Raw genomic sequence first — 57,671 nt, 5'->3', positions numbered from 1 at the left:
ACGAGCTGTCGATCCGGACCCTCCAGTTTGCGACCCTCGCCCAGCAAAAAGGCTTGGAGCTAGACGATACCTCGATCCGAAGTTGGCTGGATCGATTCACCAACGGATTGATTACCGAACGCCAACGCTACGCTCTGCTTCGCAGCGAAACGAACAACCAAATGGGTGAGTATCAGCTTCTGGACATGCTCCGCAAGCAATTGCTCGCTCAACTTTATTTCCAAGCCGCCAACGCATCGGTCAGCATCGGCGGGATGCCGTTGCTGTCGCCACTGGATCACTGGACGAACTTTCTTAAGCTGAACCAGCAAGCGACCATCAATGCGTACGGTGTCTTGGTGAACGATTTTGTTCCCAAGACAAACGCGAACCCGTCCGAATCCAGCGTCGTGGCTCTTTACGAAGCCGGTAAAGATCGTTTCCCAAACAATCAATCGCCCGAGCCAGGCTTCCGCCGTCGCGAATCGGCTAGCTTCGAATACCTGCTCGCCGATCTGCAGTCGTTCCGCGACGCCGCAGCAGAAAAGCTGACCGAAGAAGAAATTCGTGCGGAGTACGATCGCCGTAAAGCCGGCGGCGCGTTTGTCTTGCCCGACGATGTGATCACCGAGCCAAGCGTCACAGAACCCGCCACAACGGAGCCAAGCGAGGGGCAACCCACCGGTGACCAACCCGAATCGGACACGCCGGCGGCGGAGCCCGAAATGAAATCAGGGGACGCTTCGGAGAAGACGTCCGATGAAACGCCTGCCCCAGAAGAAAAACCTGCCGGAGCTGAAAAAACGGCTGAGATGGAGGGCGACGACACCGCGAACGAGAAAGCTGCTGAAGAGAAAGCTGCTGAAGAGGCCGCTCAAAAGCGAGCGATGCAGGTCGAATCTTTCGCAAGCGAGATCGAAGCGGCAAGCAAGCTCGACGAACAACCGGCGAACGAGACAGCCGAAGGCGAAGGTAAGGCAGAAGCTGACTCCGAAGAAACGTCTGCGGAAGAGACCGAAGACAATGCTTCAGAGAAACCCGAAACTGGTGAGGAATCAGCCGAAGAAGAGGCCCCCAGCGATGAGCAGCCCGCCGAGGGTGAAGCTGTCGATGAGGAAGACCAAGCCTCTCGCGTCGGCGAACGTGCCGTTCAGTTGGTTGCGATGCAAGCGGACGCTTCGACCGAAGGCGAGCAAGCACCTGCCGAGGCGGACCAAGCGACTGCGGCCGAGTCAGAAACCACCGACGAGCCAGCTGCGGAGGAAGCGGACGCACCGGCGACCGAGGAGTCTCGTTATCAGCCCTTTGAAGACGTACGCGATCAGATCGTCGAATCAATGGTCGAGGAACCGGCTCGCCAAGCCCGCGATGAGGCACTCGCCAAGGCCCGCGTCGTGATGAAGAAGTACTTCAGTCAGCGTGCGTTGACCGATGGCGACGAATCCGCGGAGCCTCCGCCGCGCCCGAATTTGGAGGCGCTCGCGAAGGACCTCGGTTTGACCCACCGTCAGATCGGACCCCACACCATCGTGTCGCTCGAAAATGAGCCGATCAACGATTCTGTCGACGAATCCACCGCACTGACCCGCCAAGCGATTCCGTTCGCGGTGATGATGTTCGGCTTGGGAGAGCAAGTGATCAAGCAGCCGAAGTTCCGCCCCATCGACACGGTCGATCTTGGTGCCGAGCGGCACTATCTGACTTGGAAAACCGACGAGACCGAAGCTTACACGCCGGAGCTTGACGACATTCGTGACGAAGTTGTGCAAGCGATCCGCATCAAGGAGGCCCGCGTTCTGGCCGAGCAAGAAGCGAAAGCGATCGCCAAGCAAATCAGTGAAGGTGCGAAACTAGAAGACTTGGTCCCCGAAGACCGCCAAGATAACTTCTACCAGGAAGTCGGGCCTTTCAGCTGGTACAACATGGTCGGCTTCGGTCAGTTCTCGATTGGCAATGTGCCCGAACTCGATTCGGTTGGTCCTGATTTTATGAAGGCGGTGTTCACGGCTGAGGATGACGAAGCCGTGGTGTCGGCCAATCAGCCCGAACGTGTTTACTACGTTGTCCAGCGTCAAAGCTTGTTGCCAACGTCGAAAGATCTGCAGGCAATCTTTAAGCAGCCGGGCCAGCGGACGATGGCAATGTTCATGCCCAGCGAAGAAGCAACCGAAATCCAACAAGGTTTCTACGACACGATTGACGAAGAAACCGGATTCATTCGTTATCAGCCCGAAGGGTTTTAGGCGTTCGATCGCTAGCTAGATCGTGAACGTAAAGACAATCGCAGGGGACCGTCGTGAAGACGGTCCCCTGTTTTCGTTGGCCGGCGGAATTCCGGTATGGGGGCAGCGGGCGTCGACTTCGTAATCACGTCTCAGTCAACGTGAACGTCATTCGCTTGGTCTGACCGTCGAAGCGAATCGCTGCAATTGCGGCGAGCGCCTTCGTTCTTTTTTCTAAGACACTGTCCGTCAGCAAGGAGCGTTCTTGTGTTTCGGACTTACGCCTGCTCGGTCTCCAGCACCAATTCAACCGGGCAGTGATCCGAACCGAGGATTTCGGCGCGGATGTCAGACGAGACGACGTTTTTCATCAGTCGTTTGGCGACCCAAAAGTAGTCCAATCGCCAGCCAATGTTCCGTGATCGCGCATCCGAGCGATACGTCCACCAGGTGTACTTGCCAGGCGACTGGTCAAAATGCCGGAATGAATCGACGAAGCCGGCATCGCAGACGTTGTCCAGTCCCGCACGTTCTTCTTCGGTGAACCCTGCGTTTTTTCGGTTAGATTTCGGATTTGCCAAGTCGATTTCCTTGTGGGCGCAGTTCACGTCGCCGCAGAAAATCACGGGCTTCCGGCGATTGAGTTTCTTGACGTAGTCCAGAAAAACAGCGTCCCACTGTTGTCGATACGGCAATCGCGTTAGCCCGCGTTGCGCGTTTGGCGTGTAGACGTTGACCAAGTGGAAACTGGGGTAGGTCGCCGTCAACACGCGTCCTTCCGAGTCGTGATTGTCGTCACCAATTCCCGCTGTGACTTTCGTCGGGGCGGACTTCGACCAGATCGATGTCCCGCTATAGCCTTTTTTGATGGCCGAGTTCCAGTAAAGGTGATAGCCGAGTTCAGAAGCCCATTCGGTGTTGACCTGGTCAGGTGACGCTTTGGTTTCTTGCAAGCACAATACGTCCGGTTGATTTTGTTCGACAAAATCACGGAGCCCCTTGTCCATCGCTGCACGGATTCCGTTGACATTCCAGGAAACGAGTTTCATCTAAATTCAGTTGCGATCGGTGAATAAGGTGGGCGTAAAAACAGTGCGTTAGATTCGCGATATCACTCGCCCGAAGCGAGGATGATTTAGGAACGGGCTTTAAGGCCGACGTCAGCCTTTGATGCGAGCTTCGTACCAGCCATCGTTGCCACGGGAGACCGAAACAGGAATGTTGAACAGGCGGCTGATTCGATCGCCGGATAATCCGTCTTGTTTATTACCGTCGAAATCTATTCGTCCACGGTCGAGTAGAACGACGTGATTCATCGGGGGAGGAACTTCGTCGAGATGGTGTGTTACCAGCACCATCGTGATCGCGGATTGGTTGGCAAGGGAATCGATGATTTCGAGAAACTTTGCTTTGGCCGTCATGTCCAAGCCGCCGGTGGGTTCGTCCAACACAAAGATTGGTGGGCGATGAACGATGGCTCGGGCGATCATGGTACGTCGTCGCTCACCGGTCGAAAGACGTCCCACAGGTTTGCTTGCCAGCGATGTCATTCCGACGGTCTTGATCGCTTGATCAACCGCGTCGGCGACTTCGCCGGTGATGTTCGGTCCGAACTCTTTCAATCTTGTCGCCGTGAAGCCACTCGCGACTGCTTCGCTGACTGTCATCCGTCCCGTTCGCCCGTGCGAAAACTCACTGTCCAGCGCCGGCGTAACGATACCCATCGACCGCCGCAGGTCAGACACCTCCCAATCGCTCCGGCCCAAAATTTTGACCTCGCCCTGATGACCGTCCGTCTCAACTGACGGATAAAAATCGCGGGTCAGTAGCTTCAGCAACGACGATTTTCCTGAACCGTTGGGACCTAAGACAGCCGTGTGTCGTGACTTTGGAATCGTCGTTGAAAGCCGATCCAAGATAATCGTTTGTTCGCGTCGCACGGTGACATCACGAAGCTGGATCAATTGGGGCACGTTGTCAATCGCCGTTGTTGTCAGGATAGAGGTCAAACGGAAAGCGAACGTCGCGATCGTTGCTGTGCGTTCGTTGTACAATAACCCGCCATCTTCGACTTCCCCACCCCATTGAAACCTTCCATAGGCCTCAACCGATGCACCGAGCCATTCGACTTGCCCTCATCCTGTTCGCCGGGGTATTCGCCTCCGCGATCACTCGTGCGGATGATCGACCTCCCAATGTTTTGATGATCGCGATCGACGATTTGAACGACTGGGTCGAACCTCTTGGTGGTCACCCACAGGTGAAAACCCCGGCGATGGCTCGACTCGCCGCCCGTGGGGTCACGTTCACCAACGCCCATTGCCAAGCTCCGCTTTGTAATCCGTCGCGAACTTCAATCATGACTGGTCGCCGCCCAACCAGTACCGGTGTTTATGGTTTGGCGCCTTGGATTCGCAACGTCGATGATCTGCAGGATCTCGTGACGATGCCTCAGCACTTTGCGTCCAACGGTTACAAGACTTTGATCGGTGGGAAGATTCATCATGGCGGCAACGGTCGTGGCAAGAACGCGGCTAAAGAAGCCGACGTTTGGGGGCCGCCGGCAAAAGTCGGCGCGCGTCCAAAGCAGAAACTGATCGGACCGACACCCGGCGGCAACAATCCGCTGATGGACTGGGGAACGTTTCCTCACCGCGACGAGGACAAAGGGGACTGGGAAGTCGCGTCTTGGGCGACTGAGCAACTGGAGCAATTGGCCGGCCAAACAGACAAACCGTTCTTTCTCGCCGTCGGCTTTTTCCTGCCGCACGTCCCCTGCTATGTGACGCAGCAGTGGTACGACATGTATCCCGAAGAGAGTCTGGTCGGTCCACCGATTTTGCAGGGTGACCGGGACGATACCCCGGAATCATCCTGGTACATCCATTGGTATTTACCCGAACCGCGGACGAGTTGGTTAGAAGAAAACAACCAACTTAAGAACTTGACGCGCTCCTACCTTGCTTCGATCAGTTTCGTCGATTCCCAAGTCGGGCGGATTCTTGATGCGTTGGAGTCGAATGGTTTGGCAGATTCGACAATTGTCGTTTTGTGGAGTGATCACGGTTATCACTTAGGTGAAAAAGCGATTTCTGGAAAGAATTCACTCTGGCGACACTCAACGCGGGTTCCTTTGATCATTTCAGTCCCCGAAGGATTGACGGAACTCGAGTGTTCGTCTGGGAAAAAGTGCAGTCAGCCGGCGGAATTGTTAGACCTTTATCCAACTCTCGCAGAGCTAGTTGGCATTCCCGTCCCTTCGAATCAGGAAGGTCTCAGCTTGGTCCCGCAGTTGGTCGATACGCAAGCCACGCGTCAGCGTCCCGCCATTTGTACTCACAACGCTGGTAACCACTCGGTCTGCGATACGCGGTGGCGATACATTGTGTACGCCGATGGGGAACAGGAGTTGTACGACGTATCGATTGACCCACTTGAGCACAACAATCTGATCGATGACGGAGTGTTGACGGACGAGCAAAAAGCGGCGGTCAAACGATTGTCATCGTTCTTGCCGGACGATGAAGCGCCCCTTGCACCGGGCAGTGCTCACCGCATTTTGGAAAAACGCGGCGACGGATTTTACTGGCAAGAAAAGAAAATCGTTCCTCAGGATGCGATGAAGTAACTTACCAAGTCGTTTTACCTCACGGAGCAGTTTCTTCTACGAAGCGATCGCTTCTAAGACGTAGTCGTTTTCACTCCCAGACGACCGAGCAGGATTCCTGCGGTTAGCAAGACCGCAACGGCGAGCAGCAGAACTGATCCCGCGATGATGTACTTAAAGCTGGACCGATTTTGAAACAATTGATTCCATGTCAATCGTTGGTTCGCGTCGATGCCTTGCAGTGATGCCATCGTGATCGGCGATCCCGCGTCGGGGCCGGGGCCGAGCGGCGTGACGGTGCCCGCAAATAGCTTTCCGTCGTCTTGGTGGCATTCGACGCAGCCCTTCGCGCCGAGTGCCCATCCGGCCGGTCGGACATTGTGGGCGATCGGCCACTGGATCATATCGATCGCATCGGTGTCTTCGATCTCGATTTTCTCTAGTGTGTTTTCTTCGTCTGTGGCGGCGTATACGAAACCGGCAGAAACATAAACCGCTTGCGCCGCGCCGGTTTCTTTTTCGATTTCGCGAAGTGACGCCCAGACCTTTTCGGCAAACAAGGCTTGGCCGGCTTCGCGGACCGCAGCGGAAACGTTTGCCGCTTCTTCGGCGGTCCACTCGTCTTCTTTGGTTCGGTAGCGATCCTCGCCCAGCAGTTCCTTCAATTCGGAGCTTTTCAATTTGGGTTCCAGGATGTCCTCGGCAAAGCTGTTCCGGACTCGCAACGAGCGACGTGTGATGTCGTATAGCTTATTGGGATCGATCGGTTGGATCTTGCTGCCTTCGATGGTTGCCCAGTAGGCCGGCCACATTACGCGGTGGGGATAGATTCGCCCGTCGTTTGCTTTGGCATAAACCGGGCCTTGAATTCGTGGGAGTTCTTCGCCGCTACGATGTGCTTTTTCGCCCAGTGAATGCGCCAGCGAAGTCATCATGCCGAGCGCTTCGTCACGTGGGATGGGGCCCGCGTGGCATGCGGTGCAGGAGAGTTTTTCAAAGTGCAATGCGGGCAGTCCCGCGTGTCCGGGTAGCGGCGACCCCAAGCGTCCGGCGAGATCTTCGGTGGAGAATTCGTCGTGTCGTTCGTCTTTCGCATGTTCGTCCTCGGTGCCGAGGTGACTGGTGGCAAACTCGGTTCCCAAGTGACAACCCGCACACGAGAGCGTCACCATCGATTTGCCGCTGGGATGGTCCTCGCCGGGGAAGCCGCGAACGATGTGATGGTCGATTCCGTTGCGATGGCAATCGACGCAATTCATTCCGCCACGCAAGTGAACGTCTTGATCGTGGGGCCAGCGAGCTTGGATGCCAAAATCGTCACCGTGGCCGGCAGCGTCATTGGGCGTTGCAAGGTTGACAGTTCGTTGGCTATGGCACTGATAGCAAGCGTTATTTTCAGGTTGTCGGATCAGATCAATGAACACGGTTCCGTCGGTCGCAAATCGCCGCGCATCGTAGGTCACTTGCGGCATTCGCTTTTGCGTCGCTTCGTCGTTCGGATCGGATCCGTCTTTAATTCGAGACACGTCGCCTTTGATTTCGGCGATGCGGAGTGCCGCGGTCGCCGCCCAGGCGAAGTTTTCTTTCGCGATTTGCTCTCGCCGCTGGTTAAAGTCATACGACCCAGAGACGCCATGGCAGGCCAAGCAATCGATTTCGAGCGATCCGGTCAAGCCCCAACGCGACGGTGATTCGGGAGCCCCTGACTGGCCTTCGTTTGATGCTGCGTTCGCTTCATCCGGTGCCGCTTCGTCAGGCGTGATGGGTTCAGGAGGTGCCCCGATGGGGCCGCCGGGAAGGCGTCCCCCGAATTGCTTGACCATTGACCAGCGATCGATTCCAAGTTTTCTTGGGTCAAAGCTCTGCTTTCCGTCGCGATAGGAAAGTGGAAGTTGGGTTCCGGTACGAGCATCTGTCCAGATCCACGGTTCACCCTCGCGACCGTCGGCCGTGTCGGCCATGAACGCATTGAAGTGCCAACCGTGTGAGATCGTATCGTAGTCATGGCAGCGCCCACACGTGTTGACGCTTGAATAGGGCGTCGTCGAATCGGGGTCGATGCGTTTGTTGCTTGCGTCGTAAAGATGGATATGGTGCAGGAAACGGGCATTGCCATCGTGATGGGCATACTTGCTGTCGCCGGCGGCATCGCATCGATCAACGGGGACGAAAACGCCCAGGAACAATGCGCCCAGGAACACGGCGGCGGACGAAAACAATGCGAGCGTGGTGCGGTTTTGGGGCATCATGTCGTAGTCGTTGACGATCGAAGCAACAATTTGGCAGCGACGGGGAGGTCGTTCGAACAAACCGTCCCCCATTCACGCCCATCGAATTCGGGAACATAATTGGGGCATCGCCGGCGCACCACCCTTGCTGGCGAGATCGTCCGGCAAATGGCGGACGAATTTCACTCGACATGCATTACACCCCCCAGGAAGCGAGATGACTCAAACAGGTGTCATTACATTTAAAGGCAATCCGATGACTTTGGCCGGCGAAGGCCTGGAAGTTGGTTCACCGGCGCCCGAATTTGCCTTGCACTACGCCGACGGAGGTATCCAGACGCTGACGCTCGCGGACCTGAAGGGAAAGCCATCGATCGTGAGTGTCGTCCCCAGCTTGGATACTCCGACCTGCGCCGTGCAGACGAAGAAATTCAATGAAGAGTTGGCCGCACTCGGCGACAAAATCAATGCCGTCACCGTCAGCCGCGATCTGCCGTTCGCGCAGGCTCGTTTCTGTGGCGCCGAAGACATCAAAATGCGAACCGCCAGCGACTACCAAACACACGCGTTCGGCACGGATTGGGGCGTTCAGATCGAAGAGCTAAAGTTGCTCACCCGCGCCGTTTTCGTCCTCAATTCCGATGGCGAAGTCGCCCATAAGGAAATTGTCTCCGAAGTCACCGAGGAGCCTGATTACGCGACCGCAATGGCGGCGCTTCGCATGCTCCTGTAATTTTGCCAATCACCTGTATTCGCGAGAACGATGTCGAATCCGATTTCCGAAACGAACGACACTCTGCCAATCACCGTCGCCGCATTCTATCGCTTCGTCGCGGTCCCGAACTTTGAAGCCTTTCGTGAAGGGTTCGAGTCGGTTCTCGATCAGCATGACGTGAAGGGGTCGGTGCTCTTGGCCAGCGAAGGGATCAATGGCACGATCGCCGGGCCTCGGGCCGGGATTGACGCGTTTTTTGATCATGTTCGTTCGTTCGACGAATTCAAAGAAGTCGATATCAAGCTTTCGTATTGTGAAAAGCAACCCTTTCGGCGCCGTCGTGTTCGACTCAAACGCGAGATCGTCACGATGGGTGTCGAGGGCATTGATCCCAATAGGTCTGTCGGCACGTATGTCGACCCACAAGATTGGAACGATTTGATTCGTGATCCCGACGTTATTGTTATCGACACTCGGAACGACTACGAAATATCGATCGGAACGTTCGAGCGGGCGCAGAACCCTAACACTGAATCGTTTCGAGAGTTCCCCGAATACGTCGACGAGAATCTCGATCCGGCAAAGCAAAAGAAGATTGCTATGTTTTGTACCGGAGGCATCCGGTGTGAGAAATCAACCGCGCTGCTCAAACAAAAGGGATTTGATGAGGTCTATCACCTCAAAGGCGGTATCTTAAAGTACCTCGAAACCGTGCCGGAAGAGGAGTCGCTTTGGCGCGGGGACTGTTTTGTGTTTGATAATCGTGTGTCGGTCGGCCATGGGCTCGCCGAAGGTAAGCACGTGATGTGTTATGCCTGTGGTTGGCCGGTCAGCGAACAGGAGCAACAGCACGAGGACTATCAAGCCGGCGTGCAGTGTCCGAATTGTGTGAACGAGATTTCTGAAGAGCGTAAGCGTCGATTCGCCGAACGCCAATCGATGTGGGAACGCCAAGGGTACGAGCGTTAGGACGCTTTCGATTGATCATTGTGCCGGCGGTTTTCGGCAGAGTGATTTCGGCAGGGCGATTTTTGTGCAATAAAAAAACGTGTGCCGAGTTCTCTGGGCACACGTTTTTTGTTGGTTGATCAGTCAGGACGAGCGAGACAAGTCCCGTTTCGGTGATCGTCGCTTACAGCGTCGCGCGAAGCTTGGCACCGTTGCCTGCTTGGCCGAACGCGGTCATGCGGGCGACGCAGACTTCTTTCATTGCGGTCCGAGCTGGCTTGAGGTATGCACGAGGGTCGAATGCCGAAGGATCTTCGGTCAGGACCTTGCGGATCGCACCGGTGATCGCCATCCGGCAATCGGTGTCGACGTTGATCTTGCGGACACCGCTCTTGATTCCGCGCTGGATTTCTTCGACGGGAACGCCGTAGGTTTGCTTCATTTCACCACCGAATTGGTTGATGATGTCTTGAAGTTCTTGGGGAACACTACTGCTGCCGTGCATCACCAAGTGGGTGTTCGGGATCTTGGCGTGAATCGCTTCGATTCGGTCCATCGCCAAAACTTCGCCGGTCGGTTTCTTGGTGAACTTGTACGCACCGTGGCTGGTTCCGATCGCAACGGCGAGGGCGTCGACGCCGGTTTCTTCGACGAATCGAGCGGCTTCATCGGGGTCGGTCAGCAATTGGTCGTGCGACAATTCGCCAACCGCACCGTGGCCATCTTCTTGCTCGCCACCGCCCGATTCGAGCGACCCTAGGCAGCCGAGTTCGCCTTCGACACTGACGTTTTGGGCGTGTGCCAAGTCGACAACTTTCTTAGTTACGGCGACGTTGTAGTCGTAATCGGCGGGGGTTTTTCCGTCTTCTTTCAGCGATCCATCCATCATCACGCTGGTGAAACCGTTCTCGATCGCCGATTGGCAAGTTTCAGGGCTGTTGCCGTGATCTTGGTGCATGACGATCGGAATGTTCGGGTACAGTTCCGTCGCGGCGACCATCAAGTGACGCAGATAAGCGTCTTGGCTGTAGGCACGTGCTCCACGCGAAGCTTGGATGATCACTGGAGAATCCGTTTCTTCGGCGGCTTCCATGATCGCCTGGATTTGTTCCATATTGTTGACGTTAAACGCCGCGACGCCGTAATCGTTTTCCGCAGCGTGGTCCAAGACGACGCGAAGAGGGACCAATGCCATGATCGGGTACCTTAAGCTAAAAATGGAGTTCGAAATTCGTAATTCATCCGGCGATTATCCCAGTGAGGCGACGCGCCGCAAGGGCTGGCGACCATGATTCTGCTGTTGGACAACCAGGATTCATTCGTGCATAACTTGGCGCGTTATTTTCGCCTTACCGGTGCCGAAACGCGAGTGATTCGAAGTAATCAAATCACTGCCGAAGAGGTGTTCGACCTCGCACCGTGTGCGATAGTGCTCTCTCCCGGACCATTGGGACCCGAGGAGGCCGGGTGCAGCATGGACGTGGTGGCCAAAGCGGATGCCGAACTTCCTATCCTGGGGGTTTGTTTAGGGCACCAAGCGATCGGCGCCGCCCTGGGAGGCAAAATTACTCAAAGTGCACCGCGACATGGTTTGGCCAGCCCGCTGCGACATGATGATCAAGGAGTCTTTGCCGGTTGTCCCAATCCAGTCGAGGTGGCACGGTATCACTCGTTGGTCGTTTCCGAAGATGGCTTGCCAGACGATCTGATCGTGACCGCGAAAAGCTTGGATGACAATTGCATCATGGGCTTGCGGCATCGTGTTCGTCCGGTGTTCGGCGTCCAGTTTCATCCCGAATCGGTCCTCAGCCCCTGCGGGCAACAGATCATTCATAATTTTGCTAGCCTGATTCGTCATCGTGATCCTTGAAACCATCGTCACCACCGTTGATCTTCATGGTCGAGTTAATCTTGCGCCGATGGGCCCGTGGGTTGAATTTCCACAGCGTTTGCGTCGGGAGCGGGCCGATGATCCAGGGTTCCTGCTCAGGCCGTACGATGGATCTCAGACGATTAAAAACTTGTTGCAAACCCGACGCGCTACGATTCATCTGACCGACGACGCACGGCTGATCGCCCAGGCCGCGATCGGCCCAATCGATGACGCTGATCAACGCGTAACCCTGCGAGAGATCGCTGATGCCGATCCTGACGACGCCTATTCTGCGGTGAACAAGGCAACACACGCGGCCGAGCCGGCACCAGACCGGGGGATCACTTCGGCCCAATCGCATGCGATTTTGAACGAGTGTCATCGCTGGTTTGCGATCCACGTCGATCAGATTCGAGCGACGCCTCCACGCAATGAAATGCGATGTCGCGTGATTGACCAAGGGATCGAAGGGCCCTTCATCGGCTTTAATCGCGCCAAGCATGCGGTGATCGAGGCAGCGATCCTTGCGACACGGGTCGGTTTGATCGACGATGACGTGATCCGAGTTCAGTTGGACGGCTTGCGCTCGCCGGTCGAGAAGACCGCCAGTGACGACGAGCGTGTTGCGTTTGAAATGATCGAATGCTATGTCGAACGCAAGTTGTCGGCGAGGACGGGGGACTCGCTAAGATGACCACGCTTCCTGACTCAATCACAATCAGGACCGGTGCACGCTTGCATTTCGGGTTGCTCGACTGCAAGCCTCCCTTCGGCGGCTTGGGGCTCATGATCGATAGCCCGGCGACGGAAGTCGAGGCCGTTTCGGACAAGTCGTTTGCGATTGATTCGTCCATTGAATCGGCTGGTCTAGCTGCTCGGACAAAAGCGATTGCGAGTCGCGCCGCGAAACACTTTCGTTGCGGCGAGGCCGATGAGATTCGACTGCCGCCGATCAAGTTGAAGTTGAAATGCCAGCCGCCAAAACACAGCGGCTTTGGAAGCGGAACACAGTACTCGCTTGCGATCGCGGAGGCTTGCTGTCGCGCGATCGCTTTCGAAACCGTTCCGGAAGAAACGATGGTCATCGACATCGCCGGGCGCGCCCGCCGCAGCGCCGTCGGTGCGCATGGATACCTGGCAGGCGGGCTGATCTACGAAACCAACGATGACTGTAGCCCGCGGTTGAACCCGATCGCGAAGCGAATTGATTTGCCGCGGCAGTGGCGAGTCCTCTTGGTGCGACCTCGAAAGGCCAAGCCGGCCGTTGCCGGGGCTGACGAGCAGCGACGGTTTGATCAACTTCGCCATGATCGCAAGCGGACCGAGATGCTGATCCGCTTGGTCGAAGACGAAGTGATGCCGGCCGCCGCCCGGCAAGATTTCCATGGGTTTAGCGAGGCAATTGAACGGTACAACCGCGAGAGCGGGTTGTTGTTTGCCTCCATCCAAGGCGGACCCTATAACGGAACTGCCGTCAACGGTGCCATCGATCGATTGAAGCAACTTGGCGCTGTTGGCGTCGGCCAAAGCAGTTGGGGGCCGACCGTGTTCGCTTGGTGTGAGGATCGATCACGCGCCGATTCGCTTGCGAGTTCGCTTTCCGGCAGTGATTGGGTCACGCTGGTCACAACCGCAAAAGCCGGCGGAAGGACGTTGACGACACCGGGGCAATAGGGTCGACAAGCCGAGCGTTTTTTTGCTGGGAGGCGTGTTCGAGCTGGTATACCGGAGCGAAAAATCGCTTCACGTTGTTGAATCGCTGCCCACCGTTCAGGCATCTCTGATGCGTGAACGATGAAGGCGTGCTTTTGCTTGAGAATTGGTGCAACAAGTTTGTCACCAGCGACCGACAACATTCAACCGGTGTGGTTCAAGCGACTCAATCGCCACCGATGATGGACCCGCCATCGGGCTTGTTGGGTTTGAACGACACTCGGGTGGTTGTTTGCTTTCGACCCGTGCGCCGCGCCTTCACATCCGATCGACTTTCGGCATACTTGCGCCCGGTGCTGCGTTTCTTCGTTGCCTTGCGACGCGATCCCGCGCTGGCTTTGCCGGCTGAGCGTCGTTGATTGCGTTGTTCTTCGAACTCATCGACTTCTTGGCGGCTATGTTCGATCGCTCGCTGCAGACGCGCGACTTCTTCGCGGGACAAGGGGCGGTACGCACCGACCGGCAAATCGCCGAGCCGCAGCGGCCCGATCGCTATCCGCCGAAGCACTTGAACCTTGTGACCAAGTCGTGCCAGAATTCGACGAATTTCGCGGTTTTTGCCTTCACGAAGTGTGATTTCGAGTTCGGTCGCGCGGCCGCGCGCTTTCAAGATCCGTGCCCCTTCGACGCGAACAAACCCATCCGAGATGTAAATCCCTTTACGCATATTCTTCATCGTTTCGGGATCGATTTTCCCGGCGACGGTGACGCGGTAGACTTTGCGAACGCCGTACTTCGGGTGCGCCAGTTGTTGTGCCAAATCGCCGTCGTTGGTCAACAGCATCAAGCCTTGGCTGCTTTGATCGAGGCGTCCGACCGGGAACACCCGCTCACTTTTTGGGACGAGGTCAATGACCCGTTGTCGTCCGCGCGGGTCGGCGTTGGTGCTTAGGAAGCCGGTGGGTTTGTTGACGGCGTAGTAGACGAGCTTTTGTTGGCGCAGTTCGACGCCGTCGACCCGGACTCGATTTTGTTTGGGATCGACGTTGGTCCCAAGTTCGACCACGGTTTCGCCATCGACTTCGACACGGCCTTCTTCGATCAACGCTTCGCATTGACGTCGGCTACCGTAGCCCGCCGCCGCCAACAATCGTTGTAATCGCTGTGGTTTATCCCGCGTCGTCGTCACCTTCGGACGCGATTGCTTCTTGGGGCGAGGCTTTGAGTCGGGGCGATCGTTGTCACCGGCGGTTTGCTTGGACTTTGGGATCGTATTGGTCGTGCCAGTGCGTGTTCGCTTACTGGTCGTTTTCGTTTTTCGACCGGTGCTTGCACTGGTGCTGCGGGAGGTGCCACGTTTGCCGGATTGCCCGGCGGTTGGGTTTCGTTTTCGTTTCGCCATAACGGCATCAATCTTTATTCGGTGTGTTGATAGCCTTGCGGGGCCATCCGGATGTATTTGCCAGATTGCATCTTCCACAATCCGGTTCGCCCGATGATCTTGCCAACCGCGGTGATGGGGGCCGGCAGTGTTGCCGACAGCAAGCGGTCGGCGTCTTCGGGGCTGACACTGAGCAGTAGTTCAAAGTCTTCGCCGTCACTCCACGCATGGTGAAACGCTGACTTCCCAGACTTGGCTGACATTGCGACGGCATCGGGATGGATCGGAATCGCATCGACGTCAAGCTCAACCCCGTAGCCGCTGGAGGCACAGAGCCGATCGAGGTCCAGTGAGAAACCATCGCTCACGTCGATCGCCGCGTGGACATCGGCGAGTTGGCGGACGGCGGTTGCGAATTCAATTCTTGGTTCGGGACGCAAGTGTCTGCCTCGCAAAGAACCGCCGAATTGGCCGGTCGCGAGCACGACGTCACCTTCCTGGGCTTCACTACGAAGCCACGGTCGGCCCCCCTCGGTGATGTGCCCTAACAGTGCCACGTTGATTGCCAATGGGCCGTCATAGGTCGAGATGTCTCCGCCCGCGATCGCGACGTCAAAACGTTTGGCCGCTTCGATGATCCCCTCGTAGCAATCGCCTGCGATGATTGTGGCGTCGTCTTGAGGAAGCGTCAGGGTCACGATGGCGCTATCCGGCACCGCGCCCATCGCCGCAATGTCACTTAGGTTAATCGCCATCGCCTTGTAGCCGACGTCCGCCAAATTCTGTGACTGCCTATCGAAGTCTACTCCGTCGATAATTTGATCGGCGCAAACCACCATCGGAGATCGGGGCGATCGGATGACCGCAGCGTCATCCCCGATGCCGACGTCGACTTGTCGCAGGTCGCGTGTCCGGCCGCGCAGGTAGGCAAGGAAAGACTGTTCCATGGAGGGGAGGACTCGGGAGAAACGTTGGGGCGTGAAGGTGTCGCGATCGAACCGGTGGGGGATGCCGATTCGGAAGCGGTGTACGGCGTGATTGTCTAATGGATCGGTGTCTTTATTTCCAGCGTCCGATCGCACCGCCGCTGACATGAAGATCGCGCGAAAGTCCCGGTTTGTCTAGACGCAATCGCCCCAGCATCGACAAACATCTTGGCGAACGACGGATTCTGCGTCGGAAAAGCCGCAATCGGCTCTTCTGGTGCGAAATTCACCATCGCTCGCAATCGAGCGGGGACCCGCCACGAGAAATGTCGAGCGGGGACTCGCCGCTGGATATCCTGCCGCTCGATATCCGCTAGATATACTGTGCGGCAAGTTCGCGGTTTGAGCACGGATCGGACCGCGGCGCAGAACTACGCCGATCAAGTTAATTCAATGAAGTCACGGTTTCGTTTCAGCTTACTCACGCTGATGTTGCTGGTTTGCCACACCTCAGCCGCTCAGGACGCAGTCAACGAGGATCCGATTCTCCAGGATCAGGTTCGCTACTGGAAAGGCAACTTGCACACTCATTCGCTGTGGAGCGACGGCGACCAGTTTCCAGAAATGATCGCCGATTGGTATCGCCAGCGCGGCTACAACTTCCTTGCCCTCACCGATCACAACGTGATCAGCGCCGGCCAACGTTGGATGAGTCTGAAGAAGATTGTCGATCGTAGTGACTCGGGGATCGTTGACCGGTACCGGCAACGTTTCGGTGAGCATTGGGTGGAGCAGCGGAAGTCACCGAAAAACGGCGACGAGGAAATCCGCCTGAAGCCGCTCAACGAATTCCGGGCCTTGCTCGAAACCAGAGGCGAATTTCTGATGATTCAGGCCGAAGAAATCAGCGATCGTAGCGAAGGAAAACCGGTGCATATCAACGCCACCAATGTAGCTGAAGCACTGATGCCAGCCGGCGGCGACACGGTCCGTGAAGCGATGCAGAACAATCTGCGTATGATCCTAGAGCACGAAAAATCGCACGGCCGCCCGGTACTTCCGCACATCAATCATCCAAACTTTGGCTATGCGATGACCGCCGAAGACCTCGCGGCCGTCGTCGCCGAAAAATTCTTCGAAGTCTATAACGGACACCCCGGCGTGAACCAACTTGGTGACGAACACCACGCCAGCATCGAACTGATGTGGGATCAAATTAATGCGATTCGGTTTGCCGCCGGTGTCGAGCCGATGATGGGGATCGCCACCGATGACTCCCATGAGTATCACGGTCGCGCCGGTTCTCGCCCGGGACGCGGCTGGGTGATGGTGCGCAGCCGTTTCTTGACGCCGGAGTACTTGATCGCAGCAATGCGACAGGGCGAGTTCTACGCGTCCAGTGGCGTCTCGCTCACCCAGCATGACTTCGATCCCCGAACGCGAACGTTGACGGTCACCGTCGACGCCGTCGAAGGTGAATCGTATCGCATCGATTTCATCACTTCGTTGAAACCGGGCACCGATCCACACAAAATCGGGCTTGTCGTCCATTCGCACGACGGCGACAAGGCGACGTATCAAATGAAGGACAACGAGTGCTACATCCGAGCCCTGGTGACCAGTAACGCCGCCCATCACGACCCTTCGTTTAAGGATCAGAAGAAGCAAGCGTGGACGCAGCCAGTCGGTTGGCCAACGAAGTAGCTGCTGCCCGACACTAGCGAGCGTGGTTGCACCCTACTCTCCGCGTTGCCAGCGGCTGTAGCGCTCGTCTCTCGCCCAGTCTTTAGCATTAGCCGTATGGCGTTAGCCACGGTTTCGGTGCAACAACCGGTGCTAACGCCCGTCGGCTGATGAGCCGAACCCGAACGTTTGGTCTAGACGGAGCACTAGACGTCGTCGATGAACACGTAGTCCGGTTTCATTTTCAAGAACCACTCCCGCCATTTGCGTTCGGCTTGCCGTAGTTCGGAGTTTGATGGATCGTCCGGTAGATCAAACCCTTCAAACTTTCGGCTGATAAAACGCAAGCCATCGCGAGCGTAAAGGCGGACAATCTTGTCGCCATCGCTGAGGGCATAGATCAATGCCGGGACAACACGCAGTTCGTCGCTCATTCCGAGCAGTTTTGCCGAGACACGACGGGCTTGCCAGGACTGGCTCCCGCGTACCAACCGTTCCAAGCGATCGAGTTGGGCAGACCGCTCGACCGGATCCGTCGCAAGCGACGCTGAATCTGCGAGGGCTTGTCCGTCGAGTTCATCGGCGCCGTCGCCTTCAAGCAACTGCAGCATTCCTGAGACGGTCTGAGCCGGTGACTTCGTGACCGCTTTCCCGTTGACCAGCTGCGCTTTACTAACATCAGAAGAAAATCCCTGGCCACCGATAGTGCTCGCGCTTGCCCCCGTGCCCAACGCCTTTTGTGTACTGCGGATTAGAAACAGTACTGCGAATGCCGTGCTCACGTGCGGAGCGGTGTGGGCACGGTTCTCCCACCCTCCGGTCTCTTTCGATTGCAGTTGCATTAGCTCCGTCACCAACGAGTTGTACCATGCGGGGCTTTTGCTAATCGGTTTTCCCGAGGCGATCTCGACGAAGCTCTCGTAACGTTCGGTGGTGTAAGCGGTGTAGAAAAACCAATAAAGGTTTCCGCTGAAACTTTCCGGGTTGGCTTTTCGCCAGACTTCCATTCGCCCAATCGCATTTTTGATCGGAGCCTCTGGCGGTTTTTTGACTTTCTTCCGGCGCGCCTGGTTGGCGTCTTCTTTGAAGACTTTGACCGCTTTGGGCAGTCCCACAAATCCGGTGTCTTCTTCTTCCGGAGCGGTGTCGCCCCACATGCGAAAGGCGTCGCCACCGATCAGCAAGCTGGCCGCACCGGCAAGCGCCATCGACATCGATGTTTCTTTCTGCGCCGTGAGTCCGGGATTCCTTGGGACTTCACCATGGTAAGGCCATGGTCCGTTCCGGTCTTGAACGAGTAGCAACCATTCCATTGCCTTGTACAAACGGTTGTAGTCGAGTTTAAAGCCGTGCCGATCAAGCGTCCAAATAGCGAGAATTGCATACTGAGTCTGAGAGACGTCGCCTTTCTTTTCGTTCGGATAGGTGTATCCACCGTTGGACAACTGAACTTCATCGAAGAAGCGTTTAAATGTCGCCAACTCGTTCTGGTACCGAGTCGGGCTGACTTCACAAAGTAGCAGCACCGAAACGGCACACTCGTAGTTCGACTTGTACTGCTGTCCGTTCTTGATTGTGGCCGCAAATTTTTGTGCCAAACGGATGCCTTCGGCGACGAAGGGGTTTTGATCGTCGTGCTCAACCTTGTAGTGCGCGTAGGCACAAACGACGTGTTCTCCTTCGTTGGTCGGTTTGGATTGTTCGATGAAGCGGACACCGCGATCGACCATCTGAATCACGACGGGATCGTCGGGGGTGTACGCCGACGCCGTGGGCGTCGCGACTAGCAGTGAAAGCAAGTAGAGCAGAAAGAATAGATTTCGCATCGGTGTGAAATTTTAAATGGTTACCGAGGAACCGGCCAAAAGATTGACTCCGGCGGCGGTATTTTAGCCAGGAAACGCGACAAAACGAAGGTCCGTCTCTGTCGCAGTCCGGTCGCGTGTCACTAGCGGTGGCGACGTTTAGCGGTTATGCCGAACAAGTTTAGCAGCGCCGGATTCGATTTTGCCACCGTAGCGGCTGAACTCGTTTTTTCCCGAGGTATCAACCGATTCCAAGCTTCGAAGCCAGGACGTGACGGCGGGCCGCAGGTAAGCGGCGCCACTTCGCGAAAGATGGTCGTCATCACGGAACAAAAAGCGGTTGTGGGCTCGGAGGATCGCGACGTCTGAGTTGTCGAAAAATTGGTCACTGAAATCGACAACCCCACCGCTGGTGAACTTCAGTGCATCATCTGCGGCGATGTAAAATTCCTCTATTTTGGCCTGCTGACGCCCGTATTCGCCTCGGGTCGTTGCGGCGATTCGGTTTGCATTCCAGCCCAGCAGGTGATTTCGAATCGCAGCCTCGGCAATCCGCGTTGGCTGTGGGGGGACCTGACGCACCAGCCAAAGACGTGGACGAGGGGCCGTTGGATGCGTCGCGATTAGCTGGGCCATGCGTCGGATTTGTCGAATCATCGCTGCCAAGGATTCGTCGGGGTTGGCTTCTGCGGTTTGCTGATCGGATAGGTAGAGATCTGCATCGCTGCGTCCATCGGCTTTCGGATCTTGGTCACTATAACCATTGACGTAGACCGACCAACGACTGACCAAGATGATGTCGCGAACCTGTTTTTCCAAAGCTAATTCGAGGGTCGCGGCGTTGAACTCTCGGCAACCCGGCATACCCGTTCGAGTCAGCCCGGTAATCGGAGGCGTCCCACCATGAAGGCAAGCGATTCCACTGCGTCCCAGTCGGTCGCCGACTTGGTCTAGCAGTTCGACCCATGTCATCGCATGGCTATCTCCCCAAAGCATGAAGTCGGGGCCCGGGGGGCTTTTATCGCCCGATATAGATTGCGCCGACGCGCCCAATCTGGGGACTCTTCCGGCACGAATGTCTTCTGTGTCGCGTGATGCCCAGTTGCCTGTCCACGTCGCATCGGTGATCAACGCCTGAGTTTCATCCTCGAATCGACTTGGTATGCCACCACTGCCGATCAATCCGATCGAAGTCAGCACCAAGACGCTCCACGCACAGACACTCGCTGCCACCAAACGACGGTCATTGGAAAGCCAACTCCGATTACGAATGGGTTGTTCAATCCAGCGCCATGAAGCAGCCGCGATCGGAATTGCCGAGAACGCGACGGTCGACAACAACAGCGTCGAAGGTTCGATGACAAAGTACCGCGCCATCGCTAATAGTGGCCAGTGCCACAGATAGAGCGAGTAAGAGATCAGCCCGATAAAGACGAAGCATCGGTTTGTGAGTAAGCCGCCGACCAGTTTGGTGGGTCGCGTGTTCGCATGAATCACCAACATCGTACCGATCACCGGTAGGAGCGCGATCCATCCAGGAAAGGCGGATGACTGGTCGATTCCCAGCATGACTCCAACAATCATGCTCAGCCCAACGATCGAAAGAAACTCCGCGCGTAGTCGGTTCGGTCTCTGCGAATCATCATCGTGATGACTGAGCGCTAACCAACTGCCGGCCAACAATTCCCATGCTCGCGTCGGCAATAGGTAGAACGTCGCACTGGTGTGTCGGTAGGTGCCATACCAGGCAAGCAAGAACGAAACGATTGCGAATCCGCCGATCGTCGATCGAAGTCGCTGCGGCGAACGCTTGTAAATCAAAGTGAGCAATGGCGGGAACAGCACGTAGAACTGTTCCTCGATAGCAAGCGACCAGAAATGCAAGAACGGTTTGGTCAGCACGTCACGGGTGAAGTACCCCGACTCGGTCCAGAAAAAAACGTTCGAGGCGAAAAAACTTTGCGCGAGCGATGCCTTCGATACCTGAGTGAGATCGTCCGGTAATAGCGAGCGGTATCCGAATGCCAGAACGAACGCGGTCACGAAAGCGGCCGCCGGAAAAATACGTCGTAACCGCCGAAGATAAAAATTCCGAAGGGAGAACTGTTGTTGTTCCAGTTGGCGGCGAATGATTCCGGTAACCAAGAATCCAGAGATGACAAAGAACACGTCGACTCCGACGAATCCACCGGGCAGCCCTAAGTCGGCGTGAAAAAGCACGACCGATAGTACGGCGACCGCGCGCAATCCGTCGATCTCGGGACGGTAAGGCGATGACTGGCGTCGCGATGCGTTTCGTCCGGGACGAGACGATGGATCGGCGGTCACGTCAACAGTTCTCCCGCTGATCGAGTTGGCGAAAGTGACGGTCGTACCATCGGCTCATTGCCGCTAACGCGATCGTGGCAAAACTATAGACGACCAAGATGGCAATCGCGATCGTCGTGATTCGGCCGCTTCCCGCGGCAAGGTAGCCGAGCACGGCAAGCGTCAGGCACGTCGGCAAGTTCACTCGCCAGATCGGATCGAATCGCTGCGATCGAATGTACATCGAAAAGCATTGGGTCAGATGAATCGGAATCACCGCGAATGCAAACGCAGTACACTGGCCGATCGTCAGGAACCTCGACGCGAATTGTTTCGTCAGATCAAAAGGCAGCGAATTTAACACCGCGATTGCGATGCAAAAAGCACCGACTAATCCGATCAACACAACAGTTGAACCATGAGTGACCTGGCGAAACAGCGTGACGCTAGTTTGTCGCCGGCCTTCGGCAATCAAGCGACCGAAATCAGGGGCTTTGCTGCGCACAAATACATACGACACCATCAGCAAATTGCTGAAAATTTGCCATGTCATGCCATAGCGACCGGCCACGGCCGGGCCTTGCGTATCGAACAGCGCCGGATAAATAGGAAAAAACGCGAGGTAACGCGCGATCGATTGGACACCGATCCGCCATTGCAACGGCCAGATCTCATCCCTCCAGCGAAACTCGCTGGAGGGAGTGCGGGTCAGTTGTAGGAAAAAGCCTCGGTACTTCCCGGCGATCAGCACGACTTCCCAAACCAACTGAACTGCGACGGCGGCCGCCGCGGTCCATAGGCCAGCCCCGAGTAGCAAACACGCCCAGACGACGACACTACCGGTGACGACTTGACCAAGACGGTAGCGGTTGACCACTTGGATTTGACTTCCTCCTTCGAGGATGCCGACCAATGGGGCCAGCGCCAACGTCAGACTGCCCAGTACGATCGCGACCAAGAGTGGGGCAAACGCGGTCCCCAAGAGGCCTTGTCGTGACAGCATCACGTAACCGAATGTTGAACCTCCGATACACAACAGCAGGGCGGCAACGGCGAACCAAGCGATCGCGAATCGCAAGATTCCCGAAAGGCGTTGCCGGGCTCGCTTCGGGGCGTGAAGGAAATGCCGGCGGTCGAATCTGGCGTGCGCGATTTCATGACTGACCGCATGAAGGATCGTGTTGATCAAGCCCGCATCGGCAAGAGCTTGCATCCCAGTTACGGTCAGGATTAAAAAGTAGACCCCCTGTTGGTCTGGTTCTAGGCCGACCGCGATTAACAGGGTGGTCAGCACCCCAGAGGGGATTTGCCAAATCCTTGCCGCCATCGCATACGAGACGGCGCGGTTCACACCGAATCGTTGCAGTAAGCGGCGAGTCGCGTTCATGATGCGGAGTCCGATCGGCTTACTTGGCAGGCAAAGAAGGCGGCATCGTCGCTCGGATTGATCGACGGATTCACGAAACAGCTTCCCAAACGGTTCGCGATTCGTGCCATCGAAATCGCTTTTCAGGGGATCTTCAAGGCCCCGGAACATCAATCACGCTGACTTTGCGGGAAGTTCCAACATTTGAACCGACTTGGCCCGTTATGAAGGGCAGAATTGATCCGACGATGGCAGACGTCACACCTTCGCAGTGGTCGCCTGAACGATTTTGATGTTCAGTCCCCGAACTACTTGTCGGTCAGACCAAACAATTGTTCGACGTCGTACGCTTGCGTGATACAATGATTTGAGGCGTCGAGTCCGACGCCGATCGGCGAATCGCCCCCCGACGTTACGAATTGAAAAAACACTGATCACACTCCTCTGTTCGAGAATTGGTTTTGTCATCCACTGCTGATCTGCCACGATTAAAAGTTCGTTTCGGGACCGGCTGGAATACTTGCAACTACCACTGCGAGTATTGCGTGACTGACCAGCCGATCGGGGACAACGCGGCAACGCCTGAAGCATTGCCGGTGCTTTCTCGATTACGCTCCGCAGCGATGGAACCATCGCGAGTGATCCGCAAAGTCGCTTCGGTAGCAAGTCGACTACCTGTGTTGAAGCAGGAGACGGAAACGATCGGTTGGGACGAAGCAAAGTATCTGCGGGTGATCGATCAGTTCGCGACGTTGCCCTACTCGATGGACGTTCGGATCGGTGTGGGCGGAGAAACGTTCATCAACAAAACGGTCGTCGAAGGAGCACGCAGGTTGTCGAATCATGACAACACCCGAGCGGTCAATTTGATCTCGAATTTGTCGTTTAGCTTTAAACAATACGAGAGGATTTTTCAGGGATTCGATCTTTCTCGTCTGGCACTTGTTTGTAGCTTTCACCCGACTGAGATTAAAGACATCGATCGCTGGGTTGAAACAGCCATCGAAGTCAACCAAGTTGTTGATTTGGCGATTGTTTTGGTCGCATGGCCACCGCTTATGCCGGCCTTGGCCGACCACAAACGTCGATTGGAAGACTGCGGCTTAGAGGTCTTTGTTCAAGCATTTCATGGTTGGTACGAAGGACAAAAGTATCCCGAATCGTACTCGCAGGACGATCGTAAACGATTGGCAAACGTCTTCTATTCCGAACACGATTACGAACACATGGTGGATCTGAAGCAGCCCGGTTCCTGCTATGCCGGCGTGGACTACGTCTACGTCGACATCAATGGCGATGTCTGGAGGTGTGGTACCTATAAAGTGCCGCAAGGCAACCTGCTGAAAGGATTCAAGTTGCTTAGCGAGCCAGCGCCCTGCCCGGGGAACGAATGTTGGTGCGATACTGAGAATCTAAACACGGTCGAGTTCCGTAATCGGTACGAGATGACGTCATTGAACCAGCACAAGTACAAGAAACGCGCTTCGGTGTCGCATGTTTAAACCGCCTCGGAAAACAAATCGCTACCACCAGGTCGGCCGGCGGAAAGAGTGTTTCGATTGACGAATTTCAGATCGGTACGACGTCAGAGGAATTCTTGATCGTCCGGCGTTTCGCGGCTGGTCGAAGCGAGATTCGAGCCTGTTTCTGTGCCACGCCCCCGTCCGGGCGACCGATTTTGTCCGTTTATTACTGACTTAATGAGGCGTGCTTTCTTCTATGTGCCATCGCATCCATTGGTTTGCCGCCGTGTTCATCGGATCGGTATTGGCGAACGTCGCGGACGCCGGAATCATCGCAGGTTTTGATTCGTCACGGCATTCTCGGTTTCAATCGGACGGGTCCAACAATTCAGAGTTCTTTCTCGACCATACCCAGCTCACCGGTGTGGCTCGGCAACGTGCCGTGTTAATCAGTCCACGCCATTACATTTCAGCTGACCATGTCTCGGTATCGTCGGCAACATTCATCGGTCTCGATGGTGTCGAGCGAACGTACACCGCGTCGTCATCACAGACGCTGCTCACCAACGTCCCGGAAGAAGGCTGGGTTGGCAGTGACATCCGCGTGTATCGCTTGGACGAAGAAGTAGATGCATCCATTAGGCCGCTGCCAATCATTGTTGGCAGTGCGGAAGCGATCATTGGCCGAGAGCTGATCGCGTTCGACCAGAACGAATACGCCGGTCGCAATGTCATCGACGATCTTGGCATCGTCGAATTCAGCTCGGGAAGTGGCGATTCGGTGGCGATCCAGTTTTCGTACGATACTGCGACAAACGGAGGATCCGGTGGACTAGGTGCCGACGAGATCGGGCTGCTAAGCGGAGATTCGGGCGGAACCGCACTGATGTCCGTCGATGGAGACTACGGAGTGATCGGCGCCCACATGGGAATCGATGTCCCTACCGGAAGTAGCGCCAGTGCCGGTGATCGATACGACAGTTTTTCGACAGTGTTGGCCGCTTACCAAGGACAGCTTTCAGGGATACTTGCCTCGGACGGTTATCAATTGATGACGTTGCAAGTCACCGCGATCCCCGAACCGTCGGTGGCGGCCGCACTCGGATTCGGAGTGATGGCAATCACTTACCGGCGGCGACGGTCGTCGTAGTCACCCGCCTTTTCCGAGATCGAACCGACGTCCGAAGTGATTCGATACCGACGGCGTCCGTACAAGCGATTGAATTCGTTGACGAACTCGGTGGCATTCTTTGCAGGCAACCGAATCGGTCCTGTCGGCTTCCCGTCTTGAGAGAGGTTAGCGTCAAAGTCAACGTGAGGTCGATTGCTGCTACTCATCGCGTTAGACCTCGAACGCGTCGGTGCTGAGATGGACGGTGGAATTGTGACCGGCGATCATCGCTTTTTCGTTGCAAGGAACTACACGCCGACAGGTGGGATGCCGGACAGGGTGGACTACGGCTTCGTTCCAACTCGATTTTAGAATTAGCCGCATGGCGTTAGCCACGGTTTCGGTGCAATGACGGGGGCGAATGCCCGCCGACTGATGACTCGAACCCATATTCTCAACTACAACAAAGCACTAGCCACCCGATAACGTTCTGTCAGGCTTTGACGGAGGACTCAAGTTTCGTTGTCTCGTCAACTTGCTTCGCCTTTGTATGTGTCATTCGGGTGCGGGAATCCGAGCACCTTGTCGACACGATTGTAAACCGGCAGGCCGGCTTGGTAGCGTTTTAGGTTGATCGCGGCAAGTCGAGTTGAGTCGTCCACCCGGCGATACGACTGAGCGCCGACATGAGGTGAGATCATGACTTTGGGGTCATCCCAAAGCGGGCTTTCTTCTGGGAGTGGCTCGACTTCGGTTACGTCTAAACCTGCCCCGGCGAGTTGGCCGCTTTGAAGTGCTTCGCAGAGCGCGGCCTCTTTGACTACCGCACCGCGTGCGACGTTGATCAAGTATGAACCCCGCTTCATTTTCGCGAACCGATCATGGTCGAACAGACCGCGAGTGGCATTGTTCAATGGCAGCGTAAGAATGACGACGTCACTTTGCGAAAGTAAGTGATCTAGTTGGTCGTCCTGCCAGAGCGCGTCGACTTCCGGTGGGCAATTGACCGGGTAGTGATCGGTTGCAATCAGTCGAACATCCCACGGCGCAAGCATCCGCGTTAAAGTGCGACCATTGCCACCAAGGCCGACAATGCCCACCGTTTTCCCACGTAAGTCATCGGTGGGTAAACGTACAAATTCACGTTTCTTTTCCGCTCGAAAGAACAACGGGGCGCGACGAATGACGCCGAAGAGTAGTGAAAATGTTTGTTCGGCAACCTGGGGAGCAAACAATCCCGATGCGCTGCTGACCGTAATCTGGTCGTTTGCAATCACTCCCGGCACTAGGCAATGATCCAATCCCGCCGCCGATGATTGGATCCAACGCAGTTTACCTGCGTCCAAAACACGATCCCAATTGACCGGAACTTTCGCATGTCCGATAAAAATTTCGGCGGTTGGTAATAGTTCGTCGATACGTTCCTGCCCGGCGTTGATCACCTCGTATTCGGGAGCCGCCTCCTGGATCTGGCGGATGTGTTTTTCACCGACGGGATAACAAAGGACAATTCGCATTCGATTCTGGTGCGGGGCGGTGAGGTTGTTGGTCGGGGCAGTGGACGCGTCGTGCTCATTGTGACGCAAGCGGTCGTAGTGAAGACTACATCGGAGTTGAAAAACTTACCGTTGCGATTCCTCAAAGTCTGAATCTTTCGATCGCCAACAGACGTGCGTGAGTCGGCTCAGTCCGATGACCCACATTTCGACGCATCCATTTTCAGCACGTCGTTGCTTTCTACAGGACTCGTAGATCACCTTGTGTCGACCGACGCAGTCCAAGTGTTGAAGTTTTTCGATCAGTCGACAACGGGTGCAAGCGAACTTTTTCATCCCCCCTCGGCAATGTCTCGATCGTCACCTGTGGTGCTCGGCAGCATTTCCAGGGACATCGAGTTACGGGGCGACGCCCACTGGGGTACCATGACGGCTATGAACGACGCGATCAGTCAACTCAACGGCAGAGTCACCGGCGACCAAATCGAAGCTTTTGCTGAGCTACCGTGGTTGCTGTTGGCTCTCATTGCGGCACCACTCGTCGTGGTTGCGTGGCGATTTCGTACCTTTCCGACGCTGGGCTGGATCGGAGTATTAAGTGTCGTGCTGGTCGGCAGCGTTGCCGCCGTTTTTCATCAGCAACTGTTTTTTCTGTTGTTGATCATCGATTGGTTGCTGGTGATTATCGCCAGCTTAGATTTCCTGGCACTCTACTTGGCCACTAATCGAGGGATCACGGCGAGCCGTGAAATTCCCAAGACATGTTCCCAAGGTGTGGCGATCGAAAGTTTGTTGACGATCGAAAACCGCGCAACGTTGACGCTTTTGGGGGAAGTGCGTGACGATACCCCGGACGGATTCGTCGCCCAACCGAATCAACATGCCTTGCGTCTGCCGCCAACCGGGAGGGTGACGTTTCGGCGCAAGTTGACGCCGTCGCAACGCGGGGCATTTCGTTTGGAGTACGTGACGCTGCGTTTCTTCAGTCCGCTTCGGTTGTGGAAACGGTACTGTCAATTGCCTCTGGAAAGTAGCGTGAATGTTTATCCCGATATGAAACAATTGGGGGACTACGCAATTTTAGCGCGGACGAACCGATTGAGTTTGATCGGCGTTCGTCGGACGCGTCGGATTGGTCAAGATAGCGATTTTGAACGCCTTCGTGACTACAGCCGGGACGACAACTTCCGACACATCGATTGGCGAAGCACCGCGCGACGCAACAAGCTGACCGTGCGTCAGTTCCAGAGTGACCAAAGTCAGCGGGTCGTGTTCTTGCTGGACTGCGGTCGCATGATGACGGGAACGCGCGACGGGTTTACCTTGCTCGATCACGCATTGAACGCTTGTCTGATGATGGCGTATGTCGCACTTCATCAGGGTGACGCCGTTGGCATGCTGTGTTTTTCAGATTCCATTCATGCGTATATCCCACCGCGTGGTGGACGCAGTCAAATGAATCGTCTGTTACACGCGGGATTTGATCAATTCCCGCGCATGGTCGAATCTCGCTATGACCAAGCATTTTTGTACCTGCAGAATCACTGCAAGAGACGGTCTTTGGTCGTGTTGACCACCAACGTGATCGATGAGGTTAACGGCGGTGCGGTCACCGATTATTTGGTCAACATCAATGGGCAGCATCTGCCGATGGGGGTGTTGCTTCGCGACCGAACGATCTTCGAAGCGGCTGATCATCCGGATGGATCCGATCTGAATTTGTACCGAGCCGCGGCTGCCGCCGACATCTTGGTGTGGCGAGATCAAGTGCTAAAAGATTTGGAGCATCGCGGTGTGCTTCTGGTCGACAGCTTTCCCGACGAATTGACGGCACCGTTGGTCAACCAATATTTAGAAGTGAAAGCTAAGCACTTGCTGTAGAAAGTGCCGGCCTCTTCGGTGCGTGCTCGGCCCAAGGATTGCTGAGCCGGTCACGCACGTGGCAGGCGACGTGATCGATTCACGAGCCTGTGACTGATCCGATCAGTTTCCGGGGCCGGATGATCCTTGACCGGAACGCATTTGCTCTTCGTATTCGGCCATTTGATCGTCGGAAAGCGTGTTGCCGTTTTCTGGTGGCTCGATGACTTTGTTGCCTGAGTCTCCGCATCCGGTCAAGCAAATCATCGGGGTAAGCAACAAGACCAAAGCGATTAACTTCTTCATTGATTTAATCCAATACACGAAATGAAACCGTCCAAACATTCCAGTGCTTTCGCTTTGTCATCACCGTCACTCGATCGATCATCGTTGGCTACGTCATCGCGTTGCAATGGAATCTTGCTGACCAATCAAGATACCAAAATTTGAAGCTGCCAACATGGAATTGCGATAAAACCGAAACCCGCAAGCGGAAGCATCCTAACGGCGGCTCCGCAAAATTACTGTAACAGTGACTTCTTGCTCAGTTTAACGCTGCTCGAATTAGCGTCGCTCGGATTAACGCCGCTCGGATTAGCGCCGCTCGGATTAACGGGGGAACAGCTCGGGCTGACCTTCGATGGCGAGGAAGCGTCCCGGTTGAATTGGGCCGGGGAACGTTTGCGTTTCGCCGGAAGGCCATTGAACGTCAACTTGATCTAGCTCCGGTACGTTGCCAAACGTCAGCTCAAGTACCGGTTCGTCAGAACACAGGTAGCCGTCACCGGCGGTGACCCACGCGACCTTGGATTGATCTTGCCAACGCGCCGTTACTTTGGCGCCGATCGCATCACGTTCTCCGACCGTCCCGATCAGCTCGATTTGCAACGCCCGACCCGGAGTCGGTGTTTCGTTGTGCAATAGCGCGACCGGTTGATCCATGTGATTAATCAACAGGTCCGTCACACCGTCGCGATCGTAATCAATTGTTGCCATCGATCGACCGAGATACTTGCCTTCGAAGTACGCGGTAGGATCATCGACCTCGGTTTGTCGAAACTCCGTACCGTGGTTCATCAGGATTTGAGGTGGCATTTGATAGAGATCGCCATACTGGCTCATGTCAAAGATGTGACCATTGGTCACGGCGAAGTCCAGCCAACCGTCGCGGTCAAAATCGACGGCTTTGGTCCCAAAGCCCACCATCGGCAAGCTTGGCTGGTCGAGTTTGTAACGGATCGCAAAATCGGTGAAGCCGCCTTGTTCGGATTGCAAATAAAGGTTGGCGGACTCTTCGCTGAAATTTGTGATGTACATGTCGAACGTACCGTCGCGGTTAAAATCTCCGGTGGCGATCCCCATGCACCCGTTGGCGGCACCTTCGAATCCATTGGCGATGCCCTGTGCGTCGGCGGCGTTGGCGAGTTGATCGTCTCCCTGCGGAATCAAAAAGTGGTTGGGACGTACGTCGTTGCCGACGAACACTTCGTTACCCGGTTTACGATCAAAGTTGGTGATCACAAGACCAAGGCTAGTTCCCGGGCGTGCAACTTCGCGTGGCAAGTCTTGCAACGTGAATTGACCGTCACCGCGATTGACATACCAGCGGTCTGATTGCGCGTAGTGTTCCAGCGGAGATGGCTGCTCGGGTACCCCATTGGCACCGATTTTTGGAAGCGCGAATGCACCTTCCATTTCGATGTAGATCCCTTCGAACAGGTCGGGAAGATTGTCACCGTTGATATCTGCAATCCCGATCGAACTGGTAAAGCGATCGGCGACACCGCCGAAGACAGGCGTTTCTTGGTAGGTGCCGTCGCCGTTATTGATCAGCAAACGATTTTTGCCCAAGCTACCGACGAACAGATCCGGGAATCCGTCTTGGTTGACATCACCGGCTGCCAATCCCGATCCGTAGTTGAAATCAGAAGTCAGCGAGTTGTCGGTTTCGTCTGCGAACGATCCATCGAAGTTGCGGACAAGGACATTGGAACGAGTGCATTGGTTCGACGGTGGTTCACCCGATCCTTGGGCGAAATAAATATCGGGCCACCCATCAAGGTCGTAGTCCAAAACGGCGATCGCCCCGCCGATTGATTCATGGATTGGTATCGGTGAATCATCGAGTTCAAAACTACGGTACCATTGAAAGTCAAGATTGACATCCTTTGCGACGTTTACCAATCGAGGTTTCGCGATCGGCGTGATCTCTGTTGCACCGATCGAGACCTGTGATTGATTTTGTCCCGCGACGAGTTCTTTGTATGCGTCACCGAGTTCATAATCTTCACGTTTTTCACCGATCAGAGATGCGTCTCTGGCCAGCGTAAGAAGCCCATCGGTGCGTCGAAGTTCTTCGCGTTTCCTCGCGATTTCACGTTGCTTCGCGACGGTGCCGGTCGCATGAATGTGTGCCGCCCACCCCAGCACTTCAAAGGGGCGTTCGAGTTCCAGAAGTTGCTGCATGATCCGGTGCCGCAACTGTAGGTGATCTTGCATCGTCAAGTTCTGCTGTTGCAATTGATCCGACGTCGTTTCACAGTGGGCGAGATCGATTCCACGGACCCGGTACTGCTGGCCTTGTTCTGGGTTGCCTAGCGCATCGAATACCTTGGCCAATCGTTGCATGCTACTGCGATCGGTGGGGTTAAGATAAACCGCATTGAGCAACGCGCGGGCGGACGATTCAAATTGACGGGTGTCAAAAAAGTAGGTCCCAACGGCGGCCCAGTAGTCACCGAATTTGGCGATCTTTGAAAGGTCACACGTCGCATGCCAAGGAGGGAATTTGTCATGGCTCTGTGTTTCGGCGAGTAAACGGCCGTAGAGCGCACTGGCGGCGATCGATGTAAAACCAGACTTGAATTCTGGGGCCAATTCGTCGAGTGCTTGCCGGTACTCGAGCTGCGTAAAATGCCACCGGGCCATGCCCAGCCCAGGCTCGAAATATCGATTCAATAGCGATTCACGCTCGACCACGGTCGGAAACGACTGCGTTCGTCGAATCAGCGAGTTAAGTTCTGTCTCCGTGGCTTCGCCGGCAAGACACAGTTTTTCGGCGATTGACGAAGCTTCTTCGCGCCGCCCCACTCGCGACAACAGCCCCCACGCACGATGGTACCAGACCCATTCTTTCGGCCGTTTTTCGATTCCTTCCAGCAACGTATCTGCCGCCTCGGATGCTCGACCGAGTTGAAATAATGCCTGAGCTAAGATGTCCGTTCCGCTTTCAGCCAACGGAGAATTGGGGGCAATTGATGCCGCCAATTCGGCGGCGCGTTCGTTGTTGTTTTGACGCAGCGCCGATTCTGCCGCGATCAGAATCGCTTCTTCATTGCCGGGATCTCGAAGGAGTACTTTGATTGCCGCGTTACCCGCCATTTGCCAGTTTTCCGCCGACACCATACGGCGAGCTTCCATCATCTCGTCTTCTTTCGCCGACGGGGTGGCGGACGAGGGTTGGGCAGACGTGGGCGTCGACGGTTCTTGGCTAGAATCACATCCGGCGAACGTCACGATCAATGACACCGCAACTAAGGTCGGAATACGAAAATCGAAAGCGGGGGGAAGTGTCATGTTGAAACGAAACACGTCGGACAAGGGCGAGACGAAAAGAACCCTCAATTATAAACGATCCACTAGTATGGGAACGCTTGGGATTGGCCCTCAACGATCAGAAGTCGACAATCAATCGGTGGGGCGTCAATGGACGTGATCCCACCATCGGGCCAGATGACTCGCAGCCGTTCGATCATGGTGTGCCTGCCGAGGCCAAAGGGAATCAGCGGCTCATTGCGGCTGAAAAAGCCGTCACCGGCGGTCTGCCATTCGGTCAGTTCTTTGCCCGCAACTGTTAGCTTTACCCGGGCCCCAATCGCATCGCGTTCATTTTTGACGCCTTTCAATTCAACTTGAATCCAATGGTTGTCTGACGGACTTTGGTTGACCATCAGTGCCGACGGTTCATTTAAGTGCGTGACAACCCAATCCATCCGTCCATCGCCGTTCCAATCCAGGGTCGCTAGCCCACGACCGAGGTGGTTTTGATCCCAATATCCAGACGGATCGTTGACAGTGCTCGTTTGGAACCGGCCGTTCACGTTTTGAAATAGCTGCGGCGGCTGCTGGAATATAGAATGGTGCCCGATCGCATCCTCGATATGGCCGTTGGTGACCAACAAATCAAGGTCGCTATCGTTGTCATAATCAATCGCTTGGGTTCCAAATCCCAATACCGTGCGGCTCGCTTCGCTTAATCCATACTGGACGTTGCGGTCTTGGAACTGCCCGTCGTTGTTGACGTAGTAGCTGGCACTTTCTTTTTGAAAGTTCGTAACGTGGAAATCAAGCCAGCCGTTGCGATCGAAGTCACCTGATGCGATTCCCATCGATGCTGTTTTCGCTCCACTGAACCCGTACGCGCATCCCCGAAGCATTGCGACGTCGCGCCAGGTGTTTGTCGGATCGAGGGTCCAGAGTTGGTTAGCATAGACATCGTTGCCGACAAAGATCTCATTTCCGGGGTGATGGTCGAAATCACCAACGACCAATCCAAGTCCGGCTCGTGCGGCGGTGTTTTGATCCGAAACATTTGTCAAACGTGGGACCCCGCTTCCATCGTTGGTACCGATTCGGTCCATGCCCGGTCGAAATTGTTGAGGCATTAAGGGCTCGATGACTTCACCCTCTGCGTTTGTCTCGGGGTGGTCGGTGATCCGCTGATCATGCAAATAATTCAGTTCGAACAAGTCCGGTAGCGAATCACGATCAAGATCGGCGATCGCGAGTGAAGTGGTCATCAACGTTTTGTCGTCTCGGTCGTCAAACGTGTGTTTGGTAAACGTGCCATCACCGTTGTTGATGAACCAAGTATTCGTTCCAATGTTGCCAACAATGATGTCGGGAAAGCCGTCCTGATTCCAGTCTCCGGCTGTCAATCCGGTGGAATAGCGAGATTCGCTTACTCGGGCCAGAAGCGTCACGTCATGAGCACTACCGTCAATTTGTCGGTACAACTGATTGGACATCGTACCGATGAACGCAGGAGGGTCGGCTCCACCTTGTGCGAAGTACAAATCGGGGAGTCCGTCGATGTCGAAATCAAGAACGGCGACGGCTCCGCCGATAGACTGGTAAACCGAGAATCCACGCTCAACGGGAGAACTGGCAACGTGGTAGATGTGGTCAATGCCAACCGCCCGGGCGACGTTGCTAAACGATGCAGCGACTTCGTCGATTTGGCGATCTAATTCAGGCGACGGCATACTGGAAACTTGTGGTTGTGATTGCCAATCAAGCCGCGGAAGTGGAAATTGCTGGGGATTAACCGCGCACAATCGAGAGGATTGATTGGGAAAGCCCTCCCCCGATGCGACGATCTTTTGCATCGATTGCTGAAACTCGTTCATCGCATCTTGCGAGATGCCACGATGGAAGGCTGCGATCGATCGCCATAGGAGGGCTTCGAGTTTTCGATCGAGTTGGTCCATGGTGTCAGCCAATTGCAAAACGATCTGTAATTCGGGAGTGGCCGAATCGGCGACTTGGTTGTTTTGCTTGAACAGACGCTGAAGTAGTATCGCGCGGTCATCCCATCGCGAAGCGACTTCTTCCTGCCCGAGTGTTTCCATCACCGAACGAAGTCGACTGATCGATCGAAAATCCGTTGGGTCACGATCGATCGCCTCGAGCAACGCTCGCGCAGCTTCTGGGTAGCGATTCGCAGAGACTAACCAAAGTCCCAATGCGGCCCAGTGTTCCGAAAACATTGTGCTCGATTGGTCAACCTGGTCCAACCATGACTGCAGCCGTTCGGCGTCCTGGGCTTCCGCCACCGCACGGCCGTAGAACGCGACGACCGAGGGAGGTTGCGTTCCCGCAGCAATCGACTCTTGCAACAACTCAACGGCTTCCTGGTAGCGTTCTTCCCCAAATAGGATTCTTGCTTGAGAAACGACTCCGATGGGAAAATACGTGGGGCTTTCACTCGCCGAACGTGGGTCGGGAGTGTTTGCGTCAACCATGGCATGGCTGAGGTTCATCAGCGCATGGAGTTCATCCTGCCTCACATTGCCTTGTCGGCACAAATGACGGATGTGTTCGGCGGCCTCATGACGTCGGCCTTGGCAGTTGAGTAAGAAGGCCAGCTTTCGATGTGCGATCGGAGATTCTGGGTGCAGCTTTAGGATCTTCCGATAGCGGTCTTCGGCTTCGTCGTACCGTCGTAACGCCATCAGCCAATCGGCCGACTGGCCCAGTGCCGGGAAACCGGCTTCGGGATGATCAATTGGGATCGTCCCGAGCATTTCGATCGCTTGGTTGACCTCCCCTTGCGATGCGGTCAGATTCGCCAGACGAAATATCACTTCGACATCATTCGGGTTCGCCAGCAACAGTTTGCGAAGTCGTTCTAGTGCTGCCTTCGGTTTTCCTCGCTCGACTAGTCGTTCAGATTCGGCAATCGCATTCGACCGATCGGAGGGATCGGACGCCAATGTTGGTTTGGTCAATGGATCAGTGACATCGGCAGCGCCATCACCATCAAGGGGCGATTGAGTTGCCTTCGATGGATCGGGACCGATCGTGGATGGATCGGTCAAGTGATGATCCGAGCGATCGCATCCGGCGACGACCGCAAGGCAAAGCAAACCTGGCGTCAGCCATCCGAATTGAATGTGACTATTCGTGGTTCGCATGGGAGCACCTTCAGATGAGCTAGTAATCAGCCGGTTCGGCGTCCCTGTCGGTGGCACCGAACCGATGCAATAGAAAAGGGGCGGGGGCGTTCTCCGTCAGCACGAGACGGCAATCGACCGGAACGTTCGAAAAGGATTGTTGTTTGCCACTGGGCCAAAGCACTTCGATGCGATCGATCTGTTCGGTTTGTCCCAATCCGAACGCAATCATCGCTTCGTTCTTGCACAAGTAGCCATCACCCGCAGTGACCCACGCGGCAGACTGCCGCCCATTGTGATACAAGGTCACTTTGGCACCGATCGCATCGCGCTCGCTTTCCACGCCGATCAGTTGCAACTGGATACAGTGGTGATTGGATTTTGTTTCGTTGACAAGGATTGCGGAGGGATCGGCCATGTGAGTGATCACAAAATCATTTCGGCCGTCGCGATTAAAGTCCAGCATCGCGAGCGAGCGGCCCAGATGTGCCTGATTCCAATAGTCGGGCGATTGATTTTCAGATTCACTGACGGACGATTCGGTCACCGGCGCTAATTCAAATCGGTCGCCAAGGTTTGCAAAAAGTTGTGGTTGCTGACGGTACGGGCCACTCATTTTGACATAGTCGTCGATATGACCGTTCGTCACGACCAAGTCTGGTAAACCGTTGTTGTCGTAGTCGATCGCTTGGGTGCCGAATCCCAGCACCGATCGACTTGGGACACCCAGTCGGTATTGAAAGGCGCGGTCTTGGTAGGCGCCGTCACGACCGAGATACAGACAGACGCTTTCGTTTTGAAAGTTTGTGATTTGCAGATCGATCGCTCCGTTCTGATCGAAGTCCGCCGCAGCGATTCCCATACTGGCCGTTTCCGCCCCGCCATAGGAAAATGCCGTTCCGTTAATCGGGGCGACATCTGCCCATCGGTTTGACTGATCATCAAGGATCCAAAATTGATTGGCTGACTTATCGTTGCCAACGAAAATCTCATTTCCGGGTTTACCATCGAAGTCTGTGATAACTACGCCCAACCCGTGATGATGGTCGGCGTTTGGCGCGCCGATCGGCAAAAGCTGGACACCACCGGCTCCGTCGTTCAGGCCGATGCGATCGGTAGCGGGGGCGAAGTCGGCCGGGCCAACCGCCTCGATCACAGCTCCGTCGGGCTGACGTTCGGGAAGCAACGAAATGGCGGGGTCATTCAAATAATTCAGCTCGATCAGGTCCGGTACGTGATCCCGGTTTAGGTCCGCGATCGCGATCGACGATGGCATTTGTTGCACACTGTCGGTCGACGGAAGTGGCATCGATCGAAACGAACCATCGCCCTGGTTAAGCCACAAATAGCTGGTTCCGATGTTGGAAGTGACGATGTCTGGGAATCCATCTTGGTTCCAATCGCCCGACGTACATCCGATGGTGTACTGGTGGTCAATCGCGTGGGAATGACGCGTGACATCATGAAGTTGTCCTGACTGCGATCGATACAACTGATTGGGGGTATCGGCAACAAAGTCAGGTGCTTCGGCGGCACCCTGGGCGAAATACAAATCCGGCCAGCCGTCTAGGTCATAGTCAGTCACCGCGACGCCACCACCGGTTTGGTGATACATCGTGAATCCGGATCGCAAATCGCGAGGTCCGAGTTGGTAGCGATGGTCGAGTCCGATTTGTTGCGAACGTTCCGAAAACGTTGCCGGCACGAGGGCGACTGGCCGATCGGTGTTTGCCCGGTCCGACTCGGGTGTCGTGTTAGCCAATGACTCCAGATCGGGCATCGGATACGAGTCAAGTTTCATTCCCAGCAGACGACTGTCTCTGTCAGGCGTGCCCGTTCCGGCTTGAACCAACTGTTGTCGCTGCTGGTTCCAGTGGTTCATCGCGTCTGACGTGCCCTGCCGATAGTAGGCCTCGATCGATTTCCAGAGCACCGCTTCGAGTTTGCGGTCGATCGCAAATAGTTGCGAAGCAAGTTCTTCGATCGCATCGATGTTTGGTGTTTCCGTTTCCGAGACGGCGTTGTTAATCGTGAGCACTTGCTTGTACGTTTTCCAGCGTTGTTCCCACTGCTGGCTTTCTTGATCACGACCCAATAATTTCAACGCCAGGTGTAGACGATTGATCGATCGAAAGTCCGTTGGGTCTCGATCGAGAGCTTCCAATGCCGCACGCGTTGCCTGCTGCCATTTCTTTTGCGTCCCGAGATGGATCGCCATCGCAGCCCAAAATTCTGCATACTGCCGCACCTCGGCGTTCGCTTTACGCAGCCATCGCGCGAATTCGTCATCAAGCTGTGCCTCGGCTAAGACACGACCATAAAAGGCGACGATCGAAGGTGGTTCGAGTTCTTCTTCGATGCGATCGCGAAGCACATCGGCTGCTTCGGGATAGCGATGTTGGGAAAACAGTTGTCGCGCCAGTCCGGCCGCACCGATCGGGCTGTAGTCGACCGAGTTTGGGTCAGAATCCGTCGGGTCACTGGTCATCGCATCGCTGAGCACAATGAGTGCATGCAGTTCATCTTGACGAACGTTCCCTTGACGACAGAGTTCGTAGAGATGCGCCGCGGCTTCATGACGACGCCCCTGCCGATTATAAATGTACGCCAGTTGGCGATGTGCTTCGGCAAAGTCCGGTACCACTTCCAGCACTTGGCGAAACCGCCGCTCCGCGTCGTCATAGCGTCCCAGTTGTATGCACCAAGCAGCCGATTGCCCCAGCGCCGGCAGACCCGCTTCGGGATCGTCTTTGTCGATGCCAGCGAGTAATTCGATCGCTGCCCCTAATTGCCCCTGTTCCGCCTTGATTGTCGCAAGTCGAAAAAGCACTTCGGCGTCGCTTGGGTCATGCACAAGAAGCGTTTGCAGGGTCGATTCGGCAGACGCAATGTCACCCAAAGCTTGCGCCGTCTCGACTCTTTCGATCAATGAGTCGCGGGAGACATCGGCGTCGGCTTTCGGCTTGTTCGACGACCCTGTCGAACGCTGTGCGGTCTTTGCCTTGGGCTGGTCCGTTGATTCCGCGGGGGCCGATCGATCGCAACCTGATCCAGCGAAGACGACAAACGCTAAACCCACCGTGGCGACTGCAGTGGCGATTTTTCGCCGGTCTGGCAACTGTGAGAATTGCCCCTTCGATTGTCGAGAGAGGTAAATGCGAGAAGCGAGATTCCGCATCGGTCGACACTGGATGAGGCTAGTGTTTCGTCAACATCTGAATGAAGGATCCGCGGAATGGCGTGAGCCACAGTTCCCTTGCAGTGACCGGGGCACACGCCCATCGGCAGATAAGTCAAACCCAGGCATTCGGCCCAGCATTCGTTCCAGTCGGAGTGCTAGTGCGAAGTGGGCTTCCGTAGTCTACCCAATGATGACGGGGAAAGCACCCATCAATGCAAGCGAAGAAGTTAAGCCGACGCCCCTCGAGCGAGGCGCGTTGGCTGACAACACGGGGCCGACGCTAGCACGCTCGGCTCTGGGGGGCTTTCCGAATCACAGGATCGATGCTGGCGCGTCGGGCATCGGGGGGCTGAACGCCGGGTTACTTTTTCCGATTCGGTGGTCGTTTGCGCTTGTTCGGTCGTGTCGGTACCGGCTCAGGTTGCTTCTGTTGCATCTGATTGACCAAGCGTTCGGCGAGCGATTGTTTACCGTCGGGCTTCTTTTTGACGCTGAGGGCATCGACCACGTCGCCATCATCGTCGAGGTTGAAGTGCTTTCCAGACGGCAGGGTCTTTTTGACTAGCAAGCGTTCGCCGATTCCCCACAAGCTACTGGCGATAAAGTAGAGGCACAGACCGGCGGGGACACGGAAGAAAAACAAGCCCATGAACAATGTCATGAAGGTCATCATCTTTTGTGTCATCGCGGTCTGTTCGTCGGTCGCCGGCGGCATGAACAGTTTTTGTTGAGTGATGAATAAGATCACCACTACGATCGGAAGGATGTTCAGGTAGGGGCCCAACCAACCGGTCCCACGTCCGGCGATGAAGTCGATCATGTTGTCGCCCCAATACATGAATTGATCGGGGGCGGCCAAGTTGGATGCCCATCCGGTCGGCGACCAAAACGGCTTTTGTCGCAGTTCGATGTCGACCGACAATGCTCGATAAAGGCCCATGAAGATTGGCAACTGCAAGAACATCGGCAAACAGCCCGCGAGAGGGTTAAAGCCAACACGTTTTTGTAACGCTTGCTGCGCTTTGAGCCGCCCTTCCATGTCGTCTTTATACTTCTCGGAAATCTTCTTCATTTCCGGGGCGAGTTCTTGCATCTTCTGTGCATTGACCGCCGCGTTACGGCTGAGCGGGAACATCGCGCCTCGGACGATCACGGTCAGCAGAATGATGGCCAACGCATAGTTGCCCACGACGGAATGCAGCACGTGCAGCAGTCCCGAAAGGATCGATGAAAACATCGAGAACCAGCCGTAGTAGACAAAGTCACCCAAGCCATGGGACGCCAGTAATTCGGGTTCTTTGGGCCCGGCGTACATCCGGACAGATTGCTTGAACGCTTCGCCCGGGGCGACGCGTACGTTCTCGCTATTGAGGTAGAACGAAACGTTAACCGCTTTCTCTTTGTGCTTTTCGACCGCCGATTCGTTGGCGACGATCATTGCTTCGGCCCGAGAAAAACCACTCAGCGAACTTTCATCGGCCTCGGGAAGGTAGCTGACGGCAAAGTATTGTGCGTCGACACCGATGTATTTGAGGTCTTTTTGCGAATCACTGCTGTCGGAAGCGAAGATGCCATGAAACGGATCTTCGGGTTCGCTGCGTTCATCTTTAAGCAGCGTCGCGCCGCTGATCAGTTGGTGTCCGTCGGCGGTGGTTCGATAAACTATGTCACGCGCGGCGGCTCCGCTGAAGTTCGGGCTGATCTTGGTGCTGTACCACCAGCCTTCGAGAGTGATCCCGTTGGCACCTTCGAGCCGATAAGCGAGGTCTTGAGGCTGTGACCCTAGGTTAGCAACTTCGAAGTCCATGTCGACGATGTAGGTCGAAGGCGACACCGTGAACGAGCGTTTCAATCTCACCGGCTCACCACCGATTTCGCCCATCGCGGCGGACCCGATCGTGGTTTCTAATTCGATCGTTTGCCGCCCGTCATCGGCGGTGTTCACCGACGCAGTCCAGAATTGGTTGGACGGTTCTCCCAGTGGTTTGAGGTACCGTTCACCGCTGGGAATCCGTTTGCCGCCGACTTGAGCAAGAGTCATCAAACACGACAACCGTGAGATGTTCCCATCGATTTGGTCTGCCCCGCCGTCTCGTGCCAGACGCACGAGGTCAAGCGGGTGTTGTGACAGGTTTGCTTTGAAAACCAGGTTGGTCGGTGATTGATCGGGACCGGTTTCGCGAAGGACTTCGACGGTGACCGTGTCTCCGGGTTCGGTTTTGGAAAGGCTGTCACGTAGGTCGGCAGGGGTTTGAATCGCGGTAGGACCGACGGCAACGATAATGTCACCGACCTTGATTCCCGTGTTGCCTTGATCGGATTTCGCCATCGCGGCCGGCGTCCCGGGGCCGACCACGTTGACGCGAACACCGTCGACTTTCGAAGCCGCTGTGCCGGCGAAATATCCCAGGTATCCCGTCTGGGTGTCGACACGTCGATAGGCGAGCGCGCCTTCGGAATCACGCTTGGTGACTTCGATTCGTTCGATTGCCCCGCCGCGATTTCGAAGGGTGATCAGCAGCTGATGCTTGCTAGCCGGATCCATCGAACCAATCGTGAACCACTGGTCACTTCCTTCGGTTGACGCGATTGCTGTTTCGTCATCATTCGCTTCGGGGGACAGTTCCCCCGGCGAAGAATCTGATTGCGACGTGGAATCAAGATCGCCGTTGGATGGCTGATCTTCGTCTGCCACTTCGGCAACCGCGTTTTCTTCAACATTTTCCGGCGGCACAACTTGCGCTCGGATCGACATGTAGAGGAAAAAGAATGCCGCCGAAAGCAAGAGAAAGGTGTAGGTGCGACGATCCACGATCGATTCGATTCGTTGGGGATAACGGGAGAGTGTTTGGGCCGGCGAATCAAAGACAGCGTTGGCTATCTTGATTAGGGAGGGCTGACGCGATTCAGGAAAGGTCGCACGGTCATCGCTTGAGCAACGACGTGGCTTTGGCAGCCCTGCGCGACCCACCCTGTTTAACCCACCAAGAGGGGGCTCTGATAACGAGCCACCGGGGCGCCGTAGCCGGGTATTCTGGCCCGGTCAGCGGATCTTGGGAAGCCGAAACTACCCCAGCGACCGTTTCCCTTGCGGGAAACCGGTGTGAAATACCAAAAACTTAGCTCACGATCGAGTTTTCGCCGCGTCGGAGGCGACGAATTAGGGTTTGGCGGCGATTTCAGCGGCCGGAACCACACCCATGTACGACATTAGGTCGCTGATTTCGTCTTTGGTCAAATTGTCGATCAGGCCGCTTGGCATGATGCTGCTGTTGCTCGGCAGGATCTGGTCAACGTTGTCCGGTTCGATCACCGTCATCGTGTTATTGGAATCTCGGACCACCAATTTGCCGTCACTTTGCTCGCTGACCATCCCGACGTAGACCTTGCCGTCGAGTGTCAACAATTTGCGATTGGCATATTGATCGCTGACGACGTGCGCCGGATAGAGAATCGATTCGACGATCTCACGTTTGGTGAATCGACGGGCGATTCCCGACAAGTCTGGGCCGATCGCTTCGCCGAAGTTTCCAAATCGGTGGCATTGAGCGCACTTCGCTTTCGTGAACGCAAGTTTTCCGTGCGCGGGATCGCCCGAACGTCCGTCGTCGCTTTCCAGGTACTCGACCAATTCCTCAAAGTCCCAACGTGACTGATCTGCGGCTGGCAGGACTGCCGGTGGTCGATCGGGATAGACCGAGGCGTACCACTGTTGCCACGGCTGCATCAAGTTTGACTTGCCTTCGGGCGATTCCGAATCGCCTTCGGGGCGTTCCATGCCGGTCCAGTGTTGGAGTAACTGTTCGACCGCTTTGAAGGGACGTCCGTCCGCTTCTGCCTTTAAGCCCAGCAACACCAACTGGCGTAGGGCGGTCGGATCATCTGTTGCGATTTCAACGGTTCGAAGTGCCCGGACAACTTCCATTCCCGCTTCGTAGTCGACCAGACTAAGGCTTCTGACGAGATAGTCCCAGTTTTCTCCATCGGGATGCACCGACAAAGCCATCGCGATGATCGCACGACGATCTGGTTCGTCACGCCACAGTTCACGGAGGTAGTCGCCGGCCTTGGATTCTTCGCTGGTCGCAAGTAGTGCGACGATGCCGGTTCGAAGCCGGCGTTCGACGTCGCGTTCTTCATCGGATTGTCGCAGTTTTCGATCCAAGTTCATCAACGTCGTCGTCACGTCCGCACTGATCGGACGTTCGACTTTGTAGATCGCCGCAAGTGCCGCGTTCTGCCAAACATGTCCCTGTTCCAGGATGGCATAGAGATCATCCATCGATAGTGTGGACGCGAAGTCACGCGTCACATCCATCATGTAAAGCGGCAACGCTCCGGACGTCGATCGGTTCGCTGACTTTTCGAAGAACTTCAGCAGTGCGAACCGCTGCTTGGCTGTCCAGCCTTCGCTCATCGCTTGCAGGCACATGGCGACCAACGTACGACTTTCGTAGGGAGCATCCGAATCGACATAGGCGATCGCTCGATCGGCCAGCGACTCCGCTTTCAAGTACGTTGCCAATCGAATGACTTCGTGGTTAATTCGGGATTCACCCGCCGGGAATTCTTCGGCGACCTGGGCGGCTAAGGTACGCAGCTTCGCAGCATCAACGCCGCTAAGATGCAACGTCACCTGGCAGAGACGGAGGACATCGATGAAGTCCGCGTCGCTCAGGAATCCCTTCATCAACGCGCTCGTGCGTTCGAGGACTTGAAGTGCCGTCGCTTCGCTGTGATCGACCGTCACCAGGGCGAGCATTCCGACAATCGCTTCACGTGTGCGATCACTTTCCAGGACCCGTTGACGGTACTTTTCCGCTGGCACCGTCTGTAGCACTTTGCAGCCAATGTAGGCCAACGTGCGGTCACCACTGGAGATCACATCCATCAATGCGTCCAGGTCATCGGGGACGACTTTGCCACGTAACATCGCTTCGCAGGCCGCCCGTTGGACCGGCAAAGAACTGTCACCGAGCAATTCGATCAATCGTTGTTCGCCGTCTTCGCCTGGGTCTCGGCCGAGCATCAAGGCTGCTTGGGCTCGGACCAAATCGCTGTTGCTTTTGCTTAATTCTAGCAGCAACGCTTCACTTGGAACGGGGCCGAAAAGCTGCATCAACATCATTGCCCGGACGCGATACTCCGCCGGGTTGTCGTCGCTGTAAGCCACGCCGGCAACGAGTTGGTTCCATTGGTCACCAAGTTCTCGTTTGATCGAAGCGATCTTTTGTCGTGTCCAAGCGGATTCAATTTGCGGTTGCCGGATCGCCGCGGCGATTCCACTCCCCAAGTTTTTCATCCGGTCTGGCACGTCGCCTTTGTAAATCACACGATACACACCACCATTGGTCGAACGCCCTCCGGTGCAGAAGTACAACGCACCATCAGGTCCGACTTCCAGGTCGGTGACGTTTAGCGGTTGGCCTTGCAGGAAGACTTCGCTTTCGGCAGCGTAACTGGCTCCGCGAGGCGTCAGGCGAACGTTTAGGATTCGTCCTTCGCTCCAATCGGCCAGGAACAGCGTGTTTTGGAATCGGACGGGGAACGCATAGTGTTCGTAACAAATACCACCGGTCGGACTGCCACGCCCGGTGTCCAACATCGTAGGAAGTCGGTCGAGGTAGTACTGCGGCCATTTAGCCCAACCGGTCCGCCAACCGAATTCACCGCCTTCGGCTACGTTGAACACGGCATTGGGGCGATACCATGGCGTATCGACATCCGATTCCATGTCGGCGTCGTGAACGAACAGACCGCCGCCGCTATGAAAGACGACGTCGTAGGGATTGCGAAGTCCGCCGGCGACTCGTTCGATCACACTGCCGTCGATGTTGGTTCGGATGATCGTTCCCCCGGGGGCTTTGACGCCGCGAGCGTGGCCGGAGGGGTCTTCATAGCGCGGTAGCAAGTCGCCTTCGTATTCGTTTCGATAAGTTTCGCCATCGCCAGTTTTGCCGATCGCTTTGACATGACTTCCCACGGCGACATAGATCATCCCGTCCGGACCAAGACGCAATCCATGGGCGCCGTGTTCACCGGCCTTGGCAGGGCGTCCGGACCAGTCGGTGAACTTGACGATCGCTTCAACCTTTTCCAGCGATCCGTTGCGATCGGCATCGGTCAATTTATAAAGCGCGTGGCCTTCCGGACCGCTACCGGTCACAAACACTTGGCCGTTAAGCGATAAGATTCCTTGGCACGAATTCACCTTGTCACAGTACGTGCGAATCGTCTCCGGGATGTCGTCATCGTTGTCGTCATAAACCAACAACAGTGGGCCGCCCTCCTGGGAAACAAGTAGGTGCCCAAATTCGTTGAATGTCATCGCCAACACGGAGCCGATCTTTTCATCCGCCAGGATGCGTTGGACCCCGAAGCCACGTTGAATTTGAAAACGTTCTCGCTGTTCGCTTTCGCTCGAACCCGTTTCGGTTTGGACCGTTTCGGTCGGTGGGCTGTTGTTTCCAACTGAATCGGATGCCGTCGGTCCGGCCAATACCGAACTCGCTGGCTGCTCGCTCGCCGTAGCTTTAGGCGGTGACGTTCGCGCCGGGGGCGGTGTCGGCGCGGCGGCTGTCTTCATCGGAGGAGCGGGTTGATCGGCCACTTCATTCAGTGTGCCAAACGAGGCCGCGGCGCCCCAGAGTTGATCATTAAAGACGTTCGTTTCCCAAAGTTCTTCTTGGCGAACGCTCGTTTTCCACGACGGATCGGAGTTAAACGTGTACCACCGATCGCTATTGGTAGGCCGCACCGCGACTCGGGCGACAAGCGCCGCGGTATCACCGTTGCGATTGATCACTCGCACGGCAACGATATTTCGACCGACATTGAAATGTTCTGTCGCATCGTATTGGATGACTTCACGCGACGATACGCTACGCCCGACGGGATGGCCGTTGACGAACAGTTCATATTCGTCGTCCGCTGCGATCTCGATTCGAACTTCCGCGGCGACTTTCAGATTAATCGGCTTTCGGAAGTAGCATTGCGCTCCCCTGGGGATCGACTGTTCCGCGGTTGATCCATTCGCCCAAATCCATTCCGCGTCGTCACAGTTCCCTTGTGTACTGGCAAACGCGAGCCCCAAACCAGCCACGAACGCTGCGAATTTCATGAACGCTGCGAACTTGAGGAACACAGGTCGAGTGGGACGCGTGAAACGCAACGGAGTTGTTTGCGGGTGATCGTTGTACTGTCGGCCGTCCATGGCGCAATCATCTCGGTATGGAGAATTGGCAAAATACGGTGGTAGGGTAGAAGGCCCTCGGTCTGTGTCGCAAGACTGATTTTCGACACACTCAGAGGGGGACTCGCCGGTGTTACCGCGGCGCAGTGATCAGCGGTCATTCGCCCGCCCCCCAAGCTCGGTTCTAGACTTCGGTGGACGAGCAGCCATGACACAATCGAGTCCCCTTGGCGAGCCATCCTTGCTATCATGGAGGCTCCCTCCGCGGATGCCCCCGCGCCAACCCTCCTCCTGCGAACGATCTGATGAATTGCTCCCCCCCGATTCAGTGGCCGCGGTCACTGTCGTTGCTCGGCATGCTGTTGCTGGCCGCCTGGACGCTTTCGATAGCGTCATCGAGTCAATTGAATGCACAGGACGCTAGCCGCGAAGCTTCCACTGGCGAAAAGACAGAACCTAAGAAGTACGTTCACGGGCCAGACTCTCAACCAGACGACGCCGTCCCACGCGGCAAGGTCACTCAGCATGTTTGGCTTGACAGCAAGGTTTATCCCGGTACCAAGCGTCGCTACAGCGTTTACGTTCCGGCTCAATATGACGGGGACACCCCCGCCGCATTGATGGTGTTTCAAGATGGGCATGCTTTCGAAGGCCGTGCCGGTGACTTTCGTCTTCCGGTGGTGTTCGACAATTTGATCGCCAAGGGCGACATGCCGGTGACGATCGCGGTCATGGTCGATCCCGGGTACCGAAGCGAGCTACCAGAGAAACGCGGTTGGCGGCCGCGACCTGAAAATCGCAGTGTCGAATACGACTCGATGAATGGCGATTATGCGGAGTTTCTGCTGACGGAGATCTTGCCCGCCGTTGAAAAGGATTTCGCAATCACGTCGAACCCCGAATTACGTGCGATCTGCGGAAACAGTTCAGGCGGCATCTGTGCGTTCTCGGTGGCTTGGCATCGACCCGATCAATTTCGCAAGGTACTTAGCCACATCGGTAGCTTTGTCAACATTCGGGGTGGGCACCACTACCCCGCGATGATTCGTAAAACCGAACCGAAGCCGATCCGTGTATTCTTGCAGGACGGCGAAAATGATCTGGATAACTCGCACGGGAATTGGCCATTAGCCAATAAACAGATGGCAAAAGCCCTTGAGTTCGCTGGCTATGACTACAAACTGGTGATCGGGACCGGCGCTCATAACGGCAACCACGGCGGCGCCATCTTCCCCGATTCGCTGCGATGGTTGTGGCGAGGTTGGAAGGAACAGCAGCCCTAATGTTACGACAAAACAACTTGGCCAGAACAGACTCTCCGATCGATTCGCCGATCCAGACCACCGATGGGGTGGACTCGGTAGGCCGAGCGATCGATGACGCATTAAATCACGACGTTTCTTTTGCCGTCCCGTTCGTCCATCGCGTACGGACGACGCTCGATTTGTCCGGAAATGACTTTGATGTTCTCGCGGATCTGCTGCGGCCCGGCGGGTCCGGCCCCGCGAAAGTCTTGCTGATCGCCGAACGCGCCGTCGCAACGGCCAGTGAACACGTTCAAGAAATCGCCGAACAGTTGCAGGATTGTGATACCGTCGCGCTCGTCGATCACGCGATGTTGCTCGAAGGCGGCGAAGCGATCAAAAATGACGACTCCGGTGTGGATGCGGTGTTGGCAAAAATCAACGCTCATGACTTGGATCGTCGAAGCTACATCGTCGCAATCGGAGGCGGCGCGTTTTTGGACGCCGTCGGCTATGCCGCGGCAATCGCCCACCGCGGGATCCGCTTGGTGCGTTTGCCAACGACGACGCTCGCCCAAGGCGACAGCGGTGTCGGTGTCAAAAATGCGATCAATTACTTTGGCAAGAAGAATTGGGTCGGGACGTTTGCCGTACCCTGGGCCGTCATTAACGATGCGGCACTCCTGGACACGCTGCCTGACCGAGACTTTTACAGTGGGTTCAGCGAATCGGTCAAAGTCACGCTGCTAAAAAGCCGCGAGGAGTTTGAGTGGTTGTGTGATCATGCCGAGCGAATTCGCTCGCGCGAAATGTCGGCCGCCTCGCGCGCGATCGCTGTGAGTTGTAAATTGCATCTCCGGCACATCACCGAAGGTGGCGACCCGTTTGAAATGCTCGAAGCACGACCGTTGGATTTCGGACATTGGTCTGCTCATAAACTCGAACCGATCACCGATTATGCGATCCGGCATGGCGAAGCGGTCGGCATCGGTGTGGCGATCGATTGCTTTTATTCACACCTCACGCTCGGGTTTCCGATCGAAGATGTTCACCGCACTTGTCGATGTCTTCATGAGATGGGGTTACCGCTGTGGCACGAGGCTTTGTCACCGCTCGATCGCCTGCTCGGCGGGCTTGAAGAATTTCGGCAACACCTCGGCGGGCGTTTGACGATCACGATGCTTCGCGAAGTCGGCGAGAGTGCCAATGTTCACGAGATCGATACCGACAAGATGGCAAAAGCGATCGAGATGCTACACGGGTTTTCTGTCGATCTCTGATCGAGATTGGGCTATGCGGAACTTTCGATTTGTCCCACGAGGTCGGTCCCGCATTCTTCGCGGAAACGCGGTAAGCGGCGGCCGGTAAAAAAGACGAGACGTCTCTTCACACCAACACCATGCAAGATCTTAAACGCAATGCCTATTTTGCCGGCGTGTTGTTGCTGGCGATGTGGCTTGTGTGGCTGGTCGATGCGACGATTCCGTTTGACCTGCGATCTTGGGGACTGGTGCCGAGATCGCTTTGGGGATTGCCTGGCATTGTGACGATGCCGCTGATCCACGATGGCATTGGGCATTTACTGCGAAACACCGTCCCGTTGATCGTGTTGCTTTTGATCGTCAGTGGAACCAGGCGAAAGCCTTGGCCGACGATCGGTATGACAGTTGTTTTTGGCGGCGGATTGCTTTGGATCTTTGGACGCTACGCCAACCATATCGGCGCCAGTGGATTGGTGTTCGGATTGATCGGTTTGTTGATTGCTAGCGGGTTTTTGCACAAGCGGATCGCTTCAATTGCGGTCGCGATCGCTGTCGGGATCCTATTCGGCGGGACACTGATTTGGGGAGTGCTGCCGATTGGCGAAGGCGTCTCGTGGGACGGCCACCTGACGGGATTTCTAGGCGGAATCGCGGCGGCGTTGGCCGAGCAGCGACTGGAAACGCGGCTTCCAGGTTTCAAGCGTCAGTAAGCCCCGTAGCAGGCGAACTGACAGCGCTGGCATCCCGGCGTTGGCAAGACCTTGGCAAGACCACGCAAAAATTAGTGTTTACTAGTGGCGATTCGTGTTCCATTCGAAAAGAACACGAATCTTCGCTAATCGCACACTAATGACTTTGCCGTGAGAGTTCCCAGTATGGGGCGGCGGCGGTAAGCGATGAAGCGACCGACACGCAACTTGGCATTCGACCGAACGAACACGGTCAGCAACAACAATGCAATATTTGCGTCTCTCTCCTTGCCCATGAAAAAACGCCCGAAGCAGAAGCTCCGGGCGTCATGATTGTCAGTTGTCTTTCGACCGAGGCGATCCTAGTACATGTCGTGGTCGCCGCCGTGGCCTTTGCCACCCTCTTTGGGCTTCTCGGCGATCAAGGCGTCACTGGTCAGGAGCAAGGTGGCGACACTGGCGGCGTTGCCAAGTGCGGTGCGGGTCACCTTGGTCGGGTCGATGACGCCGGCCTTGACCAGGTCTTCGTAGGTGTCGGTCAAAGCGTTGTAGCCGCCGTTGCCCTTCATCGCAGCGACTTTCTCGCAAACGATGCCACCGTCTTGACCGGCATTGGTCGAGATCATGTGCAGGGGAGCGCGGCAGGCGCGAAGGACGATGTTGTAGCCGACCTTTTGATCGTCCGACAGTTCATCGGCAGGCTTCACGGCGCTGCTCGCACGCAGGAGTGCGACACCACCACCGGGCAGGATGCCTTCTTCGACGGCCGCACGAGTCGCGTGCAACGCGTCTTCGACACGAGCCTTCTTTTCCTTCATTTCGCTTTCGGTCGCGGCACCGACGTTGACCTTGGCAACACCACCGGCAAGCTTCGCCAATCGTTCTTCCAGTTTTTCGCGATCGTAATCGCTAGTGCTGTTCTCGATTTCGCGGCGGATCTGATCGATCCGAGCCTTGATGTCGGTGCTCTTTCCCGCACCTTCGATGATGGTCGTATTGTCCTTGTCGATGATGACCTTCTTTGCGCGGCCGAGTTGCGGCAGGTCGACGCTTTCCAGCTTGATGCCGAGTGCTTCGAAGATCGCTTGGCCGCCGGTCAGGATCGCGATATCTTCCATCATCGCTTTACGGCGATCGCCGTAGCCGGGAGCCTTAACGGCACAAACGTTGAAAGTTCCGCGCAGTCGGTTGATGACCAACGTGGCGAGGGCTTCGCCGTCGACGTCTTCGGCGATGATCAACAGGGGCTTGCCTTGTTGAACGACCTTTTCGAGCATCGGAACCATGTCCTTGATGCTGCTGATTTTCTTTTCGAAGACCAAGATGTAAGCGTCTTCGAGAACGCATTCCATGCTGGTGCTGTCGGTGACGAAGTAAGGCGACAGATAGCCGCGATCGAACTGCATCCCTTCGACCCATTCTTGCTCGGTCTGCAGGCTCTTGCCTTCGTCGACGGTGATCACACCATCTTTGCCAACCTTGCTCATCGCATCGGCCAACAGTTCACCGATTTCTCGGTCGTTGTTGCTGGCGATCGTCGCGACGTCGGCCATCGCCGATTGATCTTTGACCTTGGTGGCCATCGAGTGCAGTTTCGCGGTGATGTCGCTGACCGCTGCTTCGATACCTTCTTTCATTTGGATGGGGTTCACGCCCGCAACGACAGCTTTGAGGCCTTCGTTGAAGATCGCTTCGGCCATCACGGTCGCGGTGGTGGTTCCGTCGCCGGCGACGTCGCTGGTTTTGCTCGCGACTTCGCGAACCATCCGGGCACCCATGTTCTCATAGGGATCTTCCAGATCGATTTCTTTGGCGACGGTCACGCCGTCCTTGGTGACGGTCGGGCTGCCAAAGCTCTTTTGCAAAATCACGTTACGGCCTTTCGGGCCGAGGGTGACTTTGACGGTTCGGGCCAGCTTGGAAACGCCGCGACGAATCGCTTCACGCGCTTCCTGCTCAAATGCAATGATTTTTGCCATGGAATATTCAGCTAGGTTGTTTGGTGTAAGGAATGCTTTTTGTTATCGCCAGGATGATGTCGAGCCGGCGGAGTGAACCCCGCGGCCGCGATCGTCGTGATTACTCGACAACCGCCAAAACGTCATCTTCACGCATCAGCAGGTACTCAACGCCGTCCACTTCGACGGATTCACCCGCGTAGCTGCTGAACAAAACTTTTTCGCCTTCGGACAGTTGGCTTTCGCTACGGCTGCCGTCGTCCAACAGTCGTCCGGTGCCAACAGCGATCACGGTGCCACGAGCGGGCTTCTCTTTTGCCGCGTCGGGCAGAACGATGCCGCCGGCGGTCGTCTCTTCGCTCTCCTCTCGCTGGACCACAATTCGTTCGCCGATCGGTTGCAGACGAACGGATGCCTTCTTCTTGGTGGCAGTCGCCATGGTTGCGGATACCTTCTGTAAAGTGCGGGGAATGTGACTGACAGTGTCGTATGTTTGATCAGCCGATTTTGACGGCTCCTGACTCTCGGCGGAACCGCCCATCGACGGCGCCAAGATGACAGTTTGATTCATCAGCGGTGCGGGAGAGCAAAAGGTGTGCCACTCAATGGTCGGCAGGCTTTTTCGGGCGTTTCTACGGGCAATTCTGGCTGTTTTTTTGTCGGAAACCGTTTTTCGTCACTCGCAATGCGATCCCACTACGAGTCTTCACTGACAAGCCAATCACAGCAGGTTAGACAACTCGGCATCGCCCCCCAAACGGTGCGGGGCCGTTGCGGTCGTCAAAATGGCAGCCAGCCGTCGTACTTGCTTCTTCCGACCGGCGCCCCATTCTTTGAAATCTGCGTGTGCCCGTTTGGCAGGCTGGGACAATCAACTTCTTGCAGGTCGGTCTGCAGAGGGGAGGCCGGAAGTCAACGAAGCCGAGTCTGTGACGAGAAGCTGACACGTCGAGTTGAGGCTGCATCAAAGCGGCGGTCACGAAATTCGTAGTCCGGTAAATTGCAGTCGGAATTCTGTTACACCTAACTTTGGCTTTCTGAGATTGGTCCAAAGATTGCAGTCCGCTACGCGAATCACTGGGGCTGTCACTTCGATGGACTCCTTCCGTTTAGCACCGACCAAGTTGTTTTAAGTCTTAACGATGCTCTACTTCGACCCTCTGTATTATTTGTTTGCGATCCCGCCGTTGCTGCTGGCGATGTTCGCCCAGTGGCGGGTCAAATCGACTTTTCAATCGATGTCAGAAGTTCCGGCCAGGATGACCGGAGCGCAGGCGGCGCGCCAAATGCTTGACTCGGCGGGGCTGACGCAAGTTGGGATCGAGCGTGTCCCCGGGCATTTGAGCGATCACTACGACCCCCGACATAAAGTGCTCCGGCTTAGCGATTCGGTCTATAGCCAGCGCTCGATGGCGGCGGTCGGTGTTGCCTGTCACGAAGCCGGGCATGCGTTCCAAGATGCGAAGAACTACGCGCCGCTGACGATTCGAAACGCCGCCGTTCCGGCTGCCAACTTCGGCAGCGGAATCGGTGTGACGGTCGCTTCGGTCGGATTGATGCTCTCGTCGATCCCGCTGGGCAAAGTCTTGTTGCTCGCAGGGATCGTCATGTTTGCCGGTGTTGTCTTTTTCCAGGTTGTGAATTTGCCGGTGGAATTCGACGCCAGTAACCGAGCTCGACGTCACTTGGTCGAAGGCAACATCATCTCCGCGAATGAGGAACAATTTGTTGCCAAAGTTCTCAACGCGGCCGCGCTCACTTACGTTGCCGGCACGCTCCAAGCGGTGATGACGCTGCTGTACTTCATCATGCGGTTCATGGGCGATCGACGCTGACCGGCTATTGCTTTTTCTTCGGCTTTGGGTTCAGCGGCAACACGTTGGCCCGTTCGGCATAGGCGGTCCACAGGGCTGCCATCGCCTCGACGCGGTCGGGGAACCGTTGCGCCAGATCATTCTGTTCGCTGCGATCATTGGCAATGTTATAAAGTTCCCATTGACCGCGTGCCCCTTTGGCCACCAGTTTCCAGTCGCCTTGGCGAATCGCTCGATTGCCTTCGTGTTCCCAATAGATCGCGTCGCGCTCGATCGATTGACCGCGGAACGTTGGCACCAAGCTTTGGCCTTCCATTGGCTTGATCGCATGACCGCCATGGGCCGTCGTGGGATAGTCGGCTTGCGCCAAGTCGACCGCGGTCGCCATCAGGTCAACCAGGTGTCCGGGGGTGTGTTCGAGTTCACCGTCGCGATTTAGTCCGTCTGGCCAATGCACGATTAACGGCGTCGAGATCCCTCCTTCATGGGTGTAGTGCTTGTACTGTCGAAACGGCGTGTTTGAAACGGTTGCCCAGGCGCGACCATAGGCGATATAAGTATCGGCGCCCCCCGCCATCACGCCTTTGCCCGTGCGAACAGGATAGCCGTCGCGCGTTTGTTTGGGTTGCATGTCGGGCTGAAGGTATTCAGCGTCAAGCGGTTCGAGGCTTGGTGTATCTTGACGAGGTTGTGGTTTCCCGCCCCGACCGTAATTTTCCGCGCAGCCGCCGTTGTCTTGGAAGAAGCAAATTACCGTGTTGTCAAGCTGGTCGGTTGTCTTGAGTGATTCGACGATCCGCCCGATGCCGCGGTCCATCGAGTCGATCATCGCGGCATAAACTTCCATATTTCGTTTGTCCCAGTCCCAATGCTCAGTTTCTTTCGCCGACTCTTCGATTGGGAACAGTTCGGTTGAACTTGGCTTGATCAATCCGAGTTCGATCATCCGCCGATAACGGGCCTTTCGGATCGCGTCATAGCCGGCATCGTAGCGTCCCTTGTACTTTGCGATGTCGTTTTCCAATGCGTGCATTGGCCAATGGGCGGCGGTGAAGCTGACGTACATGAAAAAAGGCTTGGCGTCATGGTCGCGTCGGTGTTCGCGAACAAACCGGACCGCATGATCGGCAATTGCGTCGGTGTAATAGTATTGACCACCGGGAAACTGATCTGGCGTGTATTCGGAGTCCGATGCCGGCGAGATGAATTCGTTATCGCGGGTCAAAGTGTTGGGATCGAAGAAACTGCCGGCACCGTGAATGGTGCCATAGAAACGATCAAACCCACGTTGCAACGGCCAGTTGTGTTTGTCGTCGTGGCTTTTGGGACGAGTGTTTTTCGTCACATGCCACTTACCGCTCAGGTAAGTTCGATAGCCTGCCGGACGTAGGACTTCGGCGATCGTCACGCATTCTCGATTCAAGTCGCCGCGATAGCCGTCATAGCCTCGATCGTTCATCATGTGTCCGATCCCGGCTTGGTGCGGATACAAGCCGGTCAGCAGACTCGCCCGCGTCGGGCAACATCGCGCGGTGTTGTAAAATTGGGTGTAGCGGAGTCCGTGGTCGGCTAGCCCATCAAGCACCGGTGTTTCGATTTCACTGCCATAGCAACCGATGTCCGAAAAGCCCATGTCGTCGGACATGATCCAGATGATGTTTGGCCGATCGGCCGCATCTGTCGATCGTTCCGGCAAAGCGAACGCAGCAGTCAGACACAAGAGGACGCAGTGAACTGCGCGGACACACCAAAATTGAATACTCATGGCGAAGCGATCGGTCGAGTTGGCTTTGATGCGGGAAAACAAGGTCCGCATCACCGATCGACATCATACTCTGGGGCGCTGCCGAAGGTGGCTTCGGAGAGTTGGTTTGCGCGAGTGATTACAGGAGGCCCGGGTGATCGCAGAAGGAGGGTGTCGATCAGATCCGGCATCATGGTGAGATCGCGTTTTACCGAGGCGAACGCCATCCGACAGAGGTGTGTGACAGGCGTTTACAAATGGTCAAGCGATTTGTTGGTCGATGGCGACGCGATAGGCGGCCGCGATCTCGGTCGGCTTTGAAATCGTCACGTTCAAATCTTTCAATAAACCATCGCCGATGCTGTAGATCCAGCCGTGAACGGCCAGTTCTTGGTTGCGTTGCCAGGCTTCCTGCACGACCGTCGAGTGGCAAACGTTATAAGCTTGTTCGACGACGTTTAGCTCGCAGAGCCGGTCAAACTTTTCGCCTTCGTCCTCGATCGCATCGAGAACCGTTTCGTGTTTTTGACGGACGTCACGTATGTGTCGCAACCAGTTGTCGATCAGTCCGACATGGTGGTTTTCGCTCGCTGCTTTCACGCCGCCGCAACTGTAATGACCGCAGACGATGATGTGCTTGACCTTCAAGACACTGACCGCGTACTCAATCACGCTTTGGCAATTAAAGTCACTATGAACAACGACGTTCGCGATGTTGCGGTGAACGAAAACATCACCGGGAAGCAGACCCAAAATTTGATTCGCCGGGACCCGACTGTCGGCACATCCGATCCAAAGTAGTTCGGGACTTTGGCCTCGCGAAAGACGGTCAAAAAACTCTGGGTCAGCATTGTTGACGTTGCTCACCCATTTGCGATTGTTTTCGATGAGCTGTGGTAATAGTCGCATCAGAGAATCTCTAGCCAAAAGCGATCGGTATCAAGTCGGAAAAGACCCCCGCAATGTACCCGATCGCTGTCAGGGTGGCAGCAGGTGGCTTTCGCCCCAAGCGGCAAACGTCATTACCGTTCACGCGGACTGCGATCACGCAGCCAACGGCGATTGCTCGTCGTCGTCCCGATGTACGCTGAGCGATCGGTCGGCGGAGTCGCGAAGCCGACGGGGTTCGGATTCCGGCTGCATCTTGTCAAACAGATTTCCGAGTAGCTTGGGGTGATAGCAGATGAATGCCCAAAACACTCCGAATGCGCCGCCACCAAAAAGATCGCTGGGAAAGTGTGCCCCGCAAGCGAGACGTTGAAGGACGGTCCCGAAGCACATCAAGCCAAAAAGGATGCGTCCGCTTGGCAATACCATCCACAACCCGATCGTTAGCGCCGTTGCCGTCGCCATATTTCCACTAGGAAAGGCACGCGTGCTGGCGTCGAACGTCGCGACTTGTGACAACGTCCAGTCAAACGCCCACAGCCAAGCGGAATCCATCGAGGCGACATCAAGGTTGAATCCCGTCGGACGGGGACGCAACACGAAAATGCGGCCCAGCGTCGCAAACGCCCCCGCACCGACTGCGAGCGTAACCAGACGCGGCAATTGCCATCGGCATCGTGGAGCCATGAGGAAGATTCCAAACAACACCAGAAAGATCCCACTGCCGTGTGAGAATACCCGCATCAGTTCAACCGCATTATAAACCTCGCGCGGCAACGGGTCTTTGGCAAACCAACGTGCCACCGGAACGTCGATCAAGGTCGCGATGGGCACGCAGAGCAACAGCATGATGCCAAGGGCGAACAGCGACGAAAGTCGGAAACGGTAGTTCAATAGTGACGGCTTGCAGGCCGGATTCGAAAATGTGGACTCGGTTTGTGTCGAAGTCGACTTCGCAGAGGTCTCTTCGGCGGTGGGGGCATCGGTCGCCTGGCCATCGCCTAGCGTTGGGGGCGATGATGGCGACTCGCCCTGGCGAGACAACTGAATCGGCGTGACCTGGCGTTCGGAGTCGCCGATCCCGCCGGCAACACCGCCGCTGTCAAGCGTCTCATTCATTGGAATCGTCGCTCGTTTCGCATCCATACGTTTCATTGCCTTCCGGTGCGTTGAAATCAGATGACTTTCCGGATGCCATTGGCGTCGTCCGGTGATTGAGGTCGCGCGGTAATGGCGACCTCTTCGAAAACCTTGAGCCGCACAATGCCTTCAGCTACACACGCTGGAAGTCGTCGGCTCACCTACTTCATGGGTGAGCTAACTCCAGGTTTTCAGCCGTCGAGGGTATCGAATTTGTGCGCCCGGGCGATAGCACAGTTTGCTTGACAAAACCTCGCGAAAACGGTTTGCCCAGAATTAGTCAACTTTGACGATTAGGTTGACGATGACTGATTGCGGTGAGGTTACAGACGTCACGAAGACCGCCCTGCTTAGCGGGGCACGACGAGTTTCACGGAATCGAACGATATGTCACGCAGGATAGGACTGTTGTTGCTCGGCTGCATCACGCTCGGGCTTACTGGATGCGTTGGCCCAATGGGCATGAACTGTCAGTTGCAAGGATGCGGAGACGCGTGTGATTCTTGCACCGGGTGCGGCGAACTTTACGTCGATCCTTGGGTTAACCACCCGGCCGACTGCAAGGATCCATGCGATTCGTGCGGCAACTTCAACGGGCAATCGTGCGGTAAGTGTCGCCCCACGTTGTCGGGAGTGCGTAGTTTGTGGGGATACTACTGCGGCTGCGAATCGGGGCCCGGTGGTCACAGCAATCGAGGCTTCGCGCCTCGGTGTGCCGGCGGTTGTGATTCGGGCTGTGACAGTTGCATGAGCGAACCGGCTTGCGGCTGCGAAGGTCCCTGCGACTGCGATGGCTACATCGAACCCGGGTGCGGACTAGAGCCTGGTTGTGGACTTGAACCTGGCTGCGGAATTGAGCCTGGTTGTGGGTTCGAGCCTGCCTGCGGATGCGAAGGCGGGTGCAGTTGCGGCGCGTCGTCTGGCTACTCCCCGATGATGGACGGCGAAATCATCGATGGCACGATCATCCATTCCGACGGAGTGCCTTCTCCGCCGGCAATGCATGACGATGTCACCTACGGCGAAGCGATCGAGAAACCGTATCAGCCGCATCGTGAGCGCAAGATCTTCAATCCTCGCGCCGCTTCCAATCGCGGCTTCCTGAACGAGTATCGACGCTAGCTCAACTGACTAGTGTTCCGTGCAGACCAACTGTGCAGACCAACTGTCTGGGGCCAACTCATCAGCCGACATGCGTTGCCCCCGGTTGTCGCACCGAAACCGGGGCGAGCGTCAATCGGCTAGTCCTCGTTTGAGAGGTC

39 protein-coding genes (1 of these 39 running past the window's edge) are annotated in these 57,671 nt (G+C 55.9%); 16 read left to right on the top strand and 23 right to left on the bottom strand.

Annotated elements, in window-relative coordinates; all coding sequences use genetic code 11:
• On the top strand, window positions 1-2,222 hold the 3' portion of the coding sequence (locus tag FYC48_RS07595) for a hypothetical protein (protein WP_149496090.1). The gene continues 334 nt to the left of window position 1, outside the view; only the last 2,222 of its 2,556 coding nucleotides appear in the window; its start codon lies off the left edge, out of view; it ends in the stop codon at window positions 2,220-2,222.
• Between the two features lie 257 nt (window positions 2,223-2,479).
• Here the strand turns inward: FYC48_RS07595 and FYC48_RS07590 are convergent, their stop codons facing one another.
• Both FYC48_RS07590 and FYC48_RS07585 read right to left on the bottom strand, forming a co-directional pair.
• Complete coding sequence (locus FYC48_RS07590; RefSeq protein WP_149496089.1) at window positions 2,480-3,250, bottom strand: exodeoxyribonuclease III; 771 nt, start codon at window positions 3,248-3,250, stop codon at window positions 2,480-2,482.
• Window positions 3,251-3,361: 111 nt separating this feature from the next.
• Window positions 3,362-4,174 (bottom strand): ABC transporter ATP-binding protein, encoded by an 813-nt coding sequence (locus FYC48_RS07585; RefSeq protein ID WP_160149383.1) that lies wholly within the window; start codon window positions 4,172-4,174, stop codon window positions 3,362-3,364.
• A 137-nt stretch (window positions 4,175-4,311) separates the two neighbouring features.
• On the opposite strand from FYC48_RS07585, the gene FYC48_RS07580 reads away from it, so the two are divergent.
• Window positions 4,312-5,829 carry a sulfatase gene (locus FYC48_RS07580; RefSeq protein WP_149496087.1) on the top strand — a complete coding sequence of 506 codons (1,518 nt, stop codon included), beginning with the start codon at window positions 4,312-4,314 and terminating at the stop codon, window positions 5,827-5,829.
• 53 nt (window positions 5,830-5,882) lie between these two features.
• Here the strand turns inward: FYC48_RS07580 and FYC48_RS07575 are convergent, their stop codons facing one another.
• A complete protein-coding gene (locus FYC48_RS07575) occupies window positions 5,883-8,129 on the bottom strand; it encodes a cytochrome c3 family protein (RefSeq protein ID WP_149496086.1) in 2,247 nt (748 codons plus the stop codon).
• 124 nt (window positions 8,130-8,253) lie between these two features.
• Between FYC48_RS07575 and tpx the strand changes: the two genes are divergently transcribed.
• Window positions 8,254-8,769, top strand: coding sequence for a thiol peroxidase (gene tpx / locus FYC48_RS07570; protein WP_149496085.1), 516 nt, complete (start codon window positions 8,254-8,256; stop codon window positions 8,767-8,769).
• A 30-nt stretch (window positions 8,770-8,799) separates the two neighbouring features.
• The gene (trhO, locus tag FYC48_RS07565; protein ID WP_149496084.1) at window positions 8,800-9,720 is read left to right on the top strand and encodes an oxygen-dependent tRNA uridine(34) hydroxylase TrhO; all 921 of its coding nucleotides are present in this window, start codon (window positions 8,800-8,802) and stop codon (window positions 9,718-9,720) included.
• A gap of 163 nt (window positions 9,721-9,883) precedes the next feature.
• Here trhO and fba read toward each other — a convergent pair whose 3' ends face one another.
• Window positions 9,884-10,894 carry a class II fructose-bisphosphate aldolase gene (fba, locus tag FYC48_RS07560; RefSeq protein ID WP_149496083.1) on the bottom strand — a complete coding sequence of 337 codons (1,011 nt, stop codon included), beginning with the start codon at window positions 10,892-10,894 and terminating at the stop codon, window positions 9,884-9,886.
• A 93-nt stretch (window positions 10,895-10,987) separates the two neighbouring features.
• Between fba and FYC48_RS07555 the strand changes: the two genes are divergently transcribed.
• From FYC48_RS07555 to FYC48_RS07545, 3 genes are read left to right on the top strand one after another with little or no spacing between them, the layout of a single operon-like run.
• Window positions 10,988-11,569, top strand: coding sequence for an anthranilate synthase component II (locus tag FYC48_RS07555; protein ID WP_149496082.1), 582 nt, complete (start codon window positions 10,988-10,990; stop codon window positions 11,567-11,569).
• Window positions 11,559-12,266, top strand: coding sequence for a DUF447 domain-containing protein (locus tag FYC48_RS07550; protein WP_149496081.1), 708 nt, complete (start codon window positions 11,559-11,561; stop codon window positions 12,264-12,266). The genes FYC48_RS07555 and FYC48_RS07550 overlap by 11 nt, the downstream gene beginning before the upstream one ends.
• On the top strand, window positions 12,215-13,246 hold the full coding sequence (locus FYC48_RS07545) for a beta-ribofuranosylaminobenzene 5'-phosphate synthase (RefSeq protein ID WP_149496080.1): 1,032 nt from the start codon (window positions 12,215-12,217) through the stop codon (window positions 13,244-13,246). Before FYC48_RS07550 ends, FYC48_RS07545 begins: the two co-directional genes overlap by 52 nt.
• 205 nt (window positions 13,247-13,451) lie before the next feature.
• Here the strand turns inward: FYC48_RS07545 and FYC48_RS07540 are convergent, their stop codons facing one another.
• Entirely contained in the window at window positions 13,452-14,627 is a 1,176-nt protein-coding gene (locus FYC48_RS07540; protein ID WP_149496079.1) for a pseudouridine synthase, read from the bottom strand.
• Between the two features lie 14 nt (window positions 14,628-14,641).
• The gene (locus FYC48_RS07535; RefSeq protein ID WP_149496078.1) at window positions 14,642-15,553 is read right to left on the bottom strand and encodes a thiamine-phosphate kinase; all 912 of its coding nucleotides are present in this window, start codon (window positions 15,551-15,553) and stop codon (window positions 14,642-14,644) included.
• Between the two features lie 432 nt (window positions 15,554-15,985).
• Between FYC48_RS07535 and FYC48_RS07530 the strand changes: the two genes are divergently transcribed.
• Window positions 15,986-17,236, top strand: a complete 1,251-nt coding sequence (locus tag FYC48_RS07530) for a PHP domain-containing protein (RefSeq protein ID WP_149496077.1) — start codon at window positions 15,986-15,988, stop codon at window positions 17,234-17,236.
• A 185-nt stretch (window positions 17,237-17,421) separates the two neighbouring features.
• Here FYC48_RS07530 and FYC48_RS07525 read toward each other — a convergent pair whose 3' ends face one another.
• The 4 genes from FYC48_RS07525 to FYC48_RS28615 form a co-directional block, all read right to left on the bottom strand.
• On the bottom strand, window positions 17,422-19,041 hold the full coding sequence (locus tag FYC48_RS07525; protein ID WP_149496076.1) for a hypothetical protein: 1,620 nt from the start codon (window positions 19,039-19,041) through the stop codon (window positions 17,422-17,424).
• Between the two features lie 138 nt (window positions 19,042-19,179).
• Window positions 19,180-21,348 carry an acyltransferase family protein gene (locus tag FYC48_RS07520; protein ID WP_160149382.1) on the bottom strand — a complete coding sequence of 723 codons (2,169 nt, stop codon included), beginning with the start codon at window positions 21,346-21,348 and terminating at the stop codon, window positions 19,180-19,182.
• A 1-nt stretch (window position 21,349) separates the two neighbouring features.
• On the bottom strand, window positions 21,350-22,714 hold the full coding sequence (locus FYC48_RS07515) for a lipopolysaccharide biosynthesis protein (protein ID WP_149496074.1): 1,365 nt from the start codon (window positions 22,712-22,714) through the stop codon (window positions 21,350-21,352).
• Window positions 22,715-23,001: 287 nt separating this feature from the next.
• Window positions 23,002-23,124, bottom strand: a complete 123-nt coding sequence (locus FYC48_RS28615; RefSeq protein ID WP_261345061.1) for a hypothetical protein — start codon at window positions 23,122-23,124, stop codon at window positions 23,002-23,004.
• Between the two features lie 30 nt (window positions 23,125-23,154).
• Between FYC48_RS28615 and FYC48_RS07510 the strand changes: the two genes are divergently transcribed.
• Both FYC48_RS07510 and FYC48_RS07505 read left to right on the top strand, forming a co-directional pair.
• Entirely contained in the window at window positions 23,155-24,195 is a 1,041-nt protein-coding gene (locus FYC48_RS07510; RefSeq protein ID WP_149496073.1) for a hypothetical protein, read from the top strand.
• Window positions 24,196-24,400: 205 nt separating this feature from the next.
• Window positions 24,401-25,306, top strand: a complete 906-nt coding sequence (locus FYC48_RS07505; protein ID WP_149496072.1) for a PEP-CTERM sorting domain-containing protein — start codon at window positions 24,401-24,403, stop codon at window positions 25,304-25,306.
• Here the strand turns inward: FYC48_RS07505 and FYC48_RS07500 are convergent.
• Together FYC48_RS07500 and FYC48_RS07495 are read right to left on the bottom strand one after the other, a co-directional pair.
• Window positions 25,282-25,494, bottom strand: a complete 213-nt coding sequence (locus FYC48_RS07500; RefSeq protein ID WP_149496071.1) for a hypothetical protein — start codon at window positions 25,492-25,494, stop codon at window positions 25,282-25,284. The genes FYC48_RS07505 and FYC48_RS07500 overlap by 25 nt on opposite strands.
• 303 nt (window positions 25,495-25,797) lie before the next feature.
• A complete protein-coding gene (locus tag FYC48_RS07495) occupies window positions 25,798-26,784 on the bottom strand; it encodes a D-2-hydroxyacid dehydrogenase (protein WP_149496070.1) in 987 nt (328 codons plus the stop codon).
• A gap of 327 nt (window positions 26,785-27,111) precedes the next feature.
• Here FYC48_RS07495 and FYC48_RS07490 point away from each other — a divergent pair, with 327 nt between their 5' ends.
• Complete coding sequence (locus FYC48_RS07490; RefSeq protein WP_390622114.1) at window positions 27,112-28,644, top strand: DUF58 domain-containing protein; 1,533 nt, start codon at window positions 27,112-27,114, stop codon at window positions 28,642-28,644.
• Between the two features lie 102 nt (window positions 28,645-28,746).
• Here FYC48_RS07490 and FYC48_RS07485 read toward each other — a convergent pair whose 3' ends face one another.
• The 6 genes from FYC48_RS07485 to FYC48_RS07460 form a co-directional block, all read right to left on the bottom strand.
• Window positions 28,747-28,929 (bottom strand): hypothetical protein, encoded by a 183-nt coding sequence (locus FYC48_RS07485; RefSeq protein WP_149496068.1) that lies wholly within the window; start codon window positions 28,927-28,929, stop codon window positions 28,747-28,749.
• A 303-nt stretch (window positions 28,930-29,232) separates the two neighbouring features.
• The gene (locus tag FYC48_RS07480; protein ID WP_149496067.1) at window positions 29,233-32,199 is read right to left on the bottom strand and encodes an FG-GAP-like repeat-containing protein; all 2,967 of its coding nucleotides are present in this window, start codon (window positions 32,197-32,199) and stop codon (window positions 29,233-29,235) included.
• 62 nt (window positions 32,200-32,261) lie between these two features.
• Window positions 32,262-35,318 carry an FG-GAP-like repeat-containing protein gene (locus FYC48_RS07475; RefSeq protein ID WP_149496066.1) on the bottom strand — a complete coding sequence of 1,019 codons (3,057 nt, stop codon included), beginning with the start codon at window positions 35,316-35,318 and terminating at the stop codon, window positions 32,262-32,264.
• Between the two features lie 19 nt (window positions 35,319-35,337).
• The gene (locus tag FYC48_RS07470) at window positions 35,338-38,376 is read right to left on the bottom strand and encodes an FG-GAP-like repeat-containing protein (protein ID WP_160149381.1); all 3,039 of its coding nucleotides are present in this window, start codon (window positions 38,374-38,376) and stop codon (window positions 35,338-35,340) included.
• A 463-nt stretch (window positions 38,377-38,839) separates the two neighbouring features.
• Complete coding sequence (locus tag FYC48_RS07465; RefSeq protein WP_149496064.1) at window positions 38,840-41,290, bottom strand: YidC/Oxa1 family insertase periplasmic-domain containing protein; 2,451 nt, start codon at window positions 41,288-41,290, stop codon at window positions 38,840-38,842.
• Between the two features lie 348 nt (window positions 41,291-41,638).
• Complete coding sequence (locus FYC48_RS07460) at window positions 41,639-45,691, bottom strand: DUF7133 domain-containing protein (RefSeq protein WP_235034135.1); 4,053 nt, start codon at window positions 45,689-45,691, stop codon at window positions 41,639-41,641.
• Window positions 45,692-45,975: 284 nt separating this feature from the next.
• On the opposite strand from FYC48_RS07460, the gene FYC48_RS07455 reads away from it, so the two are divergent.
• The 3 genes from FYC48_RS07455 to FYC48_RS07445 all read left to right on the top strand — a co-directional run bounded on the left by FYC48_RS07455 (window position 45,976) and on the right by FYC48_RS07445 (window position 48,886).
• On the top strand, window positions 45,976-46,953 hold the full coding sequence (locus tag FYC48_RS07455; RefSeq protein ID WP_235034134.1) for an alpha/beta hydrolase: 978 nt from the start codon (window positions 45,976-45,978) through the stop codon (window positions 46,951-46,953).
• A complete protein-coding gene (locus tag FYC48_RS07450) occupies window positions 46,953-48,194 on the top strand; it encodes a 3-dehydroquinate synthase (protein WP_149496063.1) in 1,242 nt (413 codons plus the stop codon). Before FYC48_RS07455 ends, FYC48_RS07450 begins: the two co-directional genes overlap by 1 nt.
• Window positions 48,195-48,313: 119 nt before the next feature.
• Window positions 48,314-48,886 carry a rhomboid family intramembrane serine protease gene (locus tag FYC48_RS07445; protein WP_149496062.1) on the top strand — a complete coding sequence of 191 codons (573 nt, stop codon included), beginning with the start codon at window positions 48,314-48,316 and terminating at the stop codon, window positions 48,884-48,886.
• 341 nt (window positions 48,887-49,227) lie between these two features.
• Here FYC48_RS07445 and groL read toward each other — a convergent pair whose 3' ends face one another.
• Together groL and groES are read right to left on the bottom strand one after the other, a co-directional pair.
• Complete coding sequence (gene groL / locus FYC48_RS07440; RefSeq protein WP_149496061.1) at window positions 49,228-50,844, bottom strand: chaperonin GroEL; 1,617 nt, start codon at window positions 50,842-50,844, stop codon at window positions 49,228-49,230.
• A 100-nt stretch (window positions 50,845-50,944) separates the two neighbouring features.
• The gene (groES, locus tag FYC48_RS07435; RefSeq protein WP_149496060.1) at window positions 50,945-51,262 is read right to left on the bottom strand and encodes a co-chaperone GroES; all 318 of its coding nucleotides are present in this window, start codon (window positions 51,260-51,262) and stop codon (window positions 50,945-50,947) included.
• Between the two features lie 703 nt (window positions 51,263-51,965).
• Here groES and FYC48_RS07430 point away from each other — a divergent pair.
• The gene (locus tag FYC48_RS07430) at window positions 51,966-52,658 is read left to right on the top strand and encodes a zinc metallopeptidase (RefSeq protein WP_149496059.1); all 693 of its coding nucleotides are present in this window, start codon (window positions 51,966-51,968) and stop codon (window positions 52,656-52,658) included.
• A gap of 4 nt (window positions 52,659-52,662) precedes the next feature.
• Here the strand turns inward: FYC48_RS07430 and FYC48_RS07425 are convergent, their stop codons facing one another.
• From FYC48_RS07425 to FYC48_RS07415, 3 genes are all read right to left on the bottom strand, one after another.
• Window positions 52,663-54,402: an arylsulfatase gene (locus FYC48_RS07425; protein WP_149496058.1), complete on the bottom strand. Its 1,740-nt coding sequence runs from the start codon at window positions 54,400-54,402 to the stop codon at window positions 52,663-52,665.
• A gap of 240 nt (window positions 54,403-54,642) precedes the next feature.
• Window positions 54,643-55,290 carry a carbonate dehydratase gene (gene can, locus FYC48_RS07420; protein WP_149496057.1) on the bottom strand — a complete coding sequence of 216 codons (648 nt, stop codon included), beginning with the start codon at window positions 55,288-55,290 and terminating at the stop codon, window positions 54,643-54,645.
• A 135-nt stretch (window positions 55,291-55,425) separates the two neighbouring features.
• On the bottom strand, window positions 55,426-56,388 hold the full coding sequence (locus FYC48_RS07415) for a phosphatase PAP2 family protein (RefSeq protein ID WP_149496056.1): 963 nt from the start codon (window positions 56,386-56,388) through the stop codon (window positions 55,426-55,428).
• A 954-nt stretch (window positions 56,389-57,342) separates the two neighbouring features.
• On the opposite strand from FYC48_RS07415, the gene FYC48_RS27625 reads away from it, so the two are divergent.
• Entirely contained in the window at window positions 57,343-57,531 is a 189-nt protein-coding gene (locus FYC48_RS27625; protein ID WP_160149380.1) for a hypothetical protein, read from the top strand.
• The last annotated feature ends 140 nt before the right edge of the window (window positions 57,532-57,671 follow it).

Source organism: Roseiconus lacunae, assembly GCF_008312935.1.
GTDB lineage: Bacteria > Planctomycetota > Planctomycetia > Pirellulales > Pirellulaceae > Stieleria > Stieleria lacunae.
This window is presented reverse-complemented; position numbering and strand designations above follow the sequence as displayed.

Excerpts from the sequence above, each read along its gene's own strand:
- FYC48_RS07590 (WP_149496089.1), bottom strand. The coding sequence starts at position 3,250 with ATGAAACTCGTTTCCTGGAATGTCAACGGAATCCGTGCAGCGATGGAC.
- FYC48_RS07580 (WP_149496087.1), top strand. The coding sequence starts at position 4,312 with ATGCACCGAGCCATTCGACTTGCCCTCATCCTGTTCGCCGGGGTATTC.
- FYC48_RS07575 (WP_149496086.1), bottom strand. The coding sequence starts at position 8,129 with ATGGGGGACGGTTTGTTCGAACGACCTCCCCGTCGCTGCCAAATTGTT.
- tpx (WP_149496085.1), top strand. The coding sequence starts at position 8,254 with ATGACTCAAACAGGTGTCATTACATTTAAAGGCAATCCGATGACTTTG.
- trhO (WP_149496084.1), top strand. The coding sequence starts at position 8,800 with ATGTCGAATCCGATTTCCGAAACGAACGACACTCTGCCAATCACCGTC.
- fba (WP_149496083.1), bottom strand. The coding sequence starts at position 10,894 with ATGGCATTGGTCCCTCTTCGCGTCGTCTTGGACCACGCTGCGGAAAAC.
- FYC48_RS07555 (WP_149496082.1), top strand. The coding sequence starts at position 10,988 with ATGATTCTGCTGTTGGACAACCAGGATTCATTCGTGCATAACTTGGCG.
- FYC48_RS07545 (WP_149496080.1), top strand. The coding sequence starts at position 12,215 with ATGCTATGTCGAACGCAAGTTGTCGGCGAGGACGGGGGACTCGCTAAG.
- FYC48_RS07540 (WP_149496079.1), bottom strand. The coding sequence starts at position 14,627 with ATGGCGAAACGAAAACGAAACCCAACCGCCGGGCAATCCGGCAAACGT.
- FYC48_RS07535 (WP_149496078.1), bottom strand. The coding sequence starts at position 15,553 with ATGGAACAGTCTTTCCTTGCCTACCTGCGCGGCCGGACACGCGACCTG.
- FYC48_RS07530 (WP_149496077.1), top strand. The coding sequence starts at position 15,986 with ATGAAGTCACGGTTTCGTTTCAGCTTACTCACGCTGATGTTGCTGGTT.
- FYC48_RS07525 (WP_149496076.1), bottom strand. The coding sequence starts at position 19,041 with ATGCGAAATCTATTCTTTCTGCTCTACTTGCTTTCACTGCTAGTCGCG.
- FYC48_RS07515 (WP_149496074.1), bottom strand. The coding sequence starts at position 22,714 with ATGAACGCGACTCGCCGCTTACTGCAACGATTCGGTGTGAACCGCGCC.
- FYC48_RS07500 (WP_149496071.1), bottom strand. The coding sequence starts at position 25,494 with ATGAGTAGCAGCAATCGACCTCACGTTGACTTTGACGCTAACCTCTCT.
- FYC48_RS07495 (WP_149496070.1), bottom strand. The coding sequence starts at position 26,784 with ATGCGAATTGTCCTTTGTTATCCCGTCGGTGAAAAACACATCCGCCAG.
- FYC48_RS07490 (WP_390622114.1), top strand. The coding sequence starts at position 27,112 with ATGTCTCGATCGTCACCTGTGGTGCTCGGCAGCATTTCCAGGGACATC.
- FYC48_RS07485 (WP_149496068.1), bottom strand. The coding sequence starts at position 28,929 with ATGAAGAAGTTAATCGCTTTGGTCTTGTTGCTTACCCCGATGATTTGC.
- FYC48_RS07480 (WP_149496067.1), bottom strand. The coding sequence starts at position 32,199 with ATGACACTTCCCCCCGCTTTCGATTTTCGTATTCCGACCTTAGTTGCG.
- FYC48_RS07475 (WP_149496066.1), bottom strand. The coding sequence starts at position 35,318 with ATGCGAACCACGAATAGTCACATTCAATTCGGATGGCTGACGCCAGGT.
- FYC48_RS07460 (WP_235034135.1), bottom strand. The coding sequence starts at position 45,691 with ATGGACGGCCGACAGTACAACGATCACCCGCAAACAACTCCGTTGCGT.
- FYC48_RS07455 (WP_235034134.1), top strand. The coding sequence starts at position 45,976 with ATGAATTGCTCCCCCCCGATTCAGTGGCCGCGGTCACTGTCGTTGCTC.
- FYC48_RS07450 (WP_149496063.1), top strand. The coding sequence starts at position 46,953 with ATGTTACGACAAAACAACTTGGCCAGAACAGACTCTCCGATCGATTCG.
- FYC48_RS07445 (WP_149496062.1), top strand. The coding sequence starts at position 48,314 with ATGCAAGATCTTAAACGCAATGCCTATTTTGCCGGCGTGTTGTTGCTG.
- groL (WP_149496061.1), bottom strand. The coding sequence starts at position 50,844 with ATGGCAAAAATCATTGCATTTGAGCAGGAAGCGCGTGAAGCGATTCGT.
- groES (WP_149496060.1), bottom strand. The coding sequence starts at position 51,262 with ATGGCGACTGCCACCAAGAAGAAGGCATCCGTTCGTCTGCAACCGATC.
- FYC48_RS07430 (WP_149496059.1), top strand. The coding sequence starts at position 51,966 with ATGCTCTACTTCGACCCTCTGTATTATTTGTTTGCGATCCCGCCGTTG.
- FYC48_RS07425 (WP_149496058.1), bottom strand. The coding sequence starts at position 54,402 with ATGAGTATTCAATTTTGGTGTGTCCGCGCAGTTCACTGCGTCCTCTTG.
- can (WP_149496057.1), bottom strand. The coding sequence starts at position 55,290 with ATGCGACTATTACCACAGCTCATCGAAAACAATCGCAAATGGGTGAGC.
- FYC48_RS07415 (WP_149496056.1), bottom strand. The coding sequence starts at position 56,388 with ATGAATGAGACGCTTGACAGCGGCGGTGTTGCCGGCGGGATCGGCGAC.
- FYC48_RS27625 (WP_160149380.1), top strand. The coding sequence starts at position 57,343 with ATGATGGACGGCGAAATCATCGATGGCACGATCATCCATTCCGACGGA.